General features: G+C 62.6%; 47 protein-coding genes and 1 pseudogene. 20 read left to right on the top strand and 28 right to left on the bottom strand.

The annotated features are described in order from the left end of the window. Window positions 1-34: 34 nt before the first annotated feature. From AC3WQZ_RS27340 to AC3WQZ_RS27325, 4 genes are all read left to right on the top strand, one after another. On the top strand, window positions 35-1,339 hold the full coding sequence (locus AC3WQZ_RS27340) for an amidase (RefSeq protein ID WP_492301609.1): 1,305 nt from the start codon (window positions 35-37) through the stop codon (window positions 1,337-1,339). Between the two features lie 15 nt (window positions 1,340-1,354). Further along, the gene (locus tag AC3WQZ_RS27335; protein ID WP_492301608.1) at window positions 1,355-2,671 is read left to right on the top strand and encodes a M20 family metallo-hydrolase; all 1,317 of its coding nucleotides are present in this window, start codon (window positions 1,355-1,357) and stop codon (window positions 2,669-2,671) included. Between the two features lie 57 nt (window positions 2,672-2,728). Continuing rightward, on the top strand, window positions 2,729-3,319 hold the full coding sequence (locus tag AC3WQZ_RS27330) for a helix-turn-helix domain-containing protein (RefSeq protein ID WP_492301606.1): 591 nt from the start codon (window positions 2,729-2,731) through the stop codon (window positions 3,317-3,319). 118 nt (window positions 3,320-3,437) lie between these two features. Next, window positions 3,438-4,634: an IS4 family transposase gene (locus AC3WQZ_RS27325; RefSeq protein WP_454750166.1), complete on the top strand. Its 1,197-nt coding sequence runs from the start codon at window positions 3,438-3,440 to the stop codon at window positions 4,632-4,634. A 634-nt stretch (window positions 4,635-5,268) separates the two neighbouring features. On the opposite strand, the gene AC3WQZ_RS27320 is transcribed toward AC3WQZ_RS27325, so the two are convergent. Both AC3WQZ_RS27320 and AC3WQZ_RS27315 read right to left on the bottom strand, forming a co-directional pair. Next, entirely contained in the window at window positions 5,269-5,724 is a 456-nt protein-coding gene (locus AC3WQZ_RS27320; protein WP_454751290.1) for a surface-adhesin E family protein, read from the bottom strand. A gap of 108 nt (window positions 5,725-5,832) precedes the next feature. Next, window positions 5,833-6,048, bottom strand: a complete 216-nt coding sequence (locus tag AC3WQZ_RS27315; RefSeq protein WP_454751291.1) for a hypothetical protein — start codon at window positions 6,046-6,048, stop codon at window positions 5,833-5,835. A gap of 243 nt (window positions 6,049-6,291) precedes the next feature. Between AC3WQZ_RS27315 and AC3WQZ_RS27310 the strand changes: the two are divergent. Further along, a pseudogene (locus AC3WQZ_RS27310) lies at window positions 6,292-6,448 on the top strand (integrase core domain-containing protein); the annotation flags it as partial. Window positions 6,449-7,095: 647 nt separating this feature from the next. Here the strand turns inward: AC3WQZ_RS27310 and AC3WQZ_RS27305 are convergent. The 6 genes from AC3WQZ_RS27305 to bufA1 form a co-directional block, all read right to left on the bottom strand. Then, window positions 7,096-7,524 (bottom strand): DUF302 domain-containing protein, encoded by a 429-nt coding sequence (locus AC3WQZ_RS27305; RefSeq protein ID WP_454751292.1) that lies wholly within the window; start codon window positions 7,522-7,524, stop codon window positions 7,096-7,098. Window positions 7,525-7,748: 224 nt separating this feature from the next. Then, on the bottom strand, window positions 7,749-7,973 hold the full coding sequence (locus tag AC3WQZ_RS27300; protein ID WP_454751293.1) for a GDCCVxC domain-containing (seleno)protein: 225 nt from the start codon (window positions 7,971-7,973) through the stop codon (window positions 7,749-7,751). A gap of 55 nt (window positions 7,974-8,028) precedes the next feature. Then, window positions 8,029-8,505, bottom strand: coding sequence for a DoxX family protein (locus tag AC3WQZ_RS27295; protein ID WP_454751294.1), 477 nt, complete (start codon window positions 8,503-8,505; stop codon window positions 8,029-8,031). Continuing rightward, window positions 8,502-9,314, bottom strand: coding sequence for an HvfC/BufC N-terminal domain-containing protein (locus AC3WQZ_RS27290; RefSeq protein WP_454751295.1), 813 nt, complete (start codon window positions 9,312-9,314; stop codon window positions 8,502-8,504). The genes AC3WQZ_RS27295 and AC3WQZ_RS27290 overlap by 4 nt, the downstream gene beginning before the upstream one ends. Next, the gene (gene bufB / locus AC3WQZ_RS27285) at window positions 9,286-10,176 is read right to left on the bottom strand and encodes an MNIO family bufferin maturase (protein ID WP_454751296.1); all 891 of its coding nucleotides are present in this window, start codon (window positions 10,174-10,176) and stop codon (window positions 9,286-9,288) included. Before bufB ends, AC3WQZ_RS27290 begins: the two co-directional genes overlap by 29 nt. A 14-nt stretch (window positions 10,177-10,190) precedes the next feature. Beyond that, on the bottom strand, window positions 10,191-10,511 hold the full coding sequence (gene bufA1, locus AC3WQZ_RS27280; RefSeq protein ID WP_454751297.1) for a BufA1 family periplasmic bufferin-type metallophore: 321 nt from the start codon (window positions 10,509-10,511) through the stop codon (window positions 10,191-10,193). A gap of 283 nt (window positions 10,512-10,794) precedes the next feature. On the opposite strand from bufA1, the gene AC3WQZ_RS27275 reads away from it, so the two are divergent. Next, on the top strand, window positions 10,795-11,322 hold the full coding sequence (locus AC3WQZ_RS27275) for a sigma-70 family RNA polymerase sigma factor (protein ID WP_492301612.1): 528 nt from the start codon (window positions 10,795-10,797) through the stop codon (window positions 11,320-11,322). Further along, complete coding sequence (locus AC3WQZ_RS27270; RefSeq protein ID WP_454751299.1) at window positions 11,319-11,975, top strand: NrsF family protein; 657 nt, start codon at window positions 11,319-11,321, stop codon at window positions 11,973-11,975. Before AC3WQZ_RS27275 ends, AC3WQZ_RS27270 begins: the two co-directional genes overlap by 4 nt. Here AC3WQZ_RS27270 and AC3WQZ_RS27265 read toward each other — a convergent pair. Next, entirely contained in the window at window positions 11,869-12,360 is a 492-nt protein-coding gene (locus AC3WQZ_RS27265) for an AAA family ATPase (protein WP_454751300.1), read from the bottom strand. The genes AC3WQZ_RS27270 and AC3WQZ_RS27265 overlap by 107 nt on opposite strands. A gap of 606 nt (window positions 12,361-12,966) precedes the next feature. Then, a complete protein-coding gene (locus tag AC3WQZ_RS27260) occupies window positions 12,967-14,184 on the bottom strand; it encodes a Fic family protein (protein WP_454751301.1) in 1,218 nt (405 codons plus the stop codon). Between the two features lie 1,394 nt (window positions 14,185-15,578). Between AC3WQZ_RS27260 and AC3WQZ_RS27255 the strand changes: the two genes are divergently transcribed. The 13 genes from AC3WQZ_RS27255 (at window position 15,579) to AC3WQZ_RS27195 (ending at window position 25,868) form a co-directional block, all read left to right on the top strand. Further along, on the top strand, window positions 15,579-15,824 hold the full coding sequence (locus AC3WQZ_RS27255) for a hypothetical protein (RefSeq protein WP_454751302.1): 246 nt from the start codon (window positions 15,579-15,581) through the stop codon (window positions 15,822-15,824). A 377-nt stretch (window positions 15,825-16,201) separates the two neighbouring features. Beyond that, entirely contained in the window at window positions 16,202-16,378 is a 177-nt protein-coding gene (locus tag AC3WQZ_RS27250; RefSeq protein WP_454751303.1) for a TolC family protein, read from the top strand. A gap of 189 nt (window positions 16,379-16,567) precedes the next feature. Further along, on the top strand, window positions 16,568-16,966 hold the full coding sequence (locus tag AC3WQZ_RS27245; protein WP_492301611.1) for a hypothetical protein: 399 nt from the start codon (window positions 16,568-16,570) through the stop codon (window positions 16,964-16,966). A gap of 100 nt (window positions 16,967-17,066) precedes the next feature. Further along, window positions 17,067-17,285 carry a hypothetical protein gene (locus AC3WQZ_RS27240; RefSeq protein ID WP_454751305.1) on the top strand — a complete coding sequence of 73 codons (219 nt, stop codon included), beginning with the start codon at window positions 17,067-17,069 and terminating at the stop codon, window positions 17,283-17,285. 262 nt (window positions 17,286-17,547) lie between these two features. Further along, a complete protein-coding gene (locus AC3WQZ_RS27235) occupies window positions 17,548-17,664 on the top strand; it encodes a DUF2950 family protein (RefSeq protein ID WP_454751306.1) in 117 nt (38 codons plus the stop codon). 332 nt (window positions 17,665-17,996) lie between these two features. Then, window positions 17,997-18,278: a CopK family periplasmic copper-binding protein gene (locus AC3WQZ_RS27230; RefSeq protein WP_454751307.1), complete on the top strand. Its 282-nt coding sequence runs from the start codon at window positions 17,997-17,999 to the stop codon at window positions 18,276-18,278. Window positions 18,279-18,489: 211 nt separating this feature from the next. Then, window positions 18,490-19,659: an HlyD family secretion protein gene (locus AC3WQZ_RS27225; RefSeq protein WP_454751308.1), complete on the top strand. Its 1,170-nt coding sequence runs from the start codon at window positions 18,490-18,492 to the stop codon at window positions 19,657-19,659. Between the two features lies 1 nt (window position 19,660). Continuing rightward, window positions 19,661-20,197, top strand: a complete 537-nt coding sequence (locus AC3WQZ_RS27220; protein WP_454751309.1) for an ABC transporter ATP-binding protein — start codon at window positions 19,661-19,663, stop codon at window positions 20,195-20,197. 73 nt (window positions 20,198-20,270) lie between these two features. Next, window positions 20,271-21,281 carry an IS5 family transposase gene (locus AC3WQZ_RS27215; RefSeq protein ID WP_454751310.1) on the top strand — a complete coding sequence of 337 codons (1,011 nt, stop codon included), beginning with the start codon at window positions 20,271-20,273 and terminating at the stop codon, window positions 21,279-21,281. Between the two features lie 215 nt (window positions 21,282-21,496). After that, on the top strand, window positions 21,497-22,462 hold the full coding sequence (locus AC3WQZ_RS27210) for an IS5 family transposase (protein WP_454751311.1): 966 nt from the start codon (window positions 21,497-21,499) through the stop codon (window positions 22,460-22,462). Window positions 22,463-22,659: 197 nt separating this feature from the next. Beyond that, on the top strand, window positions 22,660-23,430 hold the full coding sequence (locus tag AC3WQZ_RS27205; RefSeq protein ID WP_454751312.1) for an ABC transporter ATP-binding protein: 771 nt from the start codon (window positions 22,660-22,662) through the stop codon (window positions 23,428-23,430). 195 nt (window positions 23,431-23,625) lie between these two features. Then, on the top strand, window positions 23,626-24,744 hold the full coding sequence (locus tag AC3WQZ_RS27200) for an ABC transporter permease (protein WP_454751313.1): 1,119 nt from the start codon (window positions 23,626-23,628) through the stop codon (window positions 24,742-24,744). Further along, on the top strand, window positions 24,744-25,868 hold the full coding sequence (locus AC3WQZ_RS27195) for an ABC transporter permease (RefSeq protein WP_454751327.1): 1,125 nt from the start codon (window positions 24,744-24,746) through the stop codon (window positions 25,866-25,868). Before AC3WQZ_RS27200 ends, AC3WQZ_RS27195 begins: the two co-directional genes overlap by 1 nt. Before the next feature lie 86 nt (window positions 25,869-25,954). Here AC3WQZ_RS27195 and AC3WQZ_RS27190 read toward each other — a convergent pair whose 3' ends face one another. The 18 genes from AC3WQZ_RS27190 to AC3WQZ_RS27105 all read right to left on the bottom strand — a co-directional run bounded on the left by AC3WQZ_RS27190 (window position 25,955) and on the right by AC3WQZ_RS27105 (window position 45,105). Beyond that, on the bottom strand, window positions 25,955-26,197 hold the full coding sequence (locus tag AC3WQZ_RS27190) for a hypothetical protein (protein ID WP_454751314.1): 243 nt from the start codon (window positions 26,195-26,197) through the stop codon (window positions 25,955-25,957). A 257-nt stretch (window positions 26,198-26,454) separates the two neighbouring features. Beyond that, entirely contained in the window at window positions 26,455-27,648 is a 1,194-nt protein-coding gene (locus AC3WQZ_RS27185) for an MFS transporter (RefSeq protein ID WP_454751315.1), read from the bottom strand. 28 nt (window positions 27,649-27,676) lie between these two features. After that, a complete protein-coding gene (locus AC3WQZ_RS27180) occupies window positions 27,677-28,000 on the bottom strand; it encodes a YHS domain-containing protein (RefSeq protein WP_454751316.1) in 324 nt (107 codons plus the stop codon). A 19-nt stretch (window positions 28,001-28,019) separates the two neighbouring features. Then, the gene (locus AC3WQZ_RS27175) at window positions 28,020-28,457 is read right to left on the bottom strand and encodes a hypothetical protein (RefSeq protein WP_454751317.1); all 438 of its coding nucleotides are present in this window, start codon (window positions 28,455-28,457) and stop codon (window positions 28,020-28,022) included. 283 nt (window positions 28,458-28,740) lie between these two features. Further along, window positions 28,741-30,036 carry an MFS transporter gene (locus AC3WQZ_RS27170; RefSeq protein WP_454751318.1) on the bottom strand — a complete coding sequence of 432 codons (1,296 nt, stop codon included), beginning with the start codon at window positions 30,034-30,036 and terminating at the stop codon, window positions 28,741-28,743. A 7-nt stretch (window positions 30,037-30,043) separates the two neighbouring features. After that, a complete protein-coding gene (locus AC3WQZ_RS27165; protein ID WP_454751328.1) occupies window positions 30,044-32,488 on the bottom strand; it encodes a heavy metal translocating P-type ATPase in 2,445 nt (814 codons plus the stop codon). Next, window positions 32,485-33,135: a DUF6629 family protein gene (locus AC3WQZ_RS27160; RefSeq protein ID WP_454751319.1), complete on the bottom strand. Its 651-nt coding sequence runs from the start codon at window positions 33,133-33,135 to the stop codon at window positions 32,485-32,487. The genes AC3WQZ_RS27165 and AC3WQZ_RS27160 overlap by 4 nt, the downstream gene beginning before the upstream one ends. A gap of 4 nt (window positions 33,136-33,139) precedes the next feature. After that, on the bottom strand, window positions 33,140-34,483 hold the full coding sequence (locus tag AC3WQZ_RS27155; RefSeq protein WP_454751320.1) for a class I SAM-dependent methyltransferase: 1,344 nt from the start codon (window positions 34,481-34,483) through the stop codon (window positions 33,140-33,142). Window positions 34,484-34,598: 115 nt separating this feature from the next. Continuing rightward, window positions 34,599-35,504 carry a ribose-phosphate pyrophosphokinase gene (locus AC3WQZ_RS27150; protein ID WP_454751321.1) on the bottom strand — a complete coding sequence of 302 codons (906 nt, stop codon included), beginning with the start codon at window positions 35,502-35,504 and terminating at the stop codon, window positions 34,599-34,601. After that, entirely contained in the window at window positions 35,501-37,015 is a 1,515-nt protein-coding gene (locus AC3WQZ_RS27145; protein WP_454751322.1) for a thymidine phosphorylase family protein, read from the bottom strand. The genes AC3WQZ_RS27150 and AC3WQZ_RS27145 overlap by 4 nt, the downstream gene beginning before the upstream one ends. Further along, window positions 37,012-38,376 (bottom strand): MBL fold metallo-hydrolase, encoded by a 1,365-nt coding sequence (locus AC3WQZ_RS27140; protein WP_454751323.1) that lies wholly within the window; start codon window positions 38,374-38,376, stop codon window positions 37,012-37,014. The genes AC3WQZ_RS27145 and AC3WQZ_RS27140 overlap by 4 nt, the downstream gene beginning before the upstream one ends. Before the next feature lie 13 nt (window positions 38,377-38,389). Continuing rightward, a complete protein-coding gene (locus AC3WQZ_RS27135; protein ID WP_454751324.1) occupies window positions 38,390-39,052 on the bottom strand; it encodes a methyltransferase family protein in 663 nt (220 codons plus the stop codon). 22 nt (window positions 39,053-39,074) lie between these two features. After that, window positions 39,075-39,383, bottom strand: coding sequence for a DUF2933 domain-containing protein (locus tag AC3WQZ_RS27130; RefSeq protein ID WP_454751325.1), 309 nt, complete (start codon window positions 39,381-39,383; stop codon window positions 39,075-39,077). A 23-nt stretch (window positions 39,384-39,406) separates the two neighbouring features. Then, window positions 39,407-39,859, bottom strand: a complete 453-nt coding sequence (locus AC3WQZ_RS27125) for a MerR family transcriptional regulator (protein ID WP_454751326.1) — start codon at window positions 39,857-39,859, stop codon at window positions 39,407-39,409. 245 nt (window positions 39,860-40,104) lie between these two features. After that, complete coding sequence (locus tag AC3WQZ_RS27120; protein WP_454750858.1) at window positions 40,105-41,190, bottom strand: IS630 family transposase; 1,086 nt, start codon at window positions 41,188-41,190, stop codon at window positions 40,105-40,107. 68 nt (window positions 41,191-41,258) lie between these two features. Further along, window positions 41,259-42,959: a DUF3141 domain-containing protein gene (locus tag AC3WQZ_RS27115; protein WP_454750721.1), complete on the bottom strand. Its 1,701-nt coding sequence runs from the start codon at window positions 42,957-42,959 to the stop codon at window positions 41,259-41,261. Between the two features lie 64 nt (window positions 42,960-43,023). Further along, the gene (locus AC3WQZ_RS27110) at window positions 43,024-43,323 is read right to left on the bottom strand and encodes a heavy-metal-associated domain-containing protein (protein WP_454750720.1); all 300 of its coding nucleotides are present in this window, start codon (window positions 43,321-43,323) and stop codon (window positions 43,024-43,026) included. 186 nt (window positions 43,324-43,509) lie between these two features. Beyond that, window positions 43,510-45,105, bottom strand: a complete 1,596-nt coding sequence (locus tag AC3WQZ_RS27105) for an oleate hydratase (protein ID WP_454750719.1) — start codon at window positions 45,103-45,105, stop codon at window positions 43,510-43,512. Window positions 45,106-46,298 lie beyond the last annotated feature (1,193 nt).

The following is a 46,298-nucleotide window of genomic DNA, read 5'->3' as shown; positions in this document are numbered from 1 at the left end:
CGCAGCCTATTTCGGCTGATCCGGAGAACATGCGATGGACGACTTCCTCGATCTTCCGGTCCGCACCCTGGCGGCGAAGGTGTCCCGGCGCGAACTGAGCGCCGAAGCGGTGGTCCGTGCGGCGCTGGCCCGCATTGCGGCGCAAGACGCAGGCATTCTGGCCTGGCAGCACGTGGGGGACGACACCGCCGTGGAGCATGCGCGGCGGCTGGATGCCGGCGGCGCGTCAGGCGCCTTGCCGGGCGTCCCGCTTGGCGTCAAGGACCTGATGGATACGGCCGACATGCCGACCACTTATGGTTCGCCGATATACGCCGGACATCGGCCGGGCGTGGATGCGGCGGCGGTGGCACTGGCCCGGTCGGCGGGCGCGGTCGTGGTCGGCAAGACCGTCACCACCGAATTCGCCACGTTTCAGCCGGGGCCGACCCGCAACCCGCGCGCGCCGGCGGACAGGCCCCGCACCCCCGGCGGCTCGTCGAGCGGATCGGCGGCCGCCGTCGCCGCAGGCATGGTGCCGCTGGCCTTCGGCACGCAGACCGCGGGATCGATAGTCCGGCCGGCCGCCTATTGCGGCGTGGTGGGCTACAAGCCCACGCATGGCACGCTGCCGCTGGCCGGTATCAAGCCGCTGGCACCGAGCCTGGATACGGTGGGCGTGCTGGCCCGCCGCGTGGAGGACGCGGCCTTCTTCATCGGCACCCTGGCGCGCGATGCCGCGGTAGCGGATGCGTCCACGCTACACCACGCGCCGCTGCGCATCGGCATTTGCCGCACGCCGCATTGGGAACTCGCCAGTGCCGATACCCAAGCCGCGCTGGACACCGCGATCCGTGCGCTCGAACGCATCGGTGGCACGGTGCGCGACTTCAACCTGCCGCAGGCTTGCCACGGGCTGACTGAAGCCCAACTGGACATCATGGCATTCGAGGCACTCGCCGCATTCGCGCCGGAAGCACGCGAGCACGCAGAAGGCTTTAGCGCGGCTTTCGCGCGCCAGCTCGAAGCGGGCCGCGCCGTCACCGGCCAGCGCTTCCATGTCGCGCTGGCATACGCGGAAGCGGCCCGCACGGCGTTCAACACGGCGATGGCAGGATTCGACGTCGTGCTGGCCCCGAGCGCCGAAGGCGAAGCGCCTGCTGGCCTTGGCGCCACCGGCGATCCGATTTTCTGCCGCATGTGGTCGCTGCTGGGCACCCCATGCGTCCATGTGCCGACGGGCACCGGTGCCACCGGCATGCCGGTTGGCGTGACCGTGACGGGGCCGCGCCATGCCGATGCCCGCGTGCTCGGCATGGCTCATCGCCTTGAGCAGGCGCTTGGCGCCAGCGTTGCCTGATATCTGGAGAACAAATTGACCGTATCGAACCCGCCCACCTTCGCCAACGCACAAACCATTGCAGAACGCGCACAGGATCATGTGGGCGCCGGGCGCCTGGCCGCATCGCTGGCAGCCCTGGCCCGGTTTGGCCTGCGCCACGACGGCGGCGTTTCCCGCGAAACGCTGACCGCGACCGACCTGGCCGCCCGGCGCCATCTGATCGACCAGGCACGCGCGCTGGGCTGCACAGTCGGCATCGACGATTGCGGCAACCTGTTTTTCCGCCGCCCCGGCCGCGAAGACCTGCCGCCGGTGCTGACCGGCAGCCACGCCGATACGCAACCGGTGGGCGGCAAGTACGACGGCGCGTACGGCGTGCTGGCCGGCCTGGAGGTGATTGCCGCGCTCAACGCGGCCGGCATTGAGACCTTGCGCCCCATCGAGGTCGTGTCCTGGACCAACGAGGAAGGCAGCCGCTTCGGTCCCGGCGCGATGGGGTCGAGCGCCTTCGTCGAACCCGCCCGGCTGGCAGGCTATCGCGACGTGGCTGACGCGGCCGGCATGCGCTTCGGCGAGGCGCTCGATGCCGCGCTGGCGGAAAGCCATGACGTGACCAGGGTGCCGATGGCGCGGCCGATGGCGGCATGCGTCGAACTGCACATCGAACAGGGGCCGGTGCTGGAAGGCGCAGATGTGCCGCTGGGCGTGGTCACCGGCATCCAGGCGGTGCGCTGGTTCCGCGTGGAATGCACGGGTACGATGGCCCATGCCGGCACCACGCCGATGGCGGTACGACACGATGCGATGGCCGCGGCCGTGGCCATCGCGCAAGACCTGTACGCGCTGGCGCCGCGCCATGCGGCCGCCCCCGGCACTCCCGAACTGCGCCTGACGCTTGGCCGCTGGAGCGTGGCGCCGAACTCGGTCAACACCATTCCCGGCCACGTCACGTTCACGGTCGATATGCGCTGCCTGGACGACGCCGCGCTTGACCGCGCCGAAGCGGCGCTGCGCGCGGCGTGTGTCAGGCACGCACATGCGCCCGAAGCGGTCACGGTCACGCGCTTCTTCCATCGCGAGCCGACGCATTTCCCCGAGGCCATGCTGGACACCATCGAGCGCGCCTGCTCGCGTGCCAGCGGCAACGCCGGCCGCGCGCTGCCGATGCGGCTGACCTCCGGCGCGTTCCACGACGCCATGTACCTGGCCGACCATTGCCCCACGGCGATGATCTTCGTGCCAAGCAAAGGGGGCATCAGCCACAATGCCGCCGAAGATACGGAAGGCGCCGATCTGTTCCTTGGAGCCCAGGCACTGGCTTACACTGTCGCCGAACTGGCCAGCCGCTGAACACATCGACGTACGGCGCCTGGCGGCCGATCCAAGTCCAACCCATTCCGAGCCTGCATGGCAAAGACCGAGCGCCACCCTCCTGAAGCGGCCGACAGCAAATCGGCCACCCTGACGCTTGGCGTCAAGCTGCGCCACGCCCGGCTGGTGGCCGGCTACACGCTGCTGCAGCTCGCCGGGAAGGCGGGCTGCTCGGAAAGCCTGATTTCAAAGATTGAGCGCGGGCTGGCCACCCCGTCGTTTACCACGCTGCACCGGCTGGCCGTAGCGCTGGACACGAATATCGGCGCGCTGACCAGCGACGAGGAGCCAAACCAGTCGCCGATCCTGCGGCATGGTGAACGCCCGGTGATCCGGGCCGGCGGCGTGGCGCTCGAACGCGTGGTGCTGCCCAAGCGTGGCGGCCTGCTGCAGGCCAACATCCACATCGTCTGGCCCGGCGAGGCCAGTGACGGGCAGATCGAGCACCAGGGCGAGGAAGTGGGCTACGTGCTCGAAGGACAGCTCGAACTGATGCTCGGCGACGACGTCTACCTGATCGGCCCGGGCGATGCCTTCACCTTCGCCAGCCAGGTGTCGCATGGCTACCGCAATGTGGGCGACGTCGTGGCCAGGGTGCTGTGGGTGAACTCGCCGGCGACCTTCTGAAACAGGCGGACCAAACGCGGGCTTCCACAAGAAAGCCCGCGCCTAACCTCAATACTGTTAACAAATTCGAATTTGTGTTAACTTTCAAGCCTCTGCAACAACAAGAAGAGCTTGAAGGATGGCAAGAACGGAGGCAACGCTGCCCGGCGGTGCGAGGCTCGCGGACCATCTGGCGGTGGGGTATTTGGCGCTGAACTGCTCCCTGGGGCAGGTCAAGGAGGCGCTCGTGAAGTGCGGTGTGCAGACGCGTCTGCGCCGGGATATGCCGCGGGAAGTGCTGGTGTATTTCGTGATGGCGATGTGCCTGTATCCGCGCGTGGCCTATGAGGAAGTGTTTCGGCTGGTGATCGAGGGGCTGCGGCGCATCTACGGCGATCAGGTGCGCGATGCGCAGGTCAGCAAGGCGGCGATCTCGCAGGGGCGGACACGGCTGGGCTGGCAGGTGATGCGCGAGCTGTTCGCCAGACAGGCAGCGCAACGCCCACGAACTGCAGGCGGCGACTATGCGGGCTATCGGGTCATGAGCGTGGATGGCTCGACGCTGGATGTGCCCGATGAACAGGTCAATGCGCAGGCGTTCGGGTATGCCCAGGGCGGGCGCGGTGAAGGTGCGTATCCGCAGATCCGCTTTGTGGCGCTGGCCGAATGTGCGACGCACGCGCTGTGTGAGGTGCAGATGGGCGGGGTACGCGAGGACAGCGAACAGGCGCTCACGCGGCAGCTGTTTCCGGCGTTCTCGAGCGAGATGCTGGTGCTGGCCGATCGCCTGTTCTACGGCTATGACATGTGGCGCGAGGCGGTAGCGACCGGAGCGAAGCTGCTGTGGCGCGTGAAGTCGAATGTGCGACTGCCGTGCGAAGTGCCGCTGGCAGACGGTTCGTACCTGAGCACCGTCTATGCCAGCGACACCGACCGACGACACCAGCGCAACGGCATACGGGTGCGGGTCATCGAGTATCGCCTGGAAGGCGTGCCTGACGCTGAGCCGCAGTATCGCCTGATCACCAATCTGCTGGACCCGGCGGTGGCACCTGCCATCGAGATGGCGGCGCTGTACCACCGGCGCTGGAAGATCGAGGAGATGTTCGACGAGATCAAGACACATCTGTGCGATGGAAAGAAGGTGCTGCGCAGCAAGACGCCTGATCTGGTACGTCAGGAGTTCTATGCGCTAATGCTCACGCACGCGGCGATTCGTCGACTGATGTACGAAGCTGCACAGGACAGCGGGCAGCGACCCGAAGACTTATCCTTTGTTCATGCCGTGCGTGTGCTCAACCGACGCCTGCCCGAGGCGGCGGCTATTTCCCCCTGAGCAGTGGCAAAGCTGGAAACAAAGTCTGCTGCGCGAACTCGCCAGCGGCCGCGCGGTGCAAAGCCGCGGCAAGCGCAATCCCCGCGGCGTGAAACGAAAGATGTCGAATTTCCGAATCCGGCGGCGATCCGAGCCGCTGAATCAGCGAATCGTCCCCAAAGTGGTTGTGAAGTGAACAGTATTGCGCCTAACCTAATAGCTTTAGCGCAGAAGAGTAGCCGCACGGTGGATTTGGACGGCGGTGAGCGCTGTTTTGGCTTTATGGGATTCGACTTTGGAGCAGCAGATGATGCCGCACTGTGTCAAAGTAGGCGCGCAGATCCAAGTCTATAACACGGTTTCTTCCACTGAACAATCGCCGTCGCCACCCGATGCACCGCTTCATGCGCGGTACGCTCGGACGATATGAGGTCGGACGTATACCACGGAATCATTACAAAGACTCGCCGCCGGTGCTACCGGCCGCTCGGCGGCCTTTGCTACGTGCGACGAGCGCAGACCGGGCATAACCAGAACTATGCTAATCGTAATTACTCTGCAGAGCATAATTCGGAATTCCGGCCGACCCTCATCTTTGGCATGGGCTGTCTGTCGGCAGGGATTCTGTGGGGCTTACGCCGAGCGGCAACCCCTCCTACAGGCTCACCTGCCTCCAGGTTCCCGCGTTCGCTTTCGAGCAAACCGCTTCGAGCACGATCTCCTCAACTGAGTCAGGAAGCGGCACAAGCCAGTTCCCCATCTCGGGCGAATAGCGATACCCAGGAAGGATTTTGCCAGTACCCATGGGGCCGCGATAGATGATCCGCTGAGCGTTGCGCACTCTTTCGCCTTGGCAGTCAGCTTCATAGAGCGTCTTGATCGAGCCGTACGGGAGTGGGTCCGCTGCTGCGGCATTTTCCTGCAGGGGTAATACCGACATTATGACCCAGACCCTGTTCGCCCGATTGCGCTGCGGCGAGTCCGGTTCGGCGATGAGGACTTGTTCAGTATCGGTTTCTGCTACAGGTCGCCACGAAAGACCTTTGGTAGCAGCATCCCGCCCAAACAAGGCAATCAATACCAGCAACGTACAGCAAAGGAACCTTTTCATTCGCGCGCTCGCAATGCAACTGACCAATCGATAGTAGCGACTGGATCCTCATGGAATTGCCCCTACTTTCGCGGGATAAGCAGGGCAGCTCTTCAATGCGGAACATGGTTACTGCACGCGCTTTTTGACCGCCTCGATCACGCGCTCATTCAATCCGACCCGATAGAGGGTCCCGCCCACCTGCGTTAGCACCGCCCTCTCCTTCCCTTGAGTTTCTGGGTTGACCAGCAGCACGGCCAGCCCGCGGATCGCATCGTCAACCGGCAACTCCACGTCATCGTCCAGGGCCATCACGAAGGCCCGAATCACGTCATCCGGCTCCATGCCCGCCCCTACAGGTTGGAGCATTCATTTTAGCCGCTCGCGCGCCAGCGCCGGCGCTCGCCAGATTCCACCCCGGCAAAAGGGGCCTGACTACTGTCGAGGGGTTCCCAATGTGATCCGTCCCGATGCGGTTGGGTCACGCACCGGGAGCGCAGACCCCATAGAGACCAGACGCGAAAGCACCGACAAAGCCTATTGTAAAGCAGATCCTCGTGACCGACGCGCTGACGATGGCCTGGTGGGGTCTACCTGAAAGCCTACGACTCGGTCGGCCATGCGCGCCGCTCTATCGCTAACTACCTGACCTGGTAACCAAGGACGGCCCCATTCCAGTCTGGCGGACCGGACCCCGGATGAGGCATACTTCGCCACGCTGCCAGCGATCAAATCGGCAGCCTGACTGCCCCAGCGCTTCCACTTAAAATCCGGATTCCCTGTCCGAACAAACGGCGCCACCTCTGTTGCAGGACGTCCGCAATGGAATGCGATGAACCAACTGGCGCAGCGGCGCGCCGGCGCCAAAAAGCAGGCCGACCGACTCTTGACGCGCTCGAGGGGCCGAGGCTGGCGGTACACCAAATAAATGATCGGCAGAGCAATCCACCCGAGCCCCCGACTCCGCCGACCACGACAAATGCCTGCGGCGACGATGCGGCGTGTCAGGGCCACCCTATCACGGCTGTCCGTTCGGCGACGTCATCAGCCGTACGGTACGCTGGGCAGATCCCAGAACGTATGTGCGGAATTGAGCAGTGGGCCGCTGTACTTTGGAAGCTGCGCCATAGTCGCGATGAGCCGAACGATCGAGAAGGGTCGGCAAGTGACGACCGGGTTAGCGGGCATGCAGGCCGAGGCCCCTTACCGGCTGCTCACCGCTCACGCACAGTCGCTCAATTGCGGCGATGCCAGCTTCGTTCTTCGCTCCATTGCCACCGCTCGCGAAGCGGCCGAACTCGCGGCCGAGGTCCAGGCAGCAAGCAGCCAGATGCAATTGAGGAAGCCTGTTGATTGGCTTCGGACGCTTTTACGGCGCCACCGCCGCGCCAATCAAACGCGACAGGGTTTCGCGCAAGCTGCCCGCGGCGGGCATTGCGGCACACTGTGGCGCTGTGCGAGAAACGCCGGATCGTTGTAACTGACCCATGTCTGTCCATCAGCGTCCGCCCATACGAGCGCTTTCAAGGGCAGATCAATGCCGATCGACTGCACACACTCCATGAGCGGTGTGCCACCCTGCGCATTGCCGAATATCAGCAATTCGGTGGGCCGCAGCGATTTACCGATCTTCGCCGCGCCTGCAGCGTGGTCGATGCGGGCAAACACTGTTAGACCTCGCTCCCTCACCACCGTCTCAAGCTTATCCATGGCCACCCTCGGCGCCAACGGGCTTGGGACGGTGACCAAGCCATCGGCGGCCTGCAGCGGCAAAGCGAAAGGCAGCAGCGCGATCAGAAGCAACCAACGCAAAGCAGTCATCTGGTTCTCCAATAGACAGGGCGCTAAACGCATAGGCGCCATCGCGCCCCCAACATCAACGGCATTGGCGACTTCATGCGACTGGCTTCCGCATAGTGCACGAATCGCGCGGAAGCAACGCCAACTCATCCTCCTCGCGGAAGCGGTTGACGGCCGCCTGCCGCTGTAAATGTTCGTCTGCCACCGCAGGCAACGGCGGGCCATTCGCCACGGCGTATAGAACATTACTCAAATCCCGACCGCTCACAACACTGTCCTTGCTGCATCGGCGGACATCTGACCGAGCCAAACGAGCAGAACACGCAGCAGTCTCCCGACTTGGGTTTCAGCACCACCTTGCAATGCCGACACGCATAGAAGAACATGCAAGCATCCGTAGGCATGGTCTCCCGCTGCGCCCACCCGCAATGTGGGCAGGTCACGACTGATTCCAGGATGACGTCGCGCATCGCACTATCCTCGCTGAAGATCAGACCGATCGCCCGCGCTTCCCGTCCACGCGGCTCAGTGCTCCGAAGCGCCCATGAGACGCCGGCGAATCAGCCAGTCAACCGAGAGCGTCCCGGCTCCCCGCGCCAGCAGTACCAGCAGCATCGCCGCCCACTGGATATGCGTGGGCCATGCCTGCGGATAGACGAACAGCTGGATCATCGTGGTCATGCCAAGCAGTATCAGCGCCACGGGCCGGGTTGCCAGGCCGAGCACCAGCAGCACTGGCGCCGTCAGCTCAACGGAGACCGCCAGGTAGGCGGCCAGTTCGGGCGGCAGCAGCGGCAGCCGGTATTCCTCCCGAAACAGCTCCACCGCCGTCGCCCAGTTCGCCAGCTTGGCCATGGCCGAGTTCCAGAAGACGGTGGCAACCGCGAGCCGCAGCGGAATGGCCAGGGCGGTGTACGGAATGCGATCGAGCCAATCCACCACGCGCTGCGCGCGCGCGGCAAGCGTAAGGGGAGCGTCGGAGGAGGACGTGGCGTGCGTCATAAGGAGAGATCGGGGATGGGTAAGTCAGAGGCCTGGGCCCGGCCGAAGCCGGTAAAGCAGCCGGCCGACAATAGCGTGGCCAGCCACGCGTGCGCGTCCGCCGGCGGCGTCGGGCCCAATGCGGCGTGCAGAGGATGGCCGGCCAGCAGGGCCGCGGTGAATTGCCATTGCCACGCGCTGAGCCGGTCGACGTCGATGCCGTCCGCTGTGCGGCGCACCAGCAGCCAGACCGGGCCCGCAGCGGGGTCGATGCGCGCCAGGGCATGGTCGTCGCGGTTCAGCACCGCGCGCCAGATGGCATCGACGGGGAACGCGGCATGCACCAGGCGCACCGCGGGATGCGGCACGAAATGTATATCGCTGGCTGCGGATACGTCTGAGTCCGCCAGGCGGTGCAGATCGAGCGACGCGGCGTCCGGCGCGTGCAAGACCGTGCTCACGGCCCACTCCAGCCGGGCGACGTCAGGCAGATAGTCGATGGCGGCCGCCTCAGGCAGGCGCGCCAGGAATTCCGTGAACGCCTCGCCGTACGCATCCAGCCACGCGCTCTGCGGCGCAGACTGCCCGATGAACAGCCGGGCCGCGCCTTCGAAGAACTCGGGGCCCACCAGGGCCTGGATGGCGGGAAAGGACAGGCGCAGCGCACCCACGAGCGTGCTGGTGGCCGTGTTCCGGTAGATGCCCAGCCGCGCCTGCGGCGCCAGCCCGTCCGCGATCACGTGCGCCGAGGCCCCGCCGGCGGCAGCATTCCCCAGTTCCTGGGCGAACGCGCGCTGCAACTCAAGCAATGAGGGCGGATCGGATTGCATGCTGCTGTCTCTCCAGTGCCGCCTCCGCAATACGCGCTTCGCCCATCAGCACATCGAGTGGCGGCACATTCGTATCCCATTCGATCAGCGTCGGCACTGTACCGAAACGCCCAAGCGCCGCCTCGTAGAGCGCCCACACCGCCGGTGCCACGCGCGAGCCGTGATCGTCGATGCGCAGGACCTGCCCCTGCCCGAGTTGCCGCACGCTGTGGCCGGCCAGATGGATTTCGCCGATGGCGGCCGGCGCAAGGGCGTGCAGGTATGTCATGGAGTCCCATCCGTGATTGCTGGCGCTGACATAGATATTGTTGACGTCACACAGGATGCCGCACCCAGTGCGCCGCGCCACTTCGGCCAGGAATTCCCACTCGGGAATGGTTGAGTGGCGATACTGCAGGTACGTAGACGGGTTCTCGACCAGAATGCGGCGCCGCAGTGCGCCCTGGACCTGGTCGACATGCGAGCAAACCACGGCCAGCGCCTCCTCGGTCATCGGCAAGGGCAGCAAGTCGGCAAGATACGTGCCGCGGGTGATGCTCCAGGACAGATGCTCCGACACCAGCCCGGGTTCGACCCGATCAACCACCTCGCGCACCCGCGCCAGATGCGCCAGGTCCAGCCCGTCGGCACTGCCCAACGACAGACCAACGCCGTGCAGCGATAGGGCATAGTCACGGCGAATGGCGTCCAGGCAGCCCGGCGTGCGGCCGCCGCCCATGTAGTTTTCCGTATGCACCTCGAACCACGCAACGGCCGGGCGTTCCTCCACCACTGCCTGATGGTGGCGGAAGCGCAGTCCGATCCCGGCGCGCGGCGGGATCGGGCCCAGCCCGCGTGGATAGGCGACAGCCGCGGCAGGCATGGTTCGCTCCTGCCTCAGGATGCCTTCAGCTTGCCGCCCTGGATCTTGCTGCAATCGCCGGCGGGCAGCAGCACGAAGGATTTGCCATCGCGTGCCTGGGTGGCTTGCCCCGCGCAGGAATGCGCACCTTCTGCGCAGTCGTTCTTTGCCACGGCATTGATGCCGTAGCACTTCTCCAGCTTGTTCTTTTCCATCCTCGCCATGTTGTCCTTTACGACCTGCGGCATCGCGCTCATGTCCTTCGTAGCTTGTGCTTGCGCGGGCGCGGCGACCATGGCAAGCGCCAGCCCCAGGGCAGACGACAAGGTGGATGCGGCCAATACATGCTTGTTCATCTTGCTTTCTCCTGACGATTGCGGCCCGGATCCGGAGCCGTGTCAGGAGATTCGGCCCGAAGCGACCAAAGGTTACGCATCCCCGACTAACTAACTGCGCGACAGGCGGCCCTCCATGACGCAGAATTCAGACATGTCTTCCCAAGCTGACCACTCACAACGCCCAGGCCACCATGCCGGCGGCAAGCTGGGCCTCGTGGACGCCGAGCACGATGCGGCTGGTCCTGACCCCTTCTCCGAGCCAGCGTGCCGCCCGGACGGCACGCCGGACTGGTCGGCCTTGATGGCCCGCGCACAGGCTGGCGACCGCGCGGCATACCGGCGCCTGCTCGAAGGCATCACCCCGTACATCCGGGCGCTAGCCGTACGCCAGGTCCGCAACCATGGCGATATCGAGGACACCTTGCAGGATGTGCTGCTCACGATTCACGCCGTGCGCCACACCTACGACCCGACACGTCCATTCGGCCCGTGGCTGGTGGCCATCACCCGCCGGCGCATTATCGACGGCCTGCGCCGGCGGGCACGCACCAGTGCGCGCGAAACACCGCTCGACACGGAACCGGAAACCATTGCCGACCCCGGCGCGAACTTCCAGGAAAGAGCACTGGACGCGCGCGCCGTGCGCGATGCGATGGACCGCCTGCCTGCCGGACAGCGCGAGGCGCTGCGCATGCTGAAACTGGAGGAGATGTCATTGAAAGAGGCCGCCGCCGCCAGCGGCATGTCTGTCGGCGCGCTGAAAGTGGCTACCCATCGCGCCTTGAAAATGCTGCGCAAACTGTTCGAATCGCAAGGTGGCAAGCCGTGAGAAACACCCGTGACCTGATCGACTCGCTGGTGGCTGACGCCACGCCGGTGCGGCGCCTGCACCGGCCCTCGGTGCGGGTGGCGTGCTGGCTGCTGCTGGCTGCCCTGTTGCTGGCACTGGTCGCGCTCGTCCACGGCGTACGGCCAGACTTGGCGCTGAAGCTGCAACAGCCGGTCTACGTCACCAACGTCGCGGCCGCCATCGTGACCGGCATCCTGGCTGCGGCGGCCGCGTTCATTGCCAGCGTGCCGGGCCGCTCGCGCCGGTGGCTGTTGTTGCCGCTGCCATCCCTGGCCGTCTGGGTGGGCACAATCGGTTACGACTGCCTGACGAATTGGGTGGAGATCGGGCCGGAAGGCATGTCGCCCGGCGAGACCGCGCGCTGCTTCGCAACGCTGGTGGTGGTTAGCACGCCGCTGTCCATTGCCTTGACGGCCATGCTGCGCTATGTGGCACGCCTCTCGCCAGCGCCGGTGGCGATGTGTGCGGGCCTTGCCGTTGCCGCGATGGCGGCAACAAGCCTGCTACTCATTCATCCGCTGGATGCTAGCGTGATGGTCTTGTTGTGGAATCTGGGTGTCGCGCTGCTGTTCGTCGGTGCCGGCAGTCTATTTGGACGTCCAATCGCGTCAGTGAGCGAACCGCGAGTCTGACCGGCCGGCTCGCCGCGCCAGTCAGACTCGCGCCGCCCGAGGGAGCAGTCGGTTTACTATTCAAATTTGTATTTTCCGTAACCGGCGTCAACAGCTCGCCGTTCAGTCTCACTACAACTGGAGAATTGCTATCTTGCCCCGCTTTTGAGATAAATAGCGATGCGCCTTCATGCGTATCGATAGAGATATTTTGAAATGAAATATGCTTAAATCTCACAAAATCGTGCTCAAGAGCATTCGCGAGGATGTGAAGAAGCGTTGTTTTACCACGACCATTTCTACCAAATATAATATTAAGATCGGGACTAAGATCTAGGGCGACATTAAATTGATTATGCAGCCCCGTGACTTGAATGCGAGAGATAGTGGTAGGCGAGATATTCATTTGTATAGCTTTCTAGTAGGTCATCCTACCGAGGCGGAGAGCGTATCAGAGGGGAAAACTTTAGCCTACCCCACTCATGGCGATCCTACAGAGATGCCGCGCGTAAATAACTACGCAAGAAAAATGCTGCCTCACTTAGGTTCGTTCCTGCGCGATGGTGACCTTCGCGGGTACGTTCTACAGATTTGGGAACGCAGTGTGACCCACCGAGTCTCTAGCTTCCGCCCAACCCAGCCTTCCGGTGATACCAGGTTCGGCGACATCGAGCGGTGGCAGACCGCCCCGTTTGAGACTGCAGAAGGAACGAGTCTGCCTCGGGCAAGAGGTACTCCGCTAGGAGGGCTGGTCAAGGCGTATGCCGTATTACTAATGCCTACTAGTTCGGCCCGAAGCCGTAAGTGTCCGACGGACCGCATGCGCCAACGCTATCAAGACGTGGTCGGGGCGAGATCGAGCAGGCCGTGGCCGGGACGCCTGCCGCCGGATACGATCAAGGCGCTGTATGGCGCCAAGTGGGTACCTGTGGCACGGCTGCCCCCATCCGGCGTTGCGCCGCCTGGAAAACCTGAGCTGGGATCTGGACCCTGAGGCCAGTCCCTGCAACGATTAAATCTCCTTCGGGGTCTGGACCACCCGGATCGCCTCCACAGCTAGACCATGCGACCACCCGGGCACATTGATGTAATAGCGCACCGCCTTGCCCGCACCGTGGCTCCGCAATTGCCCGCCCGTGACCATCTCCGATAGATCGCGAGTGGCCGTGGCCTTTGAGACCCCCGTCATTTTCATGTACTTCTCAGCGTTCAGTCCGCCCAAGAAGCCGCCGTCCCCGTCGTCGAGGAGGCGCTGAAGCACCTTGCGCTGCCGCTCATGAAGATCGCTACCCTCTTGCTTCTCCCAGAAGCGCCTTTTCTCAATCGCCTGGTCGATGACCAGGCTCGCGGCATGACAGGCGGCCGTGCTTTGGCGCGCAAACCACTGCACCCATGCTGTAACGTCCGTTTCGCCGCGCTGAGCATGGTTCAGGGCCTCGTAGTATGCCGAGCGTGAGGTCAGGAACTGCCGCGACAGACTGTACAGGCGCACCGGCTGTCTCAGATGCTGAGCCATGGCCATGTCGACAATAGCCCGACCAATGCGGCCGTTGCCGTCCTCAAACGGGTGGATACTCTCGAACCACAGGTGCGCGATGGCGGCGCGGGCGAAGCCATCGACGGGCTTGCGACTTGCCGGCAACGCCGAGGCCTGTGCCGGCGAGGTGTCGGCGAACCAGGTAAGGAAGCGTTTCATCTGAGCCGGCACGTCCTTTGAAGGCGGTGCCTCGTAATGCACCACCTCGCGGCCCGGCTGACCGCTCACGATCTGCATTGGATCGGCATGGTCACGATAGCGACCGACGGCGATTCGATGGATGCCTGAAGTGCCACCAGGGAATAACGCAGATTGCCAGCGGCACAGACGGTCTTCGTCCAAGGGCGTATCAATGGCTGTCGTTGCGTCACTGATGACGTCCACCAGCCCGTCGACACTTCGGTTAATGGGTCCGGACGTCGCCAATCCAAGTCGCCTCATGACCGACGAGCGAACGGCATCGAGCGAGAGCCGTTCACCCTCAATGGCAGCCGTGGCCAGCACCTCATCGGACAGCGCATCAAGGGCTACCTGGCTGGTACTGCCAAGGCCGATGGCAATGGCCTTGCCTTCCAAGACACCGTGCATCCGGTATGCCTCCGCCAAAGCGGGCGCGGCCATCTCGGCGTCATAGGCGAGAGCCCCTACGGGCCAATCCGCGCGACGCCAAATCCAAGGCGAGATTGGTTTCATGAGCCGTATTTTGCCATATACACCTCAAATGTTGAGCCGATTTTGGGATTTTTCGGATCACGCGAGGTACTCTGCAGGTGAGCCTGATCACAAACCGGAAAGATGGGTGCATAGAAGGACGCTTTTTAGTATCGCGATCCCTCCTGATGATGGGCGGTGGCGCTGGTCTGCGTCGTGGCGGCTGTGGTCGCCAGCGCGACGAAAAAATGCCGGCAGGCGGGCCACTCACCGCGAAATGCGAACAACCGTCCGTCGGGTCCGGTGACCTCTGTGCGAAGGCGCTAACTGGTTCCTGCGCAAAGCTGGCCGATGCCGCCGAGCGCGGCACACCCTTGGTGGCGGTCGCTCCGGCCCGATCATCGGGTAGTCCGACTTTTGAAATCAAAGGAACAACGCATGGCACAGCGGCTGAGCGTGTCATCGGTTCCGCGATGAAGCGACGCTGCCGCGAGGGACCGGTGGCCACCGTGCCGCTATCCAGCCGGCGAATCTGGCGGCCAACGCCGTCGCGCGGTGCCACGCCACCACCACGCAGGAAAGGCGCACGAGGCTGGCTACTTGCTTCCCGACCCCTTACGTGTCGGCTGTGGGGGAAGATACACGACCGTAGCGCGCGGCTTCGACCGAGGCGATTTCACCGGATTGCCAGCCGGAGGCAAACCAGCAGCCCTAGCCTCTTCCGCGGCCCACATAACCGCCCGGGCAAAGGCCTCCTGAAACCTCTCGCTTAGGATGTATTGGGACAGTTTCGTTGCCATGCCTGGACCTCCTATTTTGATAGTCTACCGGACTCGGAACGCCTGCGCAGCGCAACGAATTGCGTGGCAAGGCATGACAGCGACCTTGCCGGAGTTCTGGCAAATGCCACGCTCGAAGGTCCTTGGAAAATTTGTTTTTGCGCCGCGCAGGTAGCATCGCGCTCGAAATCCCGCATGAAGGCTTCCGCTGCGCGAGTTGGAGTCAGCCAAGCGCCCAGCCCAATAACCAATTCGCCAGAGTAAGTCTCCAAACTGCCTTGATGCAGGCACCGACATTGTCATAAGCCGGCAGCCCGGTCGGCATGAAGTTGAGCCAACACAAGCTCGCAACGGTTTCCACTATGCCCGCTTCGCACGGATGCTGCAATCCGCATCAGCTCGTCCCAGGCGCACCGCGCCGTCGCCGGTTGTCTGCTACCGCGACGTCGCGGGATCATGCTGGGGACGGGACCGGCGAGATGCCCGACTGGCTAAATAAACTCAAGTTTTCCCTCCCTCAATAGCGGACCGGTCTGGGGCGGTACACTATGGCACCGCAGACCAGAACGGGCCTCACACGTTGGACAGGCTCACCCGGATGCGAGGTTAGCCGTGGCCGGCTATGCGTGAGCTCACGCACCACAGAAGGGAGGCTCCATGGCTTCAAAACTGACTCACTACATCATGAGTCAACGCTTTCAAGACGTTGTCGGACGCGGTATCGAGCAAGCCGTTGCCATGACGCGCGCGGCAGGATTGACGCCGGCCGGCGATCCGAACATCCAGCCGAGCGCCCGCCCGTCGACGACGGTCATCGTGGAAGCGTGCCCGCCTGCAAAGCACGTGCGCCAGATCGGCGCGACATCGCGTCGGGCGCCATCCGACGATCCTAACGCTGGTTGAGGCGCTGGGCGCCCAGAGGCGAAGGGCATGTGCGGCCATGCGCCGCTACCCCCGCTAGAACCCTCCTTTTTGGATCTTCCGTATCGTTGCAACGCAATGCAATTTGACATATGGCGGGCTATGTCAAAAACAGCGGCCTCCAGTGTAGGAGTCTACGGTTCAGACTTGCTGATGGAGGTTCTCGCGGCACAGGCGGCGGTAACTCCGGGCAGCGCCGCAGAGCTACACATGTATCCAGACAAAGTCTGGCGCGGCGATGACGATCAGCGCGCGCGCCCGCTCGGTGAGCTGTAGGTGTTCGGCAAAGTAATCCTCGATATGCCAGGCACTCGTATGAGGCGGTACAGGCGTGGCCCTGTCGCGAGACCGTTTGTGCCGTGACCAATGGGTACGAGCTCGGGAAATTCTCATATCTGGACGCCCTTGACGCCCAGCGCAATTATTTCCGCAACGAAGCGCTGTACATCGCCGCCGCTGCGCGCTATGAGCGACTGAAGAGCGAAATACTTGAACTCGCCGCGACGCCGGCCAGCCACCAGCTGGATGCACAATGAAAACGAGATCTGCTATCACGCTTGCCGTAGTAACGCTCCTGCTTGGCGCCGCCGCGGGCTACCAGCTTGCGCACCGCGTGCTAGTACCGGCGTTGCGGCCATTGCAGAACCCTCCCCTGCGGAGGACGCCGTACGGGCCCGCATGGGGGACGCCTCCTTGCTGACGGGAAGTTCCAGGTTGAAGTAACCATTTTCGAGCAAGGCGTTCCACCGCAGTTCCGCCTGTACCTCTATGAGGACGGTAAGCCGCTGGTGCCTGGCGCCGCCCAAGCTGGCATCACCCTGCAGCGGCTTGGCCGACCGGCAGAGCCGATAGCCTTCCGCGTGGAGCGCGATTACCTGCGCGGCGACAAAACCATCGACGAACCGCATTCGTTCGATGTGAACGTGACGGCCAACTACAAAGGGAAAGCCGCCTCATGGAAATACTCGCAGGTAGAGGCCCGCGTCGAGATGGATGATGCGCAACTGAAGGAAGCGGGCGTGGACATTCTGACCGCCGCGCCCGCAATGCACCGTGGCCACGTCCCCGATGCGGATCGGCGTGCCGCCGCGCGTGTCGACCACGATCGCGGCCAGCGAGGGTGATGCGTACTGAGTACCCAGACCGTCCAACCGGCCATCGACATCGAGGCGGCTGCCCCAACAACGTTTGTCGGCGTTGATGACTCGCCGACGATGGGGCGAAGTGGCACGTATCCTCGTCACAGGCCTGATCGCTCTTCTCTTCTGGCAAGACCTGGTGCGGGTCGAGTTGCTGTGGCTGGCCGTCGCCGCCGGCTTGTACCCGCTCCTCAAGGCCGGGCTGCTGGATTTGGTTCACAAACGCAAGATCGGCACCGAAATCTTCGTCACCATCGCGACCCTGGTGGCGGTATTTGGCGGAGAGACCGTCGCCGGGAAGTGATCATTCTGATCGCCGAATTCATCGCCGACCTCAATACCGATTGCGCCTGGGCTTCGATAAAAGCCCTGATCGGTTCAGTACCGCAAGTGGCATTGCTGCGTACAGCCAGTGCCGAGCGGTCGGTCCCTGTCTGTGAGCTGAAAGTCGGCGACATCGTACTGGTGCGCCCTGGAGAAGACCTTCGGCGGAAGGGCTGTTCGCGTACTTCTTCTCCGTCGAGAAATGGGTACGCAGGGCGGTAATCTGGTACCGGCTCTGCTCCATGGTAAGTCACGAGGGCCAGGTCTATGAGCGCGATATGGGCGCCGACGGCGCCGCCAAGGCGACAGCGATGAAATCTTTCGATCCTGGCCTCGGCTGGAGGAAGGTTTCACCATGAGGCACTTGCTTGTAACCTCACCCTTGGCGCCATCCTTGCGTACCCGTCGCGAAACAGCCGAGCAAGTTCGGCGACCAAAGGATCGCGATATGGTCAATATCTTCGTCTCCACGGGTTGCATTGGGCCACCGGATCGACGGCTTGACCTAGCTCAAGATTGGTTCGCCAGATAATCCTATGCTTTGGGATGAATCCGGACTTCCGCGGTCAGGGAAGCTTTCGCATTTGCCCGAATTCCACTAAGCAAGAGTGCGAGACTTAGTTTAAAAAGTTCCGTTCACTTTGCAGGATAGCTTTCGAGAGATGAGGGTGCGAGTTGAAGCGAGGATGGTATGAAAAGAGATCTTGTGTTTGCATTGCTTTTTGCCGTTCCTTGCCTATCGGCATTGAGCGCTGGTAAAGACGACGTTCTGAAGACGTACGAGCTAAAAGATGGGTCATTCGTCCATGTCATGAAGAATGGAACGATTGTGATGCAAGATCCATTTGGCCATGACATGCACATGAAGGACGGTATGGTCATGGAAACAAAGGACGGTTTTAAGCTAATTGTGAAAGACAATCAGGTATTCTTGAACGATAGCGTCCAGAAAGAGCGGAAACGTGGTCAGTGACTGGTCTCCATATGCGTGCCGCAGCAGCTAACGCCGCCAGCAAACGCTGATCACGCCAATTCCTCGGGATACGCTTCCAGGGCGGTGCAGTGTGACTCCCAGGCGAGGGGGCACGGAAGCGTTACAGATTTGGCTTCATACTCGGCTTTAATAGGCGCCGACGCATGCCGGTCATCGCGGTGTCTGAAACACTTCAGTCGGAGCGTGGCAGATGGAGCGGACAACGTTGCGATATGGGGTCGCCCTTGCCGCCGCCGCGGCTGCAGTGATAGGGACAGCAATTTATCTGACCCAGCGCCCCAAGCAAGCTGAGGGCGTTCTCGAAGGGAATGGCCAGGTCCGCGGCACAGAGATAACTGTGAGCGCAAAAATCGGGGGCGTGGCAGATGTCGTCCTCCTGCGTGAGGGGCAGCAAGTGAAAATTGGCGACCTAATCGCCGCCATTTCCTCCCGCGAACTTGAGGCGCGCCGTGACCAGGCGCGGGCGCAGGCAGCAGGCGCACAGAATCTTGTTGCCGAGCTTGAGGCGCAACTTAAAGTGCTCGACATCACAGAGGAGCAAGCGAAGGTTGGCGCTCATGTAACGGCAGGCGCCGTGACACACGAAATCCATCGCGTGTCTGAGTCTCTCGCTAGAGCCAATGCGGAGATCGTCGCCGCCGAAGCGCAGTTCAACCAGGACCGCAACGTGTATGAGCGCTTCGAAAAGCTTCTAGCACAAGGGTTCATCAGCAAGAACTATTTCGACGAGTTGAGCGCGCGTCGCCGCGCTTCAGAGGCAAGGCTCACTGCGGCCCGCCAGTCGCGGGCTGAGGCGCAGGCGGCGCTAGAAAAAGCGCGCTCCGGCTCCGGTGAGGTACTCATCAAAGAGAAAGATGTGCAGCGCGTCGCTGCAGAGCGGGAGCGCATCAAGGCAGCGCGCGAGACTGCGAGGCTACAGGCCGAAGCGGCAAAGGCGCGCGTCGCCGAGCTTGAGGCACAACTAGCCGATACACGCGTTTTGGCGCCAGCTAATGCCACGGTGATGACGAAGCTCGTCGAGCCCGGTGAACTTGTCGCCGCGGGACGCCCACTCGCCACGCTTGTTAATTTGGACGACCTATTCGTGCGGGTCTATGTGGCAGAGCGCGAAGTGGGGAGGATTCGCCTTGGCAACCCTGCACGCATCGCGGTCGATGCCTTCCGCGACCGCACGTTTTTAGGCAAGGTGATGGAAGTTTCGCAGCAAGCCGAGTTCACACCGAAGGACGTCCATATGAAGGACGAACGCCAGAAGCTCGTCTTTGGCGTGAAGGTGTCGATCGACAACCCGGACGGTTTGCTGAAGCCCGGTATGTTCGCTGATGTGACAATCAAGGTAGATCCCGATGTGGCGTGGTAAGGTGGACGCCCCTGCGCTGGCACAGCGGTCAGCATTGGCGCCGGCGATCGAAATTCGTTCAGCTTCACGACAGTTTGCCAAGCGGCTCGCCTTGGAAGGCATCACGCTCGAGGTTCAGCGGGGCGAGCTATTTGGCATCGTCGGCGCCGACGGGTCGGGGAAGACCACACTGCTGCAAATGATCTGCGCCATACTGGATCCTAGTAAAGGCAGCGTGGTCGTAGCTGGGCTAGATAGTGTGCATAATGCGGCAAGCATACACGCCTCGCTTGGCTACGTGCCGCAATCCTACTCACTTTATGGCGATCTGACGGTCGCGGAGAATCTGGCATTCTTCTCTTCGATCCGGAAAGTGGCTGCGGCGGCGTTTGCGATGCGAAGCGAGGCGTTGCTGCGCTTCTCTGGGCTCGGCTCTTTTCTAGATCGCCCTGCAAAATCACTGTCCGGTGGCATGCAGAAAAAATTAGCAGTTTGTTGCAGCCTTGTACACGAGCCCGATATCCTGATACTGGATGAACCTACACTAGGGAAATGCTGATCAATTCAGTCACAGGTCATCTGGCGGAACGTGTGGCGCGTTGAAGGTGAAGGCATGGAAAACAAAGACAAGGATGAAACAAACGAGCTTTGCCGATGTTGAGTTCGCGAAGAAGAAGCGCGTGACACGGCGCGAGAAGTTTCTCGGGGAGATGGATCGGATCGTGCCGTGGGCACGGTGGACCGCGTTGATTGAGCCGGTGTATCCGACGAGCGGCCGTGTTGGGCGGCAGCCGATTGGCGTGGAGAGGATGTTGCGGATGTACTGTCTGCAACAGTGGTTCAGTCTCAGTGACGAAGCCGTGGAAGACGCCCTCTACGACAGCCAGGCGTTGCGTCAATTCGTAGGTGTGGATCTGTCGCAAGAGTCGGCGCCGAATGCGACTACGCTGCTCAAGTTTCGCCGGTTGCTCGAGAAGCACAAGTTGACTGCCGCGATGTTCGATGAGGTAAAGGCCGTGCTCAGTGAGCGGGGGCTGCTGATGCGAGAGGGCACGATGGTCGATGCCACGCTGATCGCGGCACCGAGTTCGACCAAGAATAAGGACAAGTCGCGCGATCCGGAGATGCACCAGACGAAGAAGGGGAACGAGTGGCATTTTGGTATGAAGGCGCACATCGGCGCCGACGCCGACTCGGGACTGGTGCACAGCTTGCACACGACGGCGGCTAACGAAAGCGATATCGCTCACACCCATCACCTGCTGCATGGTGAGGAAAGCCAAGTGCATCTTGATGCGGGTTACACGGGTGTGGAGCGCAGGGATGAGATCAAACAAGCCCAAGGGCAAGGGACGATCCGCGCTGAAGTAAGCTGGCTCGTAGCAGCAAAGCGCAGTAAGGTTGAAAAGATGCCGGAAGGTCGGTGGAAGGACCTGACGAAGGCAGTGGAGCGCAAGAAGGCCCAGATTCGGGCGCGGGTAGAACATCCCTTTCACGTGGTGAAGAACTTGTTTGGTCACAAGAAGACCCGCTACAAGGGCTTGGCCAAGAACACGGCACAGATGTTCAGCCTGTTCGGTCTCGCAAATCTGGTGATCGCCAAAAAGCCGTTGTTGGCGTTTCAGGGGAGCAATCCGTCTTGAACATGCAAATCGAGCCCGAAAGGGCACGAGATGGGGGGCATGCGGCGCGAAATCGGGCTCAGATCTCTCTGTTTTTCCGCATGGTGAAAATCAGACACCAAACAGCCGTCGATCCCCAGCGCCGCTGCTATTGATCAGCAATTCCCTAGGGATGGTGTTCAAAACTCATGCGTCTGCGGGTACGCATGAACAAAGTTTCCAGCGACAATAGACGCATGAAACAATCCGACCTTGGCCTGGACCTGAGCAATCGCCGCACGCGCAAGCGCGTGTTTCTTCACGAGATGGAGCGCGCGGTACCGTGGGATGCGTTTCTGGCATTGATTGCTCCGCACGCCCCGACCAAGGCAACGGGACGCCGACCGTTTCCTCTCGCAGCGATGCTGCGAATCCATCTGATGCAGCAATGGTTTGGTCTGAGCGACGTGGCGATGGAAGAAGCTTTGTATGACACGCCGCTGTACCGCGAATTCGCTGGGCTGGGTGGCATGAGCCGCCTGCCTGACCGCGTCAGCATTCTGCGCTTTCGGCATCTGCTTGAGCGACACCAGCTTGCCGAGCAATTTCTCAAGACGGTCAACGAGCAACTCAACGCCCGTGGCTTCCTTCTCAAGGAAGGCACGGTGGTCGATGCCACCCTGATTGCCGCGCCGAGTTCGACCAAGAACAAGGATGGCGAGCGTGACCCTGAGATGCACCAAGCGAAGAAGGGCAACCAGTGGCATTTCGGCATGAAGGCACACATTGGCGCGGATGCCGAATCGGGACTGGTACACACCGTGGTTGGCACGGCCGCCAACGTCAACGATGTCACGCAAGCTCATGCACTGCTGCATGGCGAGGAAAGCGACGTGTTCAGTGATGCCGGATACCAAGGCGTTGAAAGGCGCACTGAGGCGCAAGGCATCGAGGTCAACTGGCATGTTGCTATGCGCCCGGGCAAGCGCCGCGCGTTGGACAAGGAGGCGCCGGTGGGCAAGCTGCGCGATGAACTCGAACGGGTCAAAGCCCGCATCCGCGCCAAGGTGGAGCACCCGTTTCGCATCATCAAGCGCCAGTTCGGCTATCTCAAGGTGCGCTACCGGGGCTTGATGAAGAACACGCAGCAACTGCATACGCTGTTTGCCTTGAGCAATCTGTGGATGATGCGCCATCGACTTCAGCCAGGTGCCAAGCGGTGAATGCGCCGGGATTCTGGCCGACGACCCGAAACGCGGGCGATAACGCCCTTGCTCGCACCGATTCTCGCGCCGAATTCGGGTGGAATCGCTCATCGAGTTCACTTGGCCACGCTCACACGGTCAACTCGGCGCTGCGGACGTTGTTTTGAACACCATCCCTAGGTGTCGACCCGATTTCGCGAAGAGAATTATGGACAATGCTCGCCGAATTCCACGCCAGCGGCAAAACTATTGTCTGCGCGACATCCTATATGGACGAGGCGGCACGGTGCGATCGAGTTGCTGTTCTGGCTGGCGGCAGACTCCTCGCATGCCAGTCTCCAGAACGTTATGGGCCGGATTTTGAAGAGGCCGTGAAGGAACTCCTCGGCGCAGGTACGCAAACACCCGAACTACCTGCACTCCCCTCTCTTGAGGCAAGTGGCGAGGCGATTCGTGTGACCGCGCTATCTCGCCGGTTTGGTAACTTTACAGCGGTCGACAATATCAGCTTCAGTGTGGCGCGTGGAGAAATCTTTGGACTACTCGGGCCGAATGGATCGGGCAAGAGTACAACGATCAAGATGCTCACGGGTATCCTTCCGCCGTCCGAGGGGCACGTGGAAGTGGCCGGATTGGACGTAGCTACACGACCGGCTGCGGTGAAAGGCCGCATTGGCTATATGTCGCAGCGCTTCTCGCTCTACACGGATCTCACCGTGGATGAGAACATTGAGTTCTTCGGTTCCGCTTATGGGCTTACGACGGCCGTGCTTGCTGACCGTCGAGCTTGGGTATTGCAAATCGCCGGACTTGGAGGATACGAGCGAAAGCCGGTGAAAGCACTTTCTGGGGCGCTCAGGCAACGGCTGGCGCTTGGCTGTGCGGTGTTGCACCACCCAGCCGTACTCTTCCTGGACGAGCCAACGTCTGGCGTGGACCCCGTGGCTCGCGATGCGTTTTGGCGGCTGATCGCTCAACTCAGTTGAGCTGGCACGGCCGTACTGGTCACTACGCACTATATTCGGGAAGCTGAGCGCTGTGATCGGGTAGCGTTTATTGATCGTGGTCAGTTGCTCGTTGCTGACTCCCCCGCAGCGCTTCGAAGTCGTTTCGGGAATGTGGAACTTGAAGACGTTTTCATTAAGTTGATGACAGAGAGCAAATAGCGAATATGGTGAGCTATGCTGGCAGCGCTCCTCCGGAAGGAAACCCTTGAAATTCTCCGTGATCCCATCACGCTTGCCGTGGCGATTGTCTTGCCGCTGATTATGTTGTTTCTGTTCGGATACGGTTTGTCGATGGACGTTGAACATATCACCGTCGCCATATACGATCAGGACCGGACACAGGAGAGCGATCGATTTGCCCAAGCTTTCCGAGAAAGCGGCTATTTCACCCAGCGAAAAATCGTCTGGTCGCTACGCGAGGTAAATACCGTTCTTGACAAAGGGGAAGCGACCGTAGTCATCGCCATTCCGCCTGCGTTCGGGCGTCGCCTCGCGGCTGGTTCTATCGCGCCGGTACAGATCATTATCGACGGTTCGTTCTCACCTACCGCGCTCATTGTCTCCAACTACGTTTCCGCGATCGTCAATCAGTACTCAACGCGAGTCGCCGAAGCGCGTCTCCCCACGCTGGGCCTGAAGCCGCTCCCTCCCGTTCGACTCGAGTCGAGAGTTTGGTACAACGCACCGATGAAGACCGTGAATTACATTGTGCTCGGTCTTTTTGCAGTGCTGCTAATGGCATTTCCACCGATGCTTACCGCACTCGCAGTAGTTCGAGAGAGGGAGCGCGGAACCATTGAGCAGATTTATGTGTCGCCGGTCAGCCCTTCGATGTTCATTCTTGGCAAGATCATTCCCTATGCCGTTATTGCGTTCTGCGAGATGCTACTGGTGCTATTAGTCGGTACCGCATGGTTCGGCATCCCAATGCGGGGCAGCGTGGCATTGTTGCTTGGTGTTTCCATCCTTTACGTGTTCGTGACGGTAGGGCTCGGCGTGGCCGTTTCTTCTATTGCAAAGACACAGGTTGCGGCGGTTCTGCTATCAGCGGTGGGCACGCTAATGCCATCGTTTCTATTCTCCGGATTTCTATTTCCGATCGCAACGATGCCATACATCATGCAGCTTTATACCTATGCATTTCCGACTCGTTATTTCAATGACATCAGTCGCGACCTTTTCTTGAAAGGCGTAGGTCTGGAGTATATCTGGGGGAATGTTGTGTTGCTAATGATTTATGCGGTTATCCTCTTCTTGGTCGCTAGCCTCACTTTGCGGAAAAAGGTGGCGTGATGATTCGGCTGGTCGCTGCCATTCGAAAGGAATTTCTACAATTCCTGCGCGATTGGCTGCTGGTTGCGCTTGTTGTCTTTATATACACCGCCGATCTGATAATTTGCACAACAGCATTATCATTCGACGTACGCAATCTTAAGCTTGCGGTTTATGACGGGGACCGTAGTCAACTAAGCGGTAAACTCGTTGAGAGATTTACGGCTAGCCCTTACTTCGGGAAGCTAATATCGGTTGCTCGGCTTTCCGAGTTGGATCGGCTACTCGACGCAAGCAAAGCTGATCTTGCGTTGGTCATTCCTGATGGTTTTTCTCGGGCTTCGGAAGCGGGGCGCACGGCGGAGGTTTTGGTGCTGCTCGCCGGGACCAATGCAAATACCGCCAATGCCGCCCGTGGCTATGCCGCGACGATAGTCGGCGGATTTTCTCGAGACATGCTCGTGCGACATGCGGCACGACACGGCATCACGGTGAATTTTCCATCCGTCGAGCCAGAGATAAGAATTTGGTATAACCCACAGTTGGAGTTCGCACATTTCATGGCGGTGTCGATGATTGTTTCCGCTGCGCTGATGGTGGGCGTGATAACAGCCGCAGCGGGCCTTGTGCGCGAGAAGGAGTCGGGCACGATCGAACAACTCGTGGTGACCCCGCTACGGAGCCACGAAGTTATCATCGCAAAGGCGGCTCCTCCGTTCACTATCGGCATTTTCGCGCTTGTCCCAAGTCTGTGGATTGCAAGGGCATTCGGTGTACCTTTGGCTGGGAATCTTAGTTTTTTCATCCTTGCCTCGGCCATTGCATTATCCGCTTTCCTGGCCATAGGGTTCTTCATTGGCACACTGGCAAACAACCTCCAGCAGGCGCTGCTGCTAGCATTTTTTGTGTTGTTTCCGCTATTGTTTTTATCGGGAACAATCTCCCCGATCGAGAGCGCGCCCACGGTGATCCAGTGGCTTTCCTTACTTAGCCCTGTCCGCTATTACATGGAAATTGCATTGGGAATCTTGTTAAAGGGAGTCGGCATAGATGTTCTTTGGCCACAGCTCACTGCCCTTTCAGGAACGGGCCTCGTGCTTGGGGCATGGAGCGTGGCGCGGCTACGGAAGCAATTTTACATGTAAGGATATTATTGCGATTTAAAGGGAGGATCACGTATATGCGACAACGTAGCGATGATGCTGAGCCGCAGTTCGCTCGCCTTGCGTGTTCAATGCGTCAACCACATTGCTGCTGCCGTCAGGCGGTCAGCCGCCCAGAGTTGCTGATATACCGCTGTCGCGTTCGGCGCCTTGCCGGCGGCCACCAGAAGGCTGGCCAGCTCGTACACACGCACCTGCGTCAGGTCTCGGTGCTCGATCGGCCCGTGGCCAGCTGCCCAGCGGGCGAAGCTGGGGTCGGCCTCACGGAATAGCCGAGCACGTTCGGCAACCCACGGTTCGATATGGTTCATTTTTCGTCTCCAGGTTGCATCGTGACTACCCATCGTCCTCCGGGCCGGCCGCCTGAAGGCCGCGTCATTCAACACTACTATCGTGCTGTTGCCGAATTCGACGACTGCGCGAGCTCACCCGGTCGTCGACCGTGCTCCCCTTGAAGTTCAATAAGGGGAGCGCCACAGCCAGCGCACACCAGTGCCCGATGCAGTAGATACCCCCACAGCGCGTGGTTGATCCTGAGCAGTTGGCCGAGCACGTGCATGGCAGGCTTTCAGCGCGGCGTCCCGGCGGGGGAGGCACGCCCGGCGGTCCATGTGGCGGCGACCGCTAGCACGGCGGCAGCCGAAAGGAAAGGTAGTGGCGCGGCCTGTGCATACAATACGCCGGTCGCCGCCGCGCCGATCGCCTGCCCAAGGCTGGCCACCGATGATTGGCGCCCCAGCGCCCAGCCCTGTCGTGGACCGGCCGCGGATGAGATGCGCACCGCCAGAGCCGGGATCAGCACGCCGATCCCGGCGGCACCGAATATCAAGCCGGTCACTGGCATCCAGGGCGCCAGAGGCCGGGCCAATAACGCCAGTCCGAGCGCCATGCCGGTCATCGCCGCGGTGACCAGGCGCGGCTCACCCATCCAGCGCTCGAGCGCGGGGTACAGCCACATTTGCACCGCGACCATCACCGCGCTGCACAGCGCGAAATAGCCGGCGACCTGCGACGGGCGAACGACCGGCGTGTCGCGGCTGATTAGTGTCAGGCCGACCTCCGCGATCGTGATGCCGAGCACCACCACCGCGGTGAGCGCCAGCGATTGCCGGATTCGCGCGTCGTCAGTGGCGCCACCGAACGCAGCATTGTCGTCGGCCCGCTTCTGGTAGCGTGGCAGTAACGCAATGCAGGCCGCTGCGACAAAACAGATCGCAGCCACCACGACCAAGGGCGAACCGGCCATGCCGACAACCGTCCTGCCGAATATACCCCCGCCGGCCATCGCACCCAGCACATTGCCGACCACGGGCCCCAGCAAGAACCCCAGGGCAGTAGCGGAGGCGACCCAGGCGAAACGTTTCTGGCGCCGCCCCGGCACCGAAACCTCGACGATGTAGGAGAAGACCGCCGGCAACACGGCGGCCGACAGTACGCCTGCGACCCCGCGTGCGAGGTATAGGGCTGCCAGCGACGGCGACAGGTCCATGCCCCACAGGGCCACGCCGCCGCCTACGAGTCCCAGGGCAATCACCACGCGCAGGTCGACACGATCGGACAACGCCCCCCAGACTGGCGAAAACAGGAACAGCCCCAGCGTGTATACGGCGGTCAGCCTGCCGGTATGTCGCGCCACTTCGGCGCCAGCAGCGCCCAATCGCTCGACCCGCGACGGCATCAGCGGCAGCGTAACGCCATAGGCCATCGACACTGCCAGCGCCGCCGCCATCAGCAACGCAAGGCGCCATGCCGTCAGGCGCAAGCCCTGACCCGGCACGTTAGTCGGAGACCTAGCAGCTCTCGTGTCCGCCATGCCCATGCCGATGGCCTTCTTCGCCCGACGGCACGAAGCGCGCCGGCGTGGCCTCGAACCGGTCGCGGTTCTCGCGGCTGTTGAAGTAGTACAGCCGCCCCCGGTAGGACGCCACGGCAGCACCATCCCCCGCGACCGGCTCCCCGCTTACCGGATCAATGCGTGCGCCTTCGGCGCCGCCGCTGGGTTTATCCCGGCGCATGCCCATCAGACCACCACCCATGCCGCCACGCCAGGGCATCAGCGCAATAACCACAAACAAGAGCAGCACGTAGCGCCAGTGTTCGGTCAGCCAAGCCATCGCGAGCCCCTTAGACACTTCACTTCAGGCTCGTCGCGTCCCAGCGCAACACGCGAGGTGTGGCTTCGCCTGGGCGCTGGAGGCGCAGTTCGACAGCGGCCGGTTGCGCATCCGGGGCGGGAAAGGTCAACACGCCCTCGCGGTGATGACCACCTGGCGCCGCGCCTGTCCACTGCACCGGTGCAACTTCGCGGCCATCGACCACCAGCACGGTACCCTCGGAAAGATTGTCCTCCAACGCTTGGCTGTGCGTGTCCAGCGTGACTGAGAAAGACCATTCACGTGCGCCCGATAACCAAGGCTTGGGCGTAACCTTCAGCGTGACCCCTTCCTGCGCTGAGATGCGCTCGGCCGGCTCAGCGCGCACTCCCGTATGCCAGGCAACTGCGGTCGTCGCAACGATCGCGGCGGCGATTTTGGTCAGGATTCGTTGGGAGACAGTGGCGGTAGTATTCATGGCAAGACACCTTGGTTGATGGCAACAAGCTCCAGCGTAGCAAGCGGCCGTGCGTGGCCGTTGCGGCCGATCAAACAAGTGCCATGGACATATCGTGCGGTACAGCGCCAGCGTGACGAACACTGGGTCGTAGGGTGGGTTTCTGCGGCTCTGCTCGTCAACGCCCACTTGACGCAGCGCTCACGCGTCGTCAGCGCAACGACCGCGTCATTGGCCGGCGTCGGCCAAGGAAGGCGTAAGGCGTTCACGTAGTGCGAGAAGCCGGTATCGCCGGTCATGAGCCTTACCCCTCCCTCACCTGCTCGCTGGTTCCCGGCCTCAGGTCCCGCTGCTCCCCCGGGCGGCGTTCGGCCTGCCGCGCCGCCCCCCACCAACCCAGCGCGGCCGCGCCGCCGAGCAGCAGAACGGCCGCCGCCGCCCAGAACGGGGCAAGTGCGTTCCATCCGAACAGGATGCCAGCGCCCACCGAGCCCAGCGCCTGCCCCAGGTTGCCTGCGGCGGCCTGACGCGCCAACAGCGACCCGGCGGAACCGCGGTCGTGTTCCAGCAGTTCATAGGACAGCACCGGTCCAATCATCCCCACGCCGGTGGCGACCACCCCGATCAGCAGTCCCAGCGCAGCGGCATCGGGCACCAACCCGGAGAATCCGAGCGCGGCTGCCGAGGCAACAAACGCACCGGCAACCCAGCGTTGGTCAATGCGCCGGCGTACCGCAGGCAAAAGCAGCAGGCCTTGCGCGCCGAGCATCGCGAGGCTGCAAGTGACAAACATCACCGCCATCGTCGAGCTGGGCAGGCGCAGCGTCTGGCCGCCGAACAGGCTGAAGCCGACCTCAAAGGTGCCCGCGGCAAAGGACGCCAGCAGGGCCAACAGCATCGAAGCGGCCACAAAGCGTTTGCGCTGCCGGCCCATGCGCAATGGCCCGCTGTCGGCTTCGGCGGGCTTCGGAGTTCCAAGCAAGCGGGCCGCTGCGAGCAACAGTGGCAGCCCGATCACCGCGACCGCCAGCGCAGGCCAATTAACCATGCTGGTCATCTGACCCACAAGCATGCCCATAACCGGCCCCGCAAGCCAACTGCCGAATGCCGGCCCTGCCAGGAATCCGACGAACATCGCACTACCGACCAATACGAAGCGCCGGCTGCGCTCCTCGGCGCTACTGATATCGGCGATGTAAGCCTGGACACCGGGAACGATGGCGGCTGCACCGGCCCCAGCGACCATCCGGCCGGCATAAACCCCTGGCAGGCTGGGCGTCAGTGCGGCCATCACGGTGCCGATCAGATAGATCCCAAAGCCAGCGGTCAGCACAACCACCCGGCCACGCCGGTCAGACTGCCTGCCCCACCACGGCGCGAACACGAACAGCGCCAGCGTGTACACGCCGCCAAGCATGCCGACGTGCCACGCCAGCGTCTGCCGCGTCGCCTCGCCGAGGTACCGCGCCAGGTACAGCTGCGAAAGTGGCAACCCTGCGCCATAGCCCAGCGAGACGACGAACACCATGGCAAGCAACAGGGCCAGGGCCGGCCAGACAGGCTGTGCGTCGGGCGACCTGGCAACCGAGGGGGTGCGCATGATGTCCTCAACTGGCACCATGGGCGGCCGCGGGCGCGCCCACGCCGTTGTAAACCGTTGCCGCGCTGGCGCGTCGAATCCCGGTGAGCCGCGTGCGCTTGAGCATCAGCGCGTTAATTGCCACCAGCGCCGAGCTGCCCGACATCGCGATCGCGGCCACCTCGGGGCTGATCGTGAACGGGTAAAATACACCGGCCGCCAGCGGAAACGCCACCACGTTGTACGCGACCGCCCACCACAGGTTCTGGTGCATCTTGCGCAAGGTCGCGCGCGAGAGTTCAATCGCGCCAACCACATCCAGCGGGTCGCTCTTCATCAGTACCACGTCGGCGCTTTCCATCGCAACGTCGGTGCCTGCGCCGATCGCAAAGCCGACGTCGGCCTGGGTCAGCGCCGGCGCGTCGTTAATCCCGTCGCCGACCATGCCGACCTTCTTGCCCTGCTCCTGCAGCTCCTTGACCTTGGCGGCCTTGTCGCCCGGCAGCACGTCGGCTAGCACGATATCGATGCCTAACTCCTTTGCGATGCGTTCGGCGGTCGAACGATTGTCCCCGGTCAGCATCGCGACCTGCACGCCGCGGCTGTGCAGCGCCTTGATCGTCTCGGCCGAGGTCGGCCGCACCGCGTCGGCGATCGCGATCAGGCCGATTAGCCGCCCGCCGTGGGCGGCGTGTACCACGGTGCGGCCTTGGCCCTGCAGGCGGTCGGCATCGGCCTTCAGCGTGCCGAGGTCGATGCCGCTGGCATCCATCAGCCGCCGGTTACCAAGCAAGGTCAGTCGGCCGCCCACCACCGCCTGCGTGCCCTGGCCATCGATGTTAGTGAACTCAGTAGCCGCTTCGGAGGCCAGCTCGCCGGCGCGCTTCAGGATCGCGACCGCGAGCGGGTGCTCGGAGAGCTTTTCGACCGAGCCGGCTATGCGCAACAGGTCATCGGGCGTCACGTCCTGGGCTACCGCCATGTCGACGACTTCCGGCTGGCCGAGCGTCAGCGTGCCGGTCTTGTCGAAGATCACCACATCCAACCGTGTTGCATCCTCCAGCGCCGAGGCGTTCTTGAACAGGATGCCGTTCATCGCGCCCAGGCCAGTACCCACCATCACGGCCATCGGAGTGGCCAACCCTAGCGCATCGGGGCAGGCGATCACGAACACCGTGATCGTCAGCGTCAGCGCCAACAGCACCGGCTGCCCGAGCACGAAGTACCAGGCGGCAAAGGTCGCCACGCCAATTACGAAGGCGATCACCACCAGCCATTGCGAGGCCTGGTCGGCCAGTAGTTGGGCTGGCGCCTTGGAATTCTGCGCTTCCTGCACCAGCTTGACGATCTGCGCCAGCGCGGTGTCGGCACCCACCTTGGTCGCACGGTAGCGGAAGCTACCGCTTTTATTGATTGTCGCGCCAATTACCTTGTCGCCAACTGTCTTCTTCACCGGCATCGACTCGCCGGTGAGCATCGATTCGTCCACCTGAGAGCCGCCTTCGAGCACCTCGCCGTCGACCGGAATCTTGTCGCCGGGACGCACCACCAAGACGTCGTTGCGCAGCACGTCGGCGGTCGCCAAGGTCACCTCCTTACCGCCACGCATCACGGTGGCCTTTGGCGGGGCCAGCTCCATCAGCGCGCGAATCGCTTCTGAAGCCCCCGCGCGCGCGCGCATCTCCAGCCAATGCCCGAGCAGGATGAACACCAGCAGCACCGACACCGCCTCGTAGAACTGCGCACCGCCGAAGTAGAAGGTGCTGCCGACGCTGAAGGCATAGCCGGTGCCGACGCTCAGCACTACCAGCACCGCCATATTGAGTACGCCGGTGCGCAACGCTCGCGCTGCGGCGACGAAGAATGGCCAAGCAGGGTAAATCACGGCGCCGGTGGCCAGCAGGAACAGCCAAAGGCCCAGGTCCAGCCCGAATGGCGGCGCCAGCTTGATAAAGTCCATGCCCATCGGAGCGTAGAGGAAGATCGGTACCGTGAACGCCAGGCAAATCCAGAAACGATTGCGCATGTCGCGTGCCATGGCCTTGGCGTCCATGCCTGGGCCGTGCCCCATTTCGTGGGCCATTGCATCCATACCCTCATGACCCATCGCGGCATGTTCGCGTACGACGGGTCCCTTCGCAACGGCTGGCCGGCCGGGGGCATGCAGGTCCCCCGGCGGATGTCCGGGATGGGCGTAGTCGTGCCTGTGTGCCGGCGTCGGCGCGTGCCCCATTGGCCCGCACACATGCTGGGGCAGCATTTCACCGGCACAATGGTATCCGCAGTCCTGGATCGCGCCCTGGATGCGTGTCGGATCGATGCGCCGTTGGTCGTAAGTCACTGTGGCCGACCCGGCCACCGGGTTGACCGAGACGCGTTCAATGCCCGGCATCTGTGCCAGGTGCTTCTCGACGCCGCGCGCGGACAACGGCGACAGCAGGCCTGCGACCTCGAAGGTGTTAGTTGTGCTCATGAGGGAATCCGTTGGTGGAGAATTGAACGCGGCGCGACGAAGTGCAGGGCAACGGCGACGCTCAGCAGCGCCGCGAAGAAGCACCACACCGAAATGAACCAGCGGGCGTAGAAGATATAGGATAGGAAAGACGCGCCCAGCGCGAGCGCGCCGAACACCTTGACCCAGACATGGCTGGACACCAGCAGGCTTACTGTCGTGGCCAGCACGTACAACGTCATCGACGCGGCAATGTAGAAGTGCGGGGACTGGTAGTCCACATGGCCGCCCACCGGGCGCGCCAGGATCGGGTTCACCACCAGGTTGTACAGCAGGTATGCACCCACGGCCAGTCCCACTGCCACAAAGACAAATAGCCCTCGGCGGCGCGGGCCGCCGGGCTCGAGCAGCCATGCCGCCAGGGGTATATACACCGGCCACAGCACGTGGGAGAAAAGCGAATAGGCCTGCGTGGCGGTGAAGTTAAGCCAGGCAGGACCGGCGAAGCTGAGCCAGACGACACCCTCCACGAGTTGCTGGACCGCGAACAGCAGCGGGATTGCTGCATAGGGGCGCTCGGCAGGACGCCGCGTCATGCGCAGCGTCACCGTGCCGATTGCCAGCAGCAGCGTGCCGGAGCCGAAGCTGGCCGTAGCGGAGAAGCACATGGCGTCAGCTCTCCCGGAACCCCGGGGTCCGGCGGCCATACAGATCACGCCGCGTTAGCGGCACTGGCCACTCGCCATGACTGCGCCTAGAGGCGAGGATTTGGTAGATACTGGTGCCGCCGGCCTCAAACTGCAGCGCGCAGGCCGCCATGTACAGGCGCCAGATGCGATAAGCGGCTTCGCCGACCACGGCGGTCGCCGCCTCGCGCCGCGCCTCCAGGCGCTGCACCCAGTGCCGCAAGGTCATCGCGTAGTGCGGGCGCAGTCCCTCGACATCGTGTATCTCGAATCCTGCGCGCTCCATGCCGAGTTGAATATTACTGACACAGTCGAGCTCGCCGTCGGGGAATACATAGCGATTGATGAACTCGGTAGCGACCGTCTTGTTCCAGCCTTCCTCGTCGTGCGTGATGCCGTGGTTCAAGAACAGACCGCCCGGCTTGAGCACCCGTCGCACCGTCGCATAGTAGGCCGGCAGGTTAGCCAGGCCGACGTGCTCGAACATCCCGATGCTGGAAACCTTGTCGTAAACCCCTTGTCCTTCAAGGTCCCGGTAGTCCCGCAGCGCCACCGTGACGCGGTCCTGCAATCCTTCGGTCCGAATACGCTCACGGGCATACTCTAGCTGGCGCGCGCTCAGCGTGATGCCATGAGCGTACACGCCGTGCTCGCGCGCGGCCCAGCATATGAGTGCACCCCAGCCGCAGCCGATGTCCAGCAGCCGTTCACCGGGCTTCAGGCGCAGCTTGCGGCAGACGTGTTCCAGCTTGTTGCGCTGCGCCGTATCCAGTGAATCAGCGGGCTGCTCAAAGTAGGCGCAAGAGTACACCCGCTCCTCGCCCAACCACAACCCATAGAACTCATTGGACACGTCATAGTGGAACGAAATCGCGGCACGGTCGCTGCGACGGGAATGCCGGTGCGAGAAGCGCAGGGCGACCCGCGAGGCGAAGCCGCCGCCCTGCTTGTTTTTGTCTGGGTCCTGAGTCGGCAGCTTCAGCGCGTCCTTTAACAGCGCGATCCGGTCGCGCCACGGCAGCTGGATCGATTCGAAGTGGTTCTTCAGCCCGAGCGCACCATACAAGTCCCCCTCGATGTCGAGCACACCACGGAAGTACGCATCGGCAAGCAGGACGGGACTGCGCCCCACCACCAGACGCCGAGGCAGGCTCGGGTCACGTACCACCAATGTGAAATTGGCTTCCGTATCGTGCCCATGCAGCGTATCGTTCCATAACCGCAGCGCAGGCGGCCTCTCCATCCCAGCGAGCAGTCGGCGCAGGATGCGAAGCGCCGGCTCGGTGTCGATCGAATGCAAGCGGTCGACGGCGGCTCTGTTGCTGTTCATCGAGCTTCCTCCCGTTTGGATTGAGGGACCTCTGTCGTTATCGGAACCGACGAAGGCAGTGAAGGTCCCGCGCGACAGCGGTCCTTTGAGCTTCCCAAGGGTTCTGCCGACCTGTTCATGACCCACTTCTTGGGACCTGCAAGAGTTCACGCACCGCGGATGCGAGGTCGGGGGCGACCGAAATGGCATTGGAAGGATGGACGACCGTGTCGCAGCTCACGACCCGCCCGGCACCGGCCGACTCAAGCTCCCGAGCAGCGCTGCCAGAGAACACCGCATGGATCGCAATGCATATGGGTGCAGCCATCCCCGCACGCCGCAGATGACCGATGGTCTCGATCATCGTGCGGCCGGTTGAAACAATGTCATCGACAAGCACCGGCGTGTAATCGCGCCAGCGGTCAACATCCGGCACCGAGACTTCCACGTCGCGATCTCCCTTGCGGCTCTTGCGCAGCACCACCAATGGCGCCTCGGCCCTCTGTGCGACGTCTGCCACCCACTGCCCGCTCTCTTCGTCGGGGCCCACCAGCACCGGGCGGGTCACATGAGCGCGCAGCCATGCCGCCATGGCCGACGCGGCGTGAACATGGCGTGTGGGGATCGCATAGACCTGCGACAGGTCGGTGATTCGGTGCAAGTGGGGATCCACTGTCGCCAGCCAATCGAATCCACGCGACAACCAGGTTGCGAAATGCTGCGCGCTGACGGTCTCGCCCGGATGGAAGCGCACGTCTTGCCGCATGTACGCCAGATACGGGGCAACCAGTCCGACGTCGGCCGCGCCGTTCTCGCGGGCAGCCGCGGCCAGCAAGAGCAGCGGGATCAGTTTGTCATCTGGCCGGTCAAGCGTGCAGACGATGACGACCGGCCGCCCCTGCACCGCGGATTCGACCCGCACATAGGACTCTCCATCCGGAAACCGTCGCACCGTCGCCATGCCGAGCTCCGCCCCTAGCGCCAAGGCAAGTTGCCCGGCCATCGCTTCGTTGCCCGGCATGGCCAAGACCAGCGGCGTCATCTCGGCTCTCCCACGTCGATCAGCGGGTGAGCCGCCAGGTATTCGAGCGCGTAGGCCAACTCGCCGGGCGCTTCGGCATGCAGGGTGAATAGCGGCATGCCAGCCTCGACCCGGTCCCCAAGCCTGACGTGCAACTCGAGCCCGGCAGCGGGCGCCCTCGGCGCACCCGCCAGCTTGGCCACGCGGGCCAGCCGGCGGCTGTCGATCGCATGCACCAGCCCGTCGCGTTGGGCCAACACCGGCTCGCGCAGCCGCGACAGCGTGGGCTCGCGCAAGCCCCCTTGCGCTTCGCAAATCGCCTGGAACTTCGCCCACGCGGCGCCGCTTGCGAGCAAGCGCCGTGCGATCGCCTCGCCATTACCCGGCTCGCTGTGGCCGCAGAACTCCAGCAGGTGACCGGCCAGCGCGACGGCACGCACGCCCAAGTCCACCGGCGCATGCGCGGCACCCTGGAGTACTGCCAGCACATCGAGCGCCTCTAACGAAGGACCAATGCCCCGGCCCACCGGTTGCGTGCCCACCGTACGGACCACCTGCAAGTTCAAGCCGCAGGCCTGTGCCACCTGCTCCAGCAGTTCCTTCAGGCGCTGATAGTCTTCGCCACTGCGCACCTTGGCTGTTGGCCCGACCGGCACGTCTATCACAGAATGTGTGGCGCCGGCCGCGACCTTCTTCGACAGCACGGACGCCACGAGCTGCGCATCGCTGTCCAGGTCGAGTGGCCGCTCGACGCGGATCAACATGTCGTCAGCCGGGCTGAGCGCCAATGCGCCCCCCCAGACAAGGCAGCCGCCCTCCCGCTGGACGACACGCCGCATCTGCTCGATGCCCAGCGCGACCGGCGTCATCGTTTCCATGACGTCGGCGGTGCCGGCCGGTGAGGTAATCGCCCGCGACGACGTCTTGGGCATGGTGAGCCCAGCAGCGGCAATGATCGAAACGACGATCGGGGTCGTGCGGTTGCCCGGTAGCCCTCCCACACAGTGCTTGTCGGCGATCGGCGAGTGGCCCCAGTCGAGGCGCTCTCCGGCGGCTACCATCGCCCGCGTCAGGTCGATCGTCTCCTGCCGATCCATCCGCCCGCCAGCGCAGGCGCTGAGAAAGGCCGCGATGTGTGTCCCGGGGTAGCGGCCGGCTGCGACGTCGTGGATTATCGAGTCAAGCGCCGGCGCATCGAGCCGGTGACCATAAATTTTGGCGCGTACCTGGCTCATTGAGTCCAAAGCCGGGGCATGTGAGACGGTGATGCGATCGCCCATCGCTGGTCCCAGCGCGCGCCACGCGCCGTTCGACAGACCAGCTTCGCCCAACTCCAGCAACGGCGGATCGACGACGTTCAGTGTCGCGATGATCGAGCGTTCGTTCAAGTGAAGCAATACACGTGCTTGCGCCGCAAAGCCCTCCGAGCGGCAAACATGGCAATCACGGTGCATGTAGACGACATATTCCTGTTGCGTCTCGACGCCCATGCGACGCACGGCAAGGCTTGCCTTGTGGAGCGCGCCCGTCATACCGTCAACTCTACACTTTGCCCCAGCAGCGGAACCCGGGCCGTCCAGCCGAGTTCCTGCTCAATGCGCTGGCGTATCGCGTCGGCTGGCCCCGGCTCGCCATGGGTCACGAACACCGAACGCGGCGCCGCAGGGGCGCTGCGCAGCCACTCGATCAGTTGGCGTGCATCGGCATGTGCCGACATGCCCTGCAAGGAAATAACTTCGGCACGCACGGCGATGTCCGCACCGTGGATGCGCAGGCTGCGCTCGCCGGCCTGCAGCCGCGCGCCGCGCGTCCCTCCAGCCTGATAACCGGCCAGTATGATGGTGTTGCGCCGGTCCGGCGCCAGATTCTTCAGATGGTGCAATACCCGCCCACCGGTGGCCATGCCGCTGGCGGAGACAATCACCGCCGGAAAGGTCAGTCCGGCCAGCGCCCGCGACTCCTCTGCGGTGCGCACCATGCGTGCAGCCTTGTACATACCGAGGCAGTCCTCGACCGACAGCTTATGTTCGGCGTGGTGGCGATGATAGATCTCGGTCGCATCCACCGCCATTGGGCTGTCAAGGAACACGGGCAGGTTGGGAATTGCGCCCTGCTGCTTCAGCTTGTGGATCAGATGCAGCAGCAGCTGTGCACGCCCCACCGCGAATGCTGGAATCACGACCATTCCGCCACGGTGTGCGGTGCGCGCGATCGCCTCGCCGAGCATTGCCTGTGCGTTCGGTGTCGGTTCGTGTAGCCGGTCCCCATAGGTCGATTCGACGATGATGTAATCCGCTTTGCGGACCGACACGGGCGCACGCATCAGCGGGTCGTCGGGACGTCCAACGTCCCCGGAGAACAGCACCGTCGTTTGCCCGGCTGTCAGCTCGACCGAGGCCGCACCGAGAATGTGCCCCGCCGGCCGCAGGTTCACCGTGACGCCGGGTAGGACTTCCATAGGTTTGTCGAAGGGCAATCGCTGGAATTGCTCCAGTGCGCGACGGGCGTCATCCTCCGTGTACAAGGGCAAGGCCGGAACGTGCTTGGATGTGTGATGGCGGTTCGCATAGGCAGCATCTTCTTCCTGGATCCTGCCGCTGTCGGGCAGCAGAAGGCCGCACAGTTCGATCGCCGACGGAGTGGCCAGAATCGGGCCTTGGAAGCCTTGTTTCACCAATAGCGGTAGCGCACCGGCGTGGTCGAGGTGCGAGTGCGTCAGCACCACTGCATCGATGTTCGTAGCTGTGAATGGCAAAGGCTCCCAGTTCATCAGCCGCAGCTGCTTGTAGCCCTGGAACAGCCCGCAATCAATCAGCAGTCGCCTCCCCTGATGCTCGACCAGGTACTTCGAACCGGTCACCGTGCCGGCCGCACCGTGAAAACTGAGTTTCATCGGTCACTCCCTCTCAAGCATGATGGTGGCCGGCCTGTTTGTTGTCAAAGCGCGGGATGAACCTGGGCGTGCGCGATGCATAGCCCACCCATTCTTCCCCGAACTCGCGCTCGGCCCACTTCTCTTCGGTGATGGCCAGACGCATGTACATGACCACCAGCACCGGAAACATCAGCAGCGTCAGGATCGTCGGCCACTGCACCAGAAAACCGAACATGATCAGCACGAAGCCCACGTACTGCGGATGTCGAATGCGGGCATAGGCACCAGTCGTTGCTAGCGTGTGGTGCTGCTGGCTGTCATACAGCACCCGCCAGGCAGAAGACAACATCCAGAAGCCACCCCCGATGAAGACTGCGCTTAGCAGATGGAACGGGCCGAAGTGCGGGTTGGCTCGCCAGCCGAACATCACCTCCAGCAGATGGCCGGCGTCATGCGACAGGAAGTTCACGCCAGGGAACTTCGAACTCAGCCAACCTGACAGCAGATAGATCGTCAGCGGGAAACCATACATTTCGGTGAAGAGCGCCACCAGGAAGGCCGAGAATGCGCCGAACGAGCGCCAGTCACGCGAGCTTCGCGGCTTGGCAAAGCTGAACGCGAAGATGATGAAAACGAGGGAGTTGATGATCACCAGCGACCACAGGCCGTAGGCGGGGGGTGTCGATTGGTCCATGAGGCTCTCCTCCGAGAGGGTCTTAGTGGTGGTGGTGCTCGGCGCCTTTGGGCGGCTGCTTGCTGGACGCCGGCCCCGAAGGACGGGGCGCGTCGGAATCGGAATCGCGCGGCGGCTCCTGGCCAGCATGGTCGCCATGGCCACCGTGCCCGTGGAACATGTGCAGCAGCGGACAGGCAAGCAGCAGAAGGAACGGCAGCCAGCCGAACAGGTGCGCGCGGTGCTCGGTAAACAAGAAGAACAGGGCGATCAGCCCGAAAGCAGCGAAGATGAAGCCGGAGCCGATGCGCCCGGACTGCCGGCGCCGAGTGGGAGATCGATACAGCGACATGAGGACTCCTTCGTAAGATGCGGTCAGGGTTGGGGACGGCGGTTAGTACGCGGTTTCGCGAAGACGCCCGCAGCCGCCGGTGTGCCTTCAATGAGCCCGCACACCGAATGGCCATCAGGGACGCCGTCCGGCCGGCTGTGCCAGTCCAGCACGGCGGCCTTCATGTGCCGGTATAACGCCTGGGCGCTATCCAGCCGCTCGCGCTGTTGCTCGATCCGCTCCGCGAGCAGCGTCCGTGCGCGCGGGCAGGGCAGGTCTCCCCGCGCGCTCATTGCCACCAGTTCCGACACGTCCCTTAGGCTGAAACCGAGCGACAGCGCGCTGCGCACAAAGCGCACCCGCGCCACGCTGCGTTCGGAGAAAGTGCGGTACCCGCCTTGCGTGCGGCCTTCGGGTGCCAGCAGACCGATGCGCAGGTAGTGCCGCACCGTGTCGGCGGTGACGCCGGCAGCGCGCGCACAGTCGATCAGTTGCATGGGGTTGTTCCTCCGCGGTGGCTGGTCTGTTGCGGTTGCATCTGCTTCGGATCGTGAACCCGTGTGTTGCACATGGGTCAACCTCTCTTTCAGGTTCGAGTCCATGCGCCCGCGCTGAGCCTGAACATGCCGCTCGGTAGCCGCAGGAGATGCGCTTCTCACACTTGGGTATGCGACGAACCTTGTGGCGATCCGCCCCCAGCACCTAGGTGCTGGATCCCATGTTTGTAGCCTAGTGGTGTGCGTCAAACGGATTGCATCTTATTCAGCTTTGCCCGGGCACGCGTGACTTTCGCCAAGATGTCAGAAGCTTTGGCGGTCCAGATGAACGGTTTCGGATCACGATTGTGCCTCTCCATGTATTGCTCGATGGTGCTGACCAATTCGGGTACCGAGTGAAAAGCCGAGCGCCGCAATTGGTTCTCCGAGAGGTCACGAAAGAAGCGTTCGACCATGTTCAGCCAGGAGGCGCTGGTGGGGGTGAAATGCATGTGAAATCGTGGGTGTTTGGCGAGCCACGCTTGCACATTGGGGTGCTTGTGGGTTGCATAGTTGTCAGCGATCAAATGGAGCTCGCGGTCCTTGGGCGTACTTCGATCAATCTGCCGCAAGAAGCGCAGCCACTCTTGGTGTCGATGCTTTGTCATGCACTGACCAATGACACTTCCATCGAGGGTGTTCATCGCCGCGAACAAGGTCGTCACGCCATGACGCTTGTAGTCGTGAGTCATCGTTTGACAGCGACCTGGCTTCAACGGCAGGCCTGGCTGGGTCCGGTCAAGCGCCTGAATCTGGCACTTCTCGTCGCAAGAGAAGACCAATGCGTGTTCGGGTGGATTGAGATACAGCCCGACGATGTCTTCCAGCTTCTCGGTAAAGTGTTTATCGTTCGACACCTTGAAGCTCACCACCCGATGCGGCTTGAGTCCATGCGCCTGCCAGATGCGCCGCACGCTCGCCGCACTGACGCCGGCCTTCGCTGCCATACTTCGCGTACTCCAATGCGTCGCGTTATCCGGACGCTGTTGGGTTGTCAGTGCCACGATGGCCTTGACCTTGCGCGCGGAAATCTTCAGCTTTCGTCCCGGCCGCGCCTCATCTTGCTCGATCCCCGCGAGTCCGTTGGCTATAAATCGCGCTCGCCAGCGTGCTACTGTGCCGCGCCAGACACCGAGCTCTGCGCCGATCTCTTTATCCATTTTGCCCTGCGCTGCGAGCAAGATCATCTTGGCACGCTCCGCAAGCCTCACCGCGATCGTCCGGCTCGTAGCCCACGTTTCTAGCTGTTTGCGCTGTGCTTCACTTACCTCAACCTGTGCCGCGATTCTCATGAGTTCGCCCTCCATATAAAGCAGACTCACTGATCGCCATTAAGTTGCATTATTTATGACGCAGATCACTAGGAGCTGGCGGGTGGCGCGGCTTGAGATGGATCAAACGGCGCCGTCACAGCAGCCTGGCAGGTGCTGCCATACAGTTGCCGGAAGGCAAGCTCCGCGCCCTCGTCGCGCAGCGTCCGCCAAGCGGCGATCGACTGTTCAACCCAGGCGCTGGCGGCGCGCTCGGCGCGGTACCAGGGATTGCGTTCCCGCTCGGCGTCGTCGAGCTTCGCCCATTCCAACGCACCGGCGGCAAAAGGCAGTTCCGCGCCGCCCAGTGGCAACGAAGTGGCCCAGACCTGACGGCTAACGCGCATTGGATGCCAGCGGGCCAGCCAGTCGGCCATCAGCTTCGAGCTCAGCAGGCGAATCCAGGGCGAAACCAGCTTCGCATAGGCATCGTCCAATTCTGCCGACAACCGCTGTACACGGTCGAAGCCGGGTGGCTGCGGCTCGAACTGCAGGTCCTCCAGTCTGCGTGAAACGAAGCTTGCGGCGGCCACCCCTTGCGAATCCGTGGCTGTGGCCAGTTGCATTTCGTATAGACCGGGCGGCAGCTGCGAGATCTTTTCGGCGTAGTGCAGGATCGCACGGTGCTCGCGGCGGGCGATATCGGCCGAGACGAAGATCCCAAGATGCCCCACCTTGGGATGCAACAGATAAACCACGCGCTGCTGCGCTGCCACCAGTTCCGCCGTGGACCGGTACACGCTGCGCAACCAGGCCAGCGCCTGGTGCGGCGGCGTGATGTTGTCGCCGTACGAGCTGAAGATCAGCAGCGGCGTGTGGATGCGTGTGAGATCGGCCCGGCAACCGCAATCGACCACCACCTCGCCCTGCTCCACCTTGTTACCGATGAACAGTTCGCTGACGATCGCAAGGATCTCCTCGCGGCCAAGGAAGTAGAAGCCGTTCCACCAGCGCTCGAACTCCAGGAAACGGTCGCGCTCGCGTTCCGGATGCGCCCACAGTGTCTCGTACTTCTTCCACACGCCCTCGGGCCGCAGCGCCTCGAAGTTCTGCACCAGCCAGGCGCCATCGAAGGTGCCAGCGCCGAGGTCGGCGAGCAGGTGTGCCGGCCACACGCCGCCGGTGAACCCTGCAAGCAGCCGCATTGGATTTACGCCCGGCTCACCGGCCCAGTATGACAACGGCGAGCCGTTTAGCACCGCCAGGCCCGCCTGGCGCTCGCAATGCGACAGCGCCAGCGCAACCGCCCATCCGCCCTGGCAGTTGCCGTAGACGATCGGCGGCTTGCCGCGGTGGCGAGCAGCAACCGTATCGAGGAAGCGCGCCAGCGTCTCCACCACGGCACCCATCGTCTGGCCCTCGACCGGCTGCGGGTCGAACACGACGAAGTAAACCGGGTGGCCTTCGCGCAATGCCATGCCCACTTCGGAGTCGCGGTGGAAGCCGCCAATGCCTGGGCCGTGACCAGCGCGCGGATCGACAACAATCACCGGCGCCGCGGCGCCCCGCACGTATTGCTCGAGCGCGTCGGTGCCACAGCGGGTGACCCGCAGCAGCCGGTAGTTGGTCGGCGGCTGCAGGGTGTGGCCATCAAGCACCTCCTCGGCTTCAAAGTGCAACAGTGGCGGCATGCCGGCCGCCTCGTGGGCCTTCATATTCTCTGCGCGCTGCTGAAGTATCTGGGCGGTCGCCACGCTGCGCCAAGCCAAGTCACCCAGGTATTGCGCCAGCGCCGCCGGGTTGGCGGTCATTGCCGGGCCGGTCGCTTCCGCCGTCGCTCCGTTCGCTGCCATTGCCACTGTTGATCGCGTTGCGTCAGTGGCAGCAGCCCCCGCACTTGTGCGCGCCGCCAGCGGAGCCGCAGCCACCGCCGTGGCGGGCGTGGGCCTTCGCTGCGTCGGCGCTGCCACCAAGCGGTGCCGCTTCGTAGCCGGCAGCCTCCAGCGCGGCCAGCATCGCGGGCGTGGCCTGGGCATCGCCGCTGACGCGCGCGGTGCCGCGCGCGAGGTCAACCTCGACCGCCCCGACACCCGGCACGCGCTGCAATGCGCGGGTGACAGACGTGACACATGAGCCGCAGGTCATCCCGTTGATCTTCAGTTCGATGGTGTCCATGGAAGAATCCTCTCAGAAAGTGAATGTTTGTAGACCTTATTGCAACCCTGCTCAATGCAGCACCGTTCGCCGGCCGGCGCACGTCGGAGGCAGAAAACATGGCTTCGATCTGCCGTAACACGATCAGCTTAGGCGTGGACGATTAGGCGCCCGTTGACCCAAATCAAGTTGGAACCGTCCGCCGCATCAGGCTATTAACGTCATCAGGCCTGCCAGCGCGGCCGCTGGGTCGGCGATTCCATGGTAAATGCCGGGGATTTCATTATTCAGGTCCAGCAATCCATAGACGGCGTGCATCGCACCGCGTACCGAATATTCGACAGTGAACACCACGTCCTCCGGGATCTCCACGTACTGACCGAGCAGCGCGAAGTTCTTGGCGCCGGGCGGGATCACCGTCGGCCGGTCAGAGGGCTCGCGGCGCTCGAACTCGCTGGTGATATACGGCATCATCACCGGAATCACGGTGGTTGTGCTCCGCACTTCGTCGAGGATGTCCTCGCAGCGCAAGTGGTGCATCAACTCGGTCAGGATCTCCTGACCGGTAGCCTGTGCCATCGTCTTGTCGATGTAGTCGCCCTTATTGTCCACGAAGAGCCCGTAGCCCCAGAGCGTGTACACCTCCTTCGGCTGCCCGGCGAAGTGGGGCGGGTGCGGAACGACGATCGACAACAGCCAGCTTGAGTCCTTGAACGTCATCAGGCCGCCGGTGCCAGGCGCATTGCCAGTGAAGGCCTCAATGCGCTGCGTCAGCGTGGGGCTGCGCATTGTCAGTGTGAATGACTCCCACTTGCTCTCGTCGACGTTGCCGCAAAACGCGTTCGGGCGACCCAGTCCGGGCACCTTGCGGGCCATGGCTTCCCACAGCGTCCAAGCTCCGTCGCGCTTGTCGCGCACCAGTTCCGGCGCATGGTGGTCGTCCCCATAAGTCGCGTCGGCGGTCATCGAGCCAATGGTGATGAGCGCCAGGTCCTCGGGCCGCACGCGATAGGCCGCTGGTATTCCGTCTCGCACGAAGCGGAGTAGTTCGACACGCCGGCCCTCTTCGGACTCGACAAAATCGATGTCGACCACCTTGGTGCCGTACTCGAACACCACGCCCTGCCGCTTCAGCCAATGTTCCATCGGTCGCACGATCACATCGTACTGGTTCAGCGGCGTGCGCCGAACGCCGGCGAGCGTGTGTATGCGCGGGAACTCCTGCAGGAAACGCAGCATGTAGCGCTTGAGTTCGATTGCACTGTGCCAGATCTGGAACGCAAACGTGGTGCGCCACATTGCCCAGAAATTAGTCTCGAAGAAGTGCTGTGAGAAGACGTCTTCAATGCGAAGGGTGTGCAGCAGGAATTCGGGCGTCGCCAGCAGCCGCATGATCTCCAGCCGGTCCTGCAGGTTAAAGCCCAGGTCGCTGGCATCAAGGATGCGGCGCTGCCTGTCGATCAGCCGGGCGCGCGAATGCGAACGCCACTCGGCGTTGAAGGCCCACGCCTGCTGCTTGACGCTGGTCGTCGGATCATCCACGGAGGGAATGCTGTCCAGGACGTTCCACAGGCAGACGTACGTCTCTTCAGTGAACATGCGTCCGCCTCGGGTTACGTAGCCCTTGCGCGGATCACCGGAGCCATCGAGCGCGCCACCGGCCACCTGCAGTTCCTCCAAAATGTGAATGTTTGAGCCTTTGAAGCCACCGTCGCGGATCAGCAGTACAGCCGCCGACAGCGACGCGATGCCGCCGCCAATCAGGTAGCCAATGCGATGTTCATTATTTGTTGCTTGCGTCATGACATCCTCTGATCCAAACGCCATTCCTGAGTATGCTCAAGCGCTCGATTGGGTAGCCGGCCAATCGCGCTCGCTGGCTGGCCGTACGAGTCAAATGCGGAAACATTGCAAATGTCGGTACATGAATGAGCCTTTGCAGTATTAATCTATGACGGCGATTGCCGCGCACAGATAACACTCTAGGCAGGTTCGCGCCCACGACCTTGCGCAAGCTCAAGTCCGAGGCGGCTGGCTGTAATGCAGCTGACTGCCACCGCTCACGATCGTCGCAACGATTGCAACGGCAGAGGCGTAGCCATGGCATCATGGGAGACGACGGACAGACCCCGGGCCGTCGGGCTACGGGGTAAGCGGGCGAGTGGGAGGTCGCCGCCGCGGCACTTCAGCCGGACACGCAACTGCAGCGCGTCGTGGTCACTTTGTTGTCGGGAAATGCAACAAGGCCGGTGAGAAAAACAACCTCATCAGCAAAATGCCGCGCTGACCATGGACCTTCTAGCTCTAGCACACGCGCTAGCGCGGCACTGAAGGCATCTTCCGAGCGGCGCCAGGCATTGGCCGCCGAGACATCATGCCGGTCCGCGCTGGAACCTCATCTGCCATTTCGGCGACTGGCGCATGCCATGATTGGAATCGCCCTACTCTAGTAACGTGCAACTAGGACTAGCGCATCTGGTGGGCACTTTCCAACCACGCGGCGCCCCACGGCGTAGCCATCTCGCGGACGTATGGACTCAACCGTTGGTTGTACGGTTTCTCATTAAATTCCGAGACTGCACGGCGCGCTATAAAGACGCGGCATGTGGATAGGGATAGGGGAAGTGAATATCCTCGACGTGATACGGCCAACAAGAAGACTTCATGAAACTCTGGAAAACGGCGTAACCCCCCGGCAGTGCTGACGCCATCCCGGCAAATGTCGGCTCTCCAGGCACCCGCCAGTGCTCGACCACCCGCGCCCACGCGCCCGAGCAGACAATTGAAGAGGCTAGTGGTCGTAGCTCTTGTCTGGTAGTGCTCACGGCTGGCGGGGTGGCTGCGGCTGCATCCTCATGTATTGGTGTTGCATGATGTTGTTCATCATCATCTGCTGCATGCCCAAGTACTGGTCCATCATGTACTGCCGCTGCTTCATTTGCTCAGGTGTGAGCTTCGAATAGTAGTCGCCCATCTGCCCCCAACCCATCATGCGC

Source organism: Cupriavidus sp. FW305-26, from assembly GCF_058787975.1.
Note: the sequence above shows the minus strand (reverse complement) of the source record. Positions and strands in the feature narration are given on the sequence as shown.

What these genes read in the sequence shown, in the direction of transcription:
- AC3WQZ_RS27235 (WP_454751306.1), top strand. Translation starts at nt 17,548, where the DNA reads ATGGTAAGTCACGAGGGCCAGGTCTATGAGCGCGATATGGGCGCCGAC.
- AC3WQZ_RS27215 (WP_454751310.1), top strand. Translation starts at nt 20,271, where the DNA reads ATGAAACAAACGAGCTTTGCCGATGTTGAGTTCGCGAAGAAGAAGCGC.
- AC3WQZ_RS27230 (WP_454751307.1), top strand. Translation starts at nt 17,997, where the DNA reads ATGAAAAGAGATCTTGTGTTTGCATTGCTTTTTGCCGTTCCTTGCCTA.
- AC3WQZ_RS27325 (WP_454750166.1), top strand. Translation starts at nt 3,438, where the DNA reads ATGGCAAGAACGGAGGCAACGCTGCCCGGCGGTGCGAGGCTCGCGGAC.
- AC3WQZ_RS27305 (WP_454751292.1), bottom strand. Translation starts at nt 7,524, where the DNA reads ATGACTGCTTTGCGTTGGTTGCTTCTGATCGCGCTGCTGCCTTTCGCT.
- AC3WQZ_RS27105 (WP_454750719.1), bottom strand. Translation starts at nt 45,105, where the DNA reads ATGACGCAAGCAACAAATAATGAACATCGCATTGGCTACCTGATTGGC.
- AC3WQZ_RS27165 (WP_454751328.1), bottom strand. Translation starts at nt 32,488, where the DNA reads ATGAGCACAACTAACACCTTCGAGGTCGCAGGCCTGCTGTCGCCGTTG.
- AC3WQZ_RS27175 (WP_454751317.1), bottom strand. Translation starts at nt 28,457, where the DNA reads ATGAATACTACCGCCACTGTCTCCCAACGAATCCTGACCAAAATCGCC.
- AC3WQZ_RS27320 (WP_454751290.1), bottom strand. Translation starts at nt 5,724, where the DNA reads ATGAAAAGGTTCCTTTGCTGTACGTTGCTGGTATTGATTGCCTTGTTT.
- AC3WQZ_RS27115 (WP_454750721.1), bottom strand. Translation starts at nt 42,959, where the DNA reads ATGACCGCCAACCCGGCGGCGCTGGCGCAATACCTGGGTGACTTGGCT.
- AC3WQZ_RS27210 (WP_454751311.1), top strand. Translation starts at nt 21,497, where the DNA reads ATGAAACAATCCGACCTTGGCCTGGACCTGAGCAATCGCCGCACGCGC.
- AC3WQZ_RS27255 (WP_454751302.1), top strand. Translation starts at nt 15,579, where the DNA reads ATGGCTTCAAAACTGACTCACTACATCATGAGTCAACGCTTTCAAGAC.
- AC3WQZ_RS27155 (WP_454751320.1), bottom strand. Translation starts at nt 34,483, where the DNA reads ATGAACAGCAACAGAGCCGCCGTCGACCGCTTGCATTCGATCGACACC.
- AC3WQZ_RS27130 (WP_454751325.1), bottom strand. Translation starts at nt 39,383, where the DNA reads ATGTCGCTGTATCGATCTCCCACTCGGCGCCGGCAGTCCGGGCGCATC.
- AC3WQZ_RS27300 (WP_454751293.1), bottom strand. Translation starts at nt 7,973, where the DNA reads ATGCGCGACGTCATCCTGGAATCAGTCGTGACCTGCCCACATTGCGGG.
- AC3WQZ_RS27295 (WP_454751294.1), bottom strand. Translation starts at nt 8,505, where the DNA reads ATGACGCACGCCACGTCCTCCTCCGACGCTCCCCTTACGCTTGCCGCG.
- AC3WQZ_RS27315 (WP_454751291.1), bottom strand. Translation starts at nt 6,048, where the DNA reads ATGGAGCCGGATGACGTGATTCGGGCCTTCGTGATGGCCCTGGACGAT.
- AC3WQZ_RS27290 (WP_454751295.1), bottom strand. Translation starts at nt 9,314, where the DNA reads ATGCAATCCGATCCGCCCTCATTGCTTGAGTTGCAGCGCGCGTTCGCC.
- AC3WQZ_RS27200 (WP_454751313.1), top strand. Translation starts at nt 23,626, where the DNA reads ATGCTGGCAGCGCTCCTCCGGAAGGAAACCCTTGAAATTCTCCGTGAT.
- AC3WQZ_RS27170 (WP_454751318.1), bottom strand. Translation starts at nt 30,036, where the DNA reads ATGCGCACCCCCTCGGTTGCCAGGTCGCCCGACGCACAGCCTGTCTGG.
- AC3WQZ_RS27340 (WP_492301609.1), top strand. Translation starts at nt 35, where the DNA reads ATGGACGACTTCCTCGATCTTCCGGTCCGCACCCTGGCGGCGAAGGTG.
- AC3WQZ_RS27260 (WP_454751301.1), bottom strand. Translation starts at nt 14,184, where the DNA reads ATGAAACCAATCTCGCCTTGGATTTGGCGTCGCGCGGATTGGCCCGTA.
- AC3WQZ_RS27265 (WP_454751300.1), bottom strand. Translation starts at nt 12,360, where the DNA reads ATGAATATCTCGCCTACCACTATCTCTCGCATTCAAGTCACGGGGCTG.
- AC3WQZ_RS27135 (WP_454751324.1), bottom strand. Translation starts at nt 39,052, where the DNA reads ATGGACCAATCGACACCCCCCGCCTACGGCCTGTGGTCGCTGGTGATC.
- bufA1 (WP_454751297.1), bottom strand. Translation starts at nt 10,511, where the DNA reads ATGAACAAGCATGTATTGGCCGCATCCACCTTGTCGTCTGCCCTGGGG.
- AC3WQZ_RS27125 (WP_454751326.1), bottom strand. Translation starts at nt 39,859, where the DNA reads ATGCAACTGATCGACTGTGCGCGCGCTGCCGGCGTCACCGCCGACACG.
- AC3WQZ_RS27225 (WP_454751308.1), top strand. Translation starts at nt 18,490, where the DNA reads ATGGAGCGGACAACGTTGCGATATGGGGTCGCCCTTGCCGCCGCCGCG.
- AC3WQZ_RS27195 (WP_454751327.1), top strand. Translation starts at nt 24,744, where the DNA reads ATGATTCGGCTGGTCGCTGCCATTCGAAAGGAATTTCTACAATTCCTG.
- AC3WQZ_RS27140 (WP_454751323.1), bottom strand. Translation starts at nt 38,376, where the DNA reads ATGAAACTCAGTTTTCACGGTGCGGCCGGCACGGTGACCGGTTCGAAG.
- AC3WQZ_RS27110 (WP_454750720.1), bottom strand. Translation starts at nt 43,323, where the DNA reads ATGGACACCATCGAACTGAAGATCAACGGGATGACCTGCGGCTCATGT.
- AC3WQZ_RS27120 (WP_454750858.1), bottom strand. Translation starts at nt 41,190, where the DNA reads ATGAGAATCGCGGCACAGGTTGAGGTAAGTGAAGCACAGCGCAAACAG.
- bufB (WP_454751296.1), bottom strand. Translation starts at nt 10,176, where the DNA reads ATGCCTGCCGCGGCTGTCGCCTATCCACGCGGGCTGGGCCCGATCCCG.
- AC3WQZ_RS27190 (WP_454751314.1), bottom strand. Translation starts at nt 26,197, where the DNA reads ATGAACCATATCGAACCGTGGGTTGCCGAACGTGCTCGGCTATTCCGT.
- AC3WQZ_RS27145 (WP_454751322.1), bottom strand. Translation starts at nt 37,015, where the DNA reads ATGACGGGCGCGCTCCACAAGGCAAGCCTTGCCGTGCGTCGCATGGGC.
- AC3WQZ_RS27205 (WP_454751312.1), top strand. Translation starts at nt 22,660, where the DNA reads ATGCTCGCCGAATTCCACGCCAGCGGCAAAACTATTGTCTGCGCGACA.
- AC3WQZ_RS27160 (WP_454751319.1), bottom strand. Translation starts at nt 33,135, where the DNA reads ATGTGCTTCTCCGCTACGGCCAGCTTCGGCTCCGGCACGCTGCTGCTG.
- AC3WQZ_RS27330 (WP_492301606.1), top strand. Translation starts at nt 2,729, where the DNA reads ATGGCAAAGACCGAGCGCCACCCTCCTGAAGCGGCCGACAGCAAATCG.
- AC3WQZ_RS27180 (WP_454751316.1), bottom strand. Translation starts at nt 28,000, where the DNA reads ATGGCTTGGCTGACCGAACACTGGCGCTACGTGCTGCTCTTGTTTGTG.
- AC3WQZ_RS27150 (WP_454751321.1), bottom strand. Translation starts at nt 35,504, where the DNA reads ATGACGCCGCTGGTCTTGGCCATGCCGGGCAACGAAGCGATGGCCGGG.
- AC3WQZ_RS27275 (WP_492301612.1), top strand. Translation starts at nt 10,795, where the DNA reads ATGGCCCGCGCACAGGCTGGCGACCGCGCGGCATACCGGCGCCTGCTC.